At 69.9% G+C, this 57,671-nt stretch carries 49 protein-coding genes and 2 pseudogenes (1 of these 51 running past the window's edge); 18 read left to right on the top strand and 33 right to left on the bottom strand.

Annotated elements, in window-relative coordinates; translation table 11 throughout:
- The 16 genes from ACWC09_RS32710 to ACWC09_RS32785 all read right to left on the bottom strand — a co-directional run.
- On the bottom strand, positions 1–293 hold a 293-nt coding region (locus ACWC09_RS32710; protein WP_450854536.1), incomplete at its 3' end, for a phosphoadenosine phosphosulfate reductase domain-containing protein.
- Positions 290–865 (bottom strand): adenylyl-sulfate kinase, encoded by a 576-nt coding sequence (cysC, locus tag ACWC09_RS32715; protein WP_450854537.1) that lies wholly within the window; start codon positions 863–865, stop codon positions 290–292. The genes ACWC09_RS32710 and cysC, both read right to left, overlap by 4 nt.
- Positions 862–1,575, bottom strand: coding sequence for a phosphoadenylyl-sulfate reductase (locus tag ACWC09_RS32720; RefSeq protein WP_450854538.1), 714 nt, complete (start codon positions 1,573–1,575; stop codon positions 862–864). Before ACWC09_RS32720 ends, cysC begins: the two co-directional genes overlap by 4 nt.
- Positions 1,572–1,751, bottom strand: coding sequence for a hypothetical protein (locus ACWC09_RS32725; protein ID WP_450854539.1), 180 nt, complete (start codon positions 1,749–1,751; stop codon positions 1,572–1,574). Before ACWC09_RS32725 ends, ACWC09_RS32720 begins: the two co-directional genes overlap by 4 nt.
- Positions 1,748–3,445: a nitrite/sulfite reductase gene (locus ACWC09_RS32730; protein ID WP_450854540.1), complete on the bottom strand. Its 1,698-nt coding sequence runs from the start codon at positions 3,443–3,445 to the stop codon at positions 1,748–1,750. Before ACWC09_RS32730 ends, ACWC09_RS32725 begins: the two co-directional genes overlap by 4 nt.
- Before the next feature lie 151 nt (positions 3,446–3,596).
- Positions 3,597–3,680, bottom strand: coding sequence for a putative leader peptide (locus ACWC09_RS32735; protein ID WP_309486338.1), 84 nt, complete (start codon positions 3,678–3,680; stop codon positions 3,597–3,599).
- Positions 3,681–3,807: 127 nt separating this feature from the next.
- A complete protein-coding gene (locus ACWC09_RS32740; RefSeq protein ID WP_450854541.1) occupies positions 3,808–4,380 on the bottom strand; it encodes a GNAT family N-acetyltransferase in 573 nt (190 codons plus the stop codon).
- Between the two features lie 44 nt (positions 4,381–4,424).
- Positions 4,425–5,693, bottom strand: a complete 1,269-nt coding sequence (locus ACWC09_RS32745) for a hypothetical protein (RefSeq protein ID WP_450854542.1) — start codon at positions 5,691–5,693, stop codon at positions 4,425–4,427.
- Between the two features lie 167 nt (positions 5,694–5,860).
- The gene (locus tag ACWC09_RS32750) at positions 5,861–7,177 is read right to left on the bottom strand and encodes a GAF domain-containing protein (RefSeq protein WP_450854543.1); all 1,317 of its coding nucleotides are present in this window, start codon (positions 7,175–7,177) and stop codon (positions 5,861–5,863) included.
- A 427-nt stretch (positions 7,178–7,604) separates the two neighbouring features.
- The gene (locus ACWC09_RS32755) at positions 7,605–9,245 is read right to left on the bottom strand and encodes an acyl-CoA dehydrogenase family protein (protein ID WP_450854544.1); all 1,641 of its coding nucleotides are present in this window, start codon (positions 9,243–9,245) and stop codon (positions 7,605–7,607) included.
- 100 nt (positions 9,246–9,345) lie between these two features.
- On the bottom strand, positions 9,346–10,320 hold the full coding sequence (sbnA, locus tag ACWC09_RS32760) for a 2,3-diaminopropionate biosynthesis protein SbnA (RefSeq protein WP_450854545.1): 975 nt from the start codon (positions 10,318–10,320) through the stop codon (positions 9,346–9,348).
- 37 nt (positions 10,321–10,357) lie between these two features.
- Positions 10,358–11,389, bottom strand: a complete 1,032-nt coding sequence (sbnB, locus tag ACWC09_RS32765) for a 2,3-diaminopropionate biosynthesis protein SbnB (RefSeq protein ID WP_450854546.1) — start codon at positions 11,387–11,389, stop codon at positions 10,358–10,360.
- Positions 11,386–12,390 carry a TauD/TfdA family dioxygenase gene (locus tag ACWC09_RS32770; protein WP_450854547.1) on the bottom strand — a complete coding sequence of 335 codons (1,005 nt, stop codon included), beginning with the start codon at positions 12,388–12,390 and terminating at the stop codon, positions 11,386–11,388. The genes sbnB and ACWC09_RS32770 overlap by 4 nt, the downstream gene beginning before the upstream one ends.
- A 14-nt stretch (positions 12,391–12,404) precedes the next feature.
- Positions 12,405–14,489 (bottom strand): non-ribosomal peptide synthetase, encoded by a 2,085-nt coding sequence (locus ACWC09_RS32775; RefSeq protein ID WP_450854548.1) that lies wholly within the window; start codon positions 14,487–14,489, stop codon positions 12,405–12,407.
- A 37-nt stretch (positions 14,490–14,526) separates the two neighbouring features.
- Positions 14,527–16,965 carry a Pls/PosA family non-ribosomal peptide synthetase gene (locus ACWC09_RS32780; RefSeq protein ID WP_450854549.1) on the bottom strand — a complete coding sequence of 813 codons (2,439 nt, stop codon included), beginning with the start codon at positions 16,963–16,965 and terminating at the stop codon, positions 14,527–14,529.
- Between the two features lie 30 nt (positions 16,966–16,995).
- Positions 16,996–18,219: a heparan-alpha-glucosaminide N-acetyltransferase domain-containing protein gene (locus ACWC09_RS32785; RefSeq protein WP_450854550.1), complete on the bottom strand. Its 1,224-nt coding sequence runs from the start codon at positions 18,217–18,219 to the stop codon at positions 16,996–16,998.
- Between the two features lie 456 nt (positions 18,220–18,675).
- Here ACWC09_RS32785 and ACWC09_RS32790 point away from each other — a divergent pair, with 456 nt between their 5' ends.
- From ACWC09_RS32790 to ACWC09_RS32800, 3 genes and pseudogenes are all read left to right on the top strand, one after another.
- A complete protein-coding gene (locus tag ACWC09_RS32790; protein ID WP_450854551.1) occupies positions 18,676–19,812 on the top strand; it encodes a YihY/virulence factor BrkB family protein in 1,137 nt (378 codons plus the stop codon).
- A gap of 32 nt (positions 19,813–19,844) precedes the next feature.
- Positions 19,845–20,248, top strand: a pseudogene (locus tag ACWC09_RS32795) (helix-turn-helix transcriptional regulator); the annotation flags it as partial.
- Positions 20,249–20,320: 72 nt separating this feature from the next.
- Positions 20,321–21,004 carry a helix-turn-helix domain-containing protein gene (locus ACWC09_RS32800; RefSeq protein WP_450854552.1) on the top strand — a complete coding sequence of 228 codons (684 nt, stop codon included), beginning with the start codon at positions 20,321–20,323 and terminating at the stop codon, positions 21,002–21,004.
- Here ACWC09_RS32800 and ACWC09_RS32805 read toward each other — a convergent pair.
- Positions 20,990–21,388 (bottom strand): VOC family protein, encoded by a 399-nt coding sequence (locus ACWC09_RS32805; RefSeq protein ID WP_450854553.1) that lies wholly within the window; start codon positions 21,386–21,388, stop codon positions 20,990–20,992. The genes ACWC09_RS32800 and ACWC09_RS32805 overlap by 15 nt on opposite strands.
- A 73-nt stretch (positions 21,389–21,461) precedes the next feature.
- Complete coding sequence (locus ACWC09_RS32810) at positions 21,462–22,094, bottom strand: VOC family protein (protein ID WP_450854554.1); 633 nt, start codon at positions 22,092–22,094, stop codon at positions 21,462–21,464.
- 61 nt (positions 22,095–22,155) lie between these two features.
- On the opposite strand from ACWC09_RS32810, the gene ACWC09_RS32815 reads away from it, so the two are divergent.
- Positions 22,156–22,836, top strand: coding sequence for a hypothetical protein (locus tag ACWC09_RS32815; RefSeq protein ID WP_450854555.1), 681 nt, complete (start codon positions 22,156–22,158; stop codon positions 22,834–22,836).
- A 12-nt stretch (positions 22,837–22,848) separates the two neighbouring features.
- On the opposite strand, the pseudogene ACWC09_RS32820 reads toward ACWC09_RS32815, so the two are convergent.
- From ACWC09_RS32820 to ACWC09_RS32830, 3 genes and pseudogenes are all read right to left on the bottom strand, one after another.
- Positions 22,849–23,870 (bottom strand): annotated as a pseudogene (locus tag ACWC09_RS32820) (DUF5954 family protein).
- 551 nt (positions 23,871–24,421) lie between these two features.
- Positions 24,422–24,559 carry a hypothetical protein gene (locus ACWC09_RS32825; protein WP_450854556.1) on the bottom strand — a complete coding sequence of 46 codons (138 nt, stop codon included), beginning with the start codon at positions 24,557–24,559 and terminating at the stop codon, positions 24,422–24,424.
- A complete protein-coding gene (locus ACWC09_RS32830) occupies positions 24,556–25,464 on the bottom strand; it encodes an AraC family transcriptional regulator (RefSeq protein WP_450854557.1) in 909 nt (302 codons plus the stop codon). The genes ACWC09_RS32825 and ACWC09_RS32830 overlap by 4 nt, the downstream gene beginning before the upstream one ends.
- A gap of 128 nt (positions 25,465–25,592) precedes the next feature.
- Here ACWC09_RS32830 and ACWC09_RS32835 point away from each other — a divergent pair, with 128 nt between their 5' ends.
- From ACWC09_RS32835 to ACWC09_RS32850, 4 genes are all read left to right on the top strand, one after another.
- A complete protein-coding gene (locus tag ACWC09_RS32835; RefSeq protein WP_450854558.1) occupies positions 25,593–26,372 on the top strand; it encodes an MBL fold metallo-hydrolase in 780 nt (259 codons plus the stop codon).
- Between the two features lie 48 nt (positions 26,373–26,420).
- Positions 26,421–26,861, top strand: coding sequence for a hypothetical protein (locus tag ACWC09_RS32840; protein WP_450854559.1), 441 nt, complete (start codon positions 26,421–26,423; stop codon positions 26,859–26,861).
- 95 nt (positions 26,862–26,956) lie between these two features.
- Positions 26,957–27,898, top strand: coding sequence for an SMP-30/gluconolactonase/LRE family protein (locus tag ACWC09_RS32845; RefSeq protein WP_450854560.1), 942 nt, complete (start codon positions 26,957–26,959; stop codon positions 27,896–27,898).
- 222 nt (positions 27,899–28,120) lie between these two features.
- Positions 28,121–29,392 carry a multidrug effflux MFS transporter gene (locus ACWC09_RS32850; protein ID WP_450854561.1) on the top strand — a complete coding sequence of 424 codons (1,272 nt, stop codon included), beginning with the start codon at positions 28,121–28,123 and terminating at the stop codon, positions 29,390–29,392.
- Between the two features lie 173 nt (positions 29,393–29,565).
- Here the strand turns inward: ACWC09_RS32850 and ACWC09_RS32855 are convergent, their stop codons facing one another.
- Both ACWC09_RS32855 and ACWC09_RS32860 read right to left on the bottom strand, forming a co-directional pair.
- Positions 29,566–30,804, bottom strand: a complete 1,239-nt coding sequence (locus tag ACWC09_RS32855; RefSeq protein ID WP_450854562.1) for an IS256 family transposase — start codon at positions 30,802–30,804, stop codon at positions 29,566–29,568.
- Between the two features lie 377 nt (positions 30,805–31,181).
- Positions 31,182–31,643 carry a hypothetical protein gene (locus ACWC09_RS32860; RefSeq protein WP_450854563.1) on the bottom strand — a complete coding sequence of 154 codons (462 nt, stop codon included), beginning with the start codon at positions 31,641–31,643 and terminating at the stop codon, positions 31,182–31,184.
- 48 nt (positions 31,644–31,691) lie between these two features.
- Between ACWC09_RS32860 and ACWC09_RS32865 the strand changes: the two genes are divergently transcribed.
- Positions 31,692–32,339, top strand: a complete 648-nt coding sequence (locus ACWC09_RS32865; RefSeq protein WP_450854564.1) for a ThuA domain-containing protein — start codon at positions 31,692–31,694, stop codon at positions 32,337–32,339.
- A 3-nt stretch (positions 32,340–32,342) separates the two neighbouring features.
- Here ACWC09_RS32865 and ACWC09_RS32870 read toward each other — a convergent pair whose 3' ends face one another.
- From ACWC09_RS32870 to ACWC09_RS32900, 7 genes are all read right to left on the bottom strand, one after another.
- Positions 32,343–33,386 carry a LacI family DNA-binding transcriptional regulator gene (locus ACWC09_RS32870; RefSeq protein ID WP_450854565.1) on the bottom strand — a complete coding sequence of 348 codons (1,044 nt, stop codon included), beginning with the start codon at positions 33,384–33,386 and terminating at the stop codon, positions 32,343–32,345.
- 187 nt (positions 33,387–33,573) lie between these two features.
- Positions 33,574–35,160, bottom strand: coding sequence for a family 43 glycosylhydrolase (locus ACWC09_RS32875; RefSeq protein ID WP_450854566.1), 1,587 nt, complete (start codon positions 35,158–35,160; stop codon positions 33,574–33,576).
- Between the two features lie 31 nt (positions 35,161–35,191).
- On the bottom strand, positions 35,192–36,097 hold the full coding sequence (locus tag ACWC09_RS32880; RefSeq protein ID WP_450854567.1) for a carbohydrate ABC transporter permease: 906 nt from the start codon (positions 36,095–36,097) through the stop codon (positions 35,192–35,194).
- Positions 36,097–36,981 carry a carbohydrate ABC transporter permease gene (locus ACWC09_RS32885; protein WP_450854568.1) on the bottom strand — a complete coding sequence of 295 codons (885 nt, stop codon included), beginning with the start codon at positions 36,979–36,981 and terminating at the stop codon, positions 36,097–36,099. The genes ACWC09_RS32880 and ACWC09_RS32885 overlap by 1 nt, the downstream gene beginning before the upstream one ends.
- Before the next feature lie 19 nt (positions 36,982–37,000).
- A complete protein-coding gene (locus ACWC09_RS32890) occupies positions 37,001–38,335 on the bottom strand; it encodes an ABC transporter substrate-binding protein (RefSeq protein ID WP_450854569.1) in 1,335 nt (444 codons plus the stop codon).
- 329 nt (positions 38,336–38,664) lie between these two features.
- Complete coding sequence (locus ACWC09_RS32895) at positions 38,665–39,753, bottom strand: LacI family DNA-binding transcriptional regulator (protein WP_450854570.1); 1,089 nt, start codon at positions 39,751–39,753, stop codon at positions 38,665–38,667.
- Between the two features lie 248 nt (positions 39,754–40,001).
- On the bottom strand, positions 40,002–41,009 hold the full coding sequence (locus ACWC09_RS32900; RefSeq protein WP_450854571.1) for a hydroxyacid dehydrogenase: 1,008 nt from the start codon (positions 41,007–41,009) through the stop codon (positions 40,002–40,004).
- A gap of 328 nt (positions 41,010–41,337) precedes the next feature.
- Between ACWC09_RS32900 and ACWC09_RS32905 the strand changes: the two genes are divergently transcribed.
- From ACWC09_RS32905 to ACWC09_RS32935, 7 genes are all read left to right on the top strand, one after another.
- Positions 41,338–42,687 (top strand): ABC transporter substrate-binding protein, encoded by a 1,350-nt coding sequence (locus tag ACWC09_RS32905; RefSeq protein ID WP_450854572.1) that lies wholly within the window; start codon positions 41,338–41,340, stop codon positions 42,685–42,687.
- A complete protein-coding gene (locus ACWC09_RS32910) occupies positions 42,684–43,682 on the top strand; it encodes a carbohydrate ABC transporter permease (RefSeq protein ID WP_450854573.1) in 999 nt (332 codons plus the stop codon). Before ACWC09_RS32905 ends, ACWC09_RS32910 begins: the two co-directional genes overlap by 4 nt.
- Positions 43,679–44,542, top strand: a complete 864-nt coding sequence (locus ACWC09_RS32915; protein ID WP_450854574.1) for a carbohydrate ABC transporter permease — start codon at positions 43,679–43,681, stop codon at positions 44,540–44,542. The genes ACWC09_RS32910 and ACWC09_RS32915 overlap by 4 nt, the downstream gene beginning before the upstream one ends.
- A gap of 34 nt (positions 44,543–44,576) precedes the next feature.
- Positions 44,577–46,106, top strand: coding sequence for a glycosyl hydrolase family 28 protein (locus tag ACWC09_RS32920; RefSeq protein ID WP_450854575.1), 1,530 nt, complete (start codon positions 44,577–44,579; stop codon positions 46,104–46,106).
- A complete protein-coding gene (locus ACWC09_RS32925) occupies positions 46,103–49,438 on the top strand; it encodes an alginate lyase family protein (protein WP_450854576.1) in 3,336 nt (1,111 codons plus the stop codon). The genes ACWC09_RS32920 and ACWC09_RS32925 overlap by 4 nt, the downstream gene beginning before the upstream one ends.
- Positions 49,439–49,466: 28 nt before the next feature.
- Positions 49,467–50,729 (top strand): alginate lyase family protein, encoded by a 1,263-nt coding sequence (locus tag ACWC09_RS32930; protein ID WP_450854577.1) that lies wholly within the window; start codon positions 49,467–49,469, stop codon positions 50,727–50,729.
- 110 nt (positions 50,730–50,839) lie between these two features.
- Positions 50,840–52,423 carry a carboxylesterase/lipase family protein gene (locus ACWC09_RS32935; protein ID WP_450854578.1) on the top strand — a complete coding sequence of 528 codons (1,584 nt, stop codon included), beginning with the start codon at positions 50,840–50,842 and terminating at the stop codon, positions 52,421–52,423.
- 109 nt (positions 52,424–52,532) lie between these two features.
- Here the strand turns inward: ACWC09_RS32935 and ACWC09_RS32940 are convergent, their stop codons facing one another.
- Both ACWC09_RS32940 and mmuM read right to left on the bottom strand, forming a co-directional pair.
- Positions 52,533–53,588 (bottom strand): LacI family DNA-binding transcriptional regulator, encoded by a 1,056-nt coding sequence (locus ACWC09_RS32940; protein WP_450854579.1) that lies wholly within the window; start codon positions 53,586–53,588, stop codon positions 52,533–52,535.
- Between the two features lie 118 nt (positions 53,589–53,706).
- Entirely contained in the window at positions 53,707–54,627 is a 921-nt protein-coding gene (gene mmuM, locus ACWC09_RS32945) for a homocysteine S-methyltransferase (RefSeq protein ID WP_450854580.1), read from the bottom strand.
- A gap of 129 nt (positions 54,628–54,756) precedes the next feature.
- Between mmuM and ACWC09_RS32950 the strand changes: the two genes are divergently transcribed.
- Positions 54,757–56,178, top strand: a complete 1,422-nt coding sequence (locus tag ACWC09_RS32950) for an amino acid permease (protein WP_450854581.1) — start codon at positions 54,757–54,759, stop codon at positions 56,176–56,178.
- Positions 56,171–57,277, top strand: a complete 1,107-nt coding sequence (locus ACWC09_RS32955; RefSeq protein WP_450854582.1) for an aminoglycoside phosphotransferase — start codon at positions 56,171–56,173, stop codon at positions 57,275–57,277. The genes ACWC09_RS32950 and ACWC09_RS32955 overlap by 8 nt, the downstream gene beginning before the upstream one ends.
- Positions 57,278–57,290: 13 nt before the next feature.
- Here the strand turns inward: ACWC09_RS32955 and ACWC09_RS32960 are convergent, their stop codons facing one another.
- Positions 57,291–57,671, bottom strand: the 3' portion of a protein-coding gene (locus tag ACWC09_RS32960) for a hypothetical protein (protein WP_450854603.1). 171 nt of this gene lie beyond the right edge of the window; 381 of the gene's 552 nt are visible here — the last part of the coding sequence; its start codon lies beyond the right edge, outside the window; the stop codon is at positions 57,291–57,293.

Genomic DNA, 57,671 nt, shown 5'->3' on the forward strand with positions numbered 1-57,671 from the left:
CGCAGCCCATGCTTGGCCACCGCGCGGTCCCGGTACTCCAGGACCTCGGGGAAGTTGTGCCCGGTGTCCACGTGGAGCAGCGAGAACGGCACCGCTGCGGGGGCGAAGGCCTTCAGCGCCAGGTGCAGCATGACGATGGAGTCCTTGCCGCCGGAGAAGAGAATCACCGGCCGCTCGAACTCACCCGCCACCTCACGGAAGATGTGGACGGCCTCGGACTCCAGCGCGTCCAGGTGCGAGAGGGCGTACGGGGCGTCCGTACCCTCGGCCGCCTTGGCGACGGTCGTCGTCATACCAGTCCCCTCTCGGTGAGCAGCGTGTGGACCGCGGCCGCGGACTCCTGGACGGTCTGGTGCTGCGACTCGATGCGCAGGTCGGGCGACTCGGGCGCCTCGTACGGGTCGTCGACACCCGTCAGCCCGGACAGCTCACCGGCCGCCTGCTTGGCGTACAGACCCTTCACGTCGCGTACGGAGCACACCTCGACCGGGGTCGCCACATGCACCTCGATGTAGGCCGCGCCACCCTCCTGGTGGCGCTTGCGCACCGCCTCGCGGCTGTCGGCATAGGGCGCGATGACCGGGACCAGGGCCTTGACGCCGTTTCGGGCCAGCAACTGGGCGAGGAAACCGATGCGCTGCACGTTCGTGTGCCGGTCCTCGCGGCTGAAGCCGAGGCCCGCCGAGATGAACTCGCGGATCTCGTCGCCGTCGAGCACCTCGACGCGGTGGCCCTCCTCGCGCAGCCGGCCGGCCAGCTCGTACGCGATGGTGGTCTTGCCGGCACTCGGCAGACCCGTGAGCCAGACGGTGGCTCCGGTCGTCACTGAAATCTCCTGGTTCGTCGAAATCCCGGTCGTGGTCATCCGTGCAGTCCGCACTCGGTCTTGGCGCTGCCCGCCCAGCGGCCGGCACGCGCGTCCTCGCCCTCCAGGACGCGGCGGGTGCAGGGGGCGCAGCCGACGGAGGCGTAGCCGTCCATCAGCAACGGGTTGGTCAGCACGCCGTGTTCGGCCACGTACGTGTCCACGTCGTCCTGTGTCCAGCGGGCGATCGGGGAGATCTTGACCTTCTGCCGCTTCTCGTCCCAGCCGACGACCGGGGTGTTCGCCCGGGTCGGGGACTCGTCACGGCGCAGCCCCGTCGCCCAGGCGACATAGCTCTTCAGGCCCTGCTCCAGCGGCTGGACCTTGCGCAGCTTGCAGCACAGGTCGGGGTCGCGGTCGTGCAGCTTGGGGCCGTACTCCGCGTCCTGCTCGGCGACCGTCTGGCGCGGGGTGAGTGTGATGACGTTGACGTCCATCACGGCCTCGACCGCGTCACGGGTGCCGATGGTCTCCGGGAAGTGGTAACCGGTGTCGAGGAACACGACATCCACGCCGGGCATGGCCCGGGAGGCGAGGTGGGCGACCACCGCGTCCTCCATGGAGGACGTCACGCAGAACCGCTTTCCGAAGGTTTCCGCCGCCCACTGGAGGATCTCCAGCGCGGAAGCGTTCTCAAGGTCCTTTCCCGCCTGCTCGGCGAGCGCCTTGAGATCCTCGGTCGTCCGCTCTTCTTCCTTCACCGCGGTCATATCTGGTCTCCCCCTGCTTCGGAGTGCTGAAGGCCCCGGGCGAGCAGCCCGAGGAACTTCAGCTGAAAAGCCCGGTTGCACGCCGCGCATTCCCACGCGCCGTGCCCTTCCTCGCTGGGACGGAGGTCCTCGTCGCCGCAGTAGGGGCAGTAGAAGGGGGCGGCCCGCTCGGTCATGAGAGGGCCTCCTCGGAGGCGCGCGAGGCCCAGGCGGCGAAGCGCTCGCCATCCTCGCGCTCGTCCTGGAACCGCTTCAGCACACGCTCGACGTAGTCCGGCAGCTCCTCGGCGGTGACCTTCAGGCCACGCACCTTGCGGCCGAAACCGGCTTCCAGGCCGAGCGCACCGCCGAGGTGCACCTGGTAGCCCTCGACCTGCTCGCCCTGGTCGTCGAGGACCAGCTGGCCCTTGAGACCGATGTCCGCCACCTGGATACGGGCGCAGGCGTTCGGGCAGCCGTTGATGTTGATGGTGATCGGCTCGTCGAACTCCGGGATCCGGCGCTCCAGTTCGTCGATCAGCGTGGCACCGCGCTGCTTGGTCTCGACGATGGCGAGCTTGCAGTACTCGATGCCCGTGCAGGCCATGGTGCCGCGCCGGAACGGGGACGGCTTGGCCGTCAGGTCCAGCGCCTCCAGCGCCTCGACCAGCGGCTCGACCTGCGCCTCCTCGACGTCGAGGACGATCATCTTCTGCTCGACGGTGGTCCGGACCCGGCCCGAGCCGTGGGCCTCCGCGACCTCGGCGATCTTCGTCAGCGTGGCGCCGTCGACGCGGCCGACGCGCGGGGCGAAACCGACGTAGAAACGGCCGTCCTTCTGCCGGTGCACACCGACGTGGTCGCGCCAGCGGCCCGCGGGTTCGGCGGGCGCGGGGCCGTCGACGAGCTTGCGCTTCAGGTAGTCGTCCTCCAGGACCTGGCGGAACTTCTCCGCACCCCAGTCGGCGACGAGGAACTTCAGACGGGCGCGGGTGCGCAGGCGACGGTAGCCCCAGTCGCGGAAGATGCCGACCACACCGGCCCACACCTCCGGCACCTCGTCCAGCGGCACCCAGGCGCCGAGCCGGACGCCGAGCTTGGGGTTGGTGGACAGGCCGCCGCCGACCCACAGGTCGAAGCCGGGGCCGTGCTGGGGGTGCTCGACGCCGACGAACGCGATGTCGTTGATCTCGTGGACCACGTCCAGGAGCGGCGAGCCCGAGATCGCCGTCTTGAACTTGCGCGGCAGGTTGGAGAACTCCTTGCTGCCGATGTAGCGGTCGTGGATCTCGTCGATGGCCGAGGTGCCGTCGATGATCTCGTCCTCGGCGATCCCGGCGACCGGCGAGCCGATGACCACCCGCGGGCAGTCGCCGCAGGCCTCGGTGGTGGACAGCCCGACCGCCTCCAGGCGGTTCCAGATCTCCGGCACGTCCTCGATGCGGATCCAGTGCAGCTGGATGTTCTGCCGGTCGGTGATGTCCGCGCTGCCGCGCGCGAACTCCTGCGAGATCTCGCCGATCACGCGCAGCTGCCGGGTGGTGAGGCGTCCGCCGTCGATCCGCACCCGCAGCATGAAGTACTTGTCGTCCAGTTCCTCCGGCTCCAGGATCGCGGTCTTGCCGCCGTCGATCCCGGGCTTGCGCTGGGTGTACAGGCCCCACCAGCGCATACGGCCGCGCAGGTCGTTGGGGTCGATGGAGTCGAAGCCCCGCTTCGAGTAGATCGTCTCAATGCGTGTCCGCACATTGAGACCGTCGTCGTCCTTCTTGAACTGCTCGTTGCCGTTCAGCGGGGTGTGGTGTCCCGCGGCCCACTGACCCTCACCGCGGTGACGGCTCACCTTGCGGCGGGGAGTCGCGGCGGCAGGGTTCTGCGGGTTGGCGGCCATGGTGATTACGTCCTTCGGGACAGGCGGGAAATCGGCTCTGACCTGCGCGTTCGGGCGCATGGGCATACGTGCGCGTCATTGCGCAGGAGGAGAGGGATGTCTGCAGATGTCGGCGGTGCTGTGCTCGCGGCCGGAGGCCGCCAAGGGCACGTCAGCTCGCCGGACAGATGGCGCTGGACATGCGGCCGAGGTCGACGTGCCGCCGACTCACCAAGGCAATTCCAGTTCCAGACATGACGAAAGCGTGTCACGGTAATCTGGACACAGTCCAGCTTCGTCCATCATGCGGACACCCTTGTCTCGAAGAGTGAGACGAGAGTGTCGTCGATCACACAGCTCGCACGGAGCCTTGTCCGCGCAGGTCAGGCGCGGTATGCGCCGGGCCATGGACCGGGCGCGGCGACCTGCGTCTCCTCCTCGACCTTGGTGTCGAAGAGCTTGAAGCCCCGGCGCAGATAGTTGTCCATGGCGTGCTCCCCGTCCAGGCTGCATGTATGCAGCCAGACCCGCTTCGTCTCGGCCACCCCCGGCCATCGGCCCGCGAGGTCCCAGGCGCGGGCGGCGCCGTACGACAGCAGGTGTCCGCCGATCCGGCGGCCCCGGAAGGCGGGGATCAGCCCGAAGTAAACGATCTCGACGACTCCGTCGTCCTGCGGGTCCAGCTCCACGTACCCGGCCGGCGTGCCGCGGTCGTACGCCACCCACGTCTCGACACCCGGCCGCCCCAGATGCTGCTCCCACTGCTCGTACGTCCAGCCCAGCCGGTCGATCCAGAGGATGTCGCCGCCGACGGACGCGTACAGGAACCGGCTGAACTCGGGGGAGGGCACCTCGGAGCGGACGATCCGTACGTCCCCCTCCGGCGCGGCGGCCGGGAGGAGGTCGGTCGGGGCGGTCTGCTCCAGGGACCAGGTGGTCACGGGGATGTTCGTCATGCCCGTCAGGGAACCATCCGCCCCACGGCCCTGTCGATCGCGATCTACCCCAGCGAGCGGTCGATCGAGCTCAGCGGCAGCGCGTACAGCATCTGTCCGGACTGGGACCAGACCTCGCCGGTCTCCTCCCAGTAGGACAGCGAGCCGGCCCGACCGCTCCAGCAACTGGTGGAACCGTCCGTGCCGCACTCGGTGGCCTTCGCGTCCCGACTGTTCTGCCGCCACAGAGTGCCGTGCCCGGTCCCGGCGTCCGCCGCGCGGTCCAGATACCACTCGGAGCCGTACGACAGGACACCACTGACGCCGGTCGTCTTCGTCGCGTACGCCTCGGTCGCGGTCGCCTGCCCGGCGGCGTCGGTGGCGAGCAGTCCGGCGCGGGTCGGGTTGCTGCTGAACGCGTACCGCCACAGCCGGGTCTGCCGGCCGCTGTCCGCCGGGACCCGCTCGCTCGCGACCAGGGTGTCCGGCGCGGAACTGCGGTCGAGGGAGATCGCCGAGGGGCGGGCGGCCCTCTTCGCCGACTGGTACGAGCCGATGGCGGGCAGTACATACCGGGCGCCGTAGGCCGACCAGCCGCCGCGCACCTTGCCGACCCGGCCGCTGTCGACGGTGGCCCGCTGGACGCGGTGCAGGTCGTAGACGTAGAGGCCGTCGGCGGTGGTGACCAGCAGCTTGCCCTGGTACCAGGTCATTCCGGAGACGGCGGAGGTGAGCCCGCGGTAGTTCCGGCCGCCGTCGACCGGGACGGCGAGCAGGGCCCAGGTGTAGGTGAGGTTCGCCGGGTCGTCGGCGTCGACGAAGGCGACCCGGGCGAGGCCGGGCCGGTCGGCACGGCCGGCGGCACGGGTCCAGCCGGAGAGGATCACCCGGTGCTCGCCCCAGTGGCCGTCGTCGTCCGCGTCCCCCGAGGTGGTGACCGCGCCGGCCCGCCAGCCGTGGGTGTCGGCGATGTCCCAGCAGTACGCGTGCGTGGCCGCCGGCTCGACGGGCAGCGCCGTGCGCTGGGTGGTCGTACAGCCGGCCGGGGTGCGCAGGGAGTGGTCGGTGTCGTCGAGGACGGCGCGGACGCCGATGGGTCTGCCCATCCCGGAGGCGAGCCGGTCGAGCGTGGCCTGCGGGACGAGACGCTCCTTCAGGCGGAAGTCCGCGGCGGAACCGGCGAGTTCCTTGAGGCCCCCCGGATCCTTGCTGACCGTGGCCTGCGAGGCGCTGATCATGGTGGCGGCGGCGGTGAGCGCGAGGGCGGTACCGGCCAGGAAAGCGCGCACGGCACGGCCACGCTTCTGTCGGCGATGTCGGCCACGTTGCTTCATACGTCCTCCCGAGGCGAGCCAACTGCGTTCATTGGTCCGTGTGTTGACCAAAGGAGCAGGTGGGGTGGCCCGTAGAGGGATGCTACGGCAGTTCGGCGCGGGTGGGGACGAAGACCCTGCAAATATGCGGAAGATGGCCCCTCATTGGCCCCCGATGCCCCGGGATGTCACTCGGAGAGAGCGGAGGGACACGTTCCGGGGGGCTGCGGGGGTGTCCGTCCGTTGACCACGGCAGGCGCCGTCGAGTGCGGCAGCAGTTCACGCGGGTCGGCCGGGAGGAGCACCTCGACGTCGCTCTCCTCGCCGAAGCGGTACGGCCGGTGCTCCAGAAGTCCGCCCAGATAGCGCCGTACCCGGGACATCTCGGCGCGCACCGTCACCGTACGCGCCGGGTCGCCGAACACGTCCTCGGCCAGGCCCGCCGCGCTGCGGCCGTCGCGGTGCAGGGCCAGCAGATAGAGCAACTCGGCATGCCGGGGGCTCAGTTCGTGGCTCCAGGAGCCCGCGTATCCGGACACCGTCACCGACCAGCGCCGCGGCTGTGTCAGGTCCAGCACCACCCGGGTGGCCCCACGTGGCACCGGCTCGTCCGAGGCCCGCACCAGCCAGCCCTCGCCCAGCGGCTCCACCGAGCACGGACCGAGCGTCGGCAGCCATCGGCCGCCCGCCGACAGGGACTTGGGCAGGGAGATCCGGTCGGTGTACGGCATCCCGGTCACCGCCGCCGTCCAGCCGTCCCGGTCCACCGCCGCCGCACGTCCGCCCAGCCGGGCCAGGACCGGGGCCGCGACCGCCCGCAGCCGCTCCAGCGAGCCCAGGTGCACCTCGCGCAGCCGGGCCTCGGCGAGCTTGGCCACCGAGTCGACCCAGGCGAGGGTGGCCGGGTGCATGGTCTCCAGCGGCCCGCTGATGTCCACGACCCCCAGCAGCCGGCCGTCGCGCGGGTCGGTGATGGGCGCGCCGGTACAGGTCCACGTGGTCTGCGAACGCACGAAGTGCTCCGAGCCGAAGACCTGTACGGGCCGGCGGACCACCGCAGGCGTGCCGATGCCGTTCGTCCCGACGACGTCCTCCCGCCAGTCCGCGCCGAGTTCGAAGCCGAGGCCGTCCGCCTTGCGCAGCACGGCCGAACTGCCCTCCCGCCACAGCACCCGGCCGTCCCCATCGGCCACCACCATGATGTGGTGCGCGACGTCCGCGACGGACAGCAGACCCTCCCGCAGCACCGGCAGGATGTGCCGCAGCTCCGTGGTCTCCCGACGCTGCCGCACCTCGTCCGTGGACAGCAGCCCGGACCGGTGGTCCCGCTCGGGATCGATGCCGCTGCGCAGCATCCGCCCCCAGGACTGCTCGATCACCGGGCGAGGGGCGACGGGGGCGCGCTGCCCGGAGAGGGTGGCGGACCGGACCTCGCTCAGCACCCGCGCCGCGCGTGCCGTGTCCACGACGGCCAGTTGCGTCACATCCGTCGGCGAGAGTGCCACTGGTCCTCCCGGGAGAAAGGGCTCGAACAACCGGTTTCTGCTCGCCTTCTGGCCAGGGAGACCGGAGTTCGTCTTGACTGACCGTCTCATAGTGCCGTTCGTCGCTGACGGACGGACACAGTCCGACCACAGTCAGCAGCAAGTTGCAACCCCTTGCAACCCTGGCGTGCGCCCCCGGCTTGTTTGAATATTGAGCGACGCCGTCCCGAGCGGCGTTCACGGCCTCGAACGGGCCTGTGCGGCGGGGGTGGTGCCGTGTCGGCGCAGCACCACCCCCGCCTTCGGCGATGTGGCCGAGTTCGCCTTCTGGGCTGCCCGGTTGATGTGTGGTGGCGAGTGCGGGTGCGTTGTGGATCGGCGTGCCCACGCGGCGGTAGCCGCATATCGATACAGTCCCGCGCCCCCAAGAAGGTTGGATCGGCCCGGGTCACTCCGAAGGCCCGGCCCGCTCTACTACCGACGCCAGGTTCAGGGTGTGGGGGAGGGTTCCGAAAGCCGCGCCCGCGTCGCCGCCCAGGCGGGACGCGCAGAAGGCGTCTGCCACCTCGGGTGGGGCGAAGCGGACGAGCAGGGACCCCTGCAGTACGAGTGCCAGGCGTTCCGTGAGCCGGCGGGCCCTCGCCTCGATGCCCTCCAGGTCGGCCAGATCTGTCAGCAGGTCCTTGATGGCGCCGTCGAGGCGGTGGTCGGCGCCTCGGGCCCTGCCCACCTCCTGGAGGTAGGCGCCCAGGGCCTGGGGCTCGCGTTGCAGGGCGCGCAGGACGTCCAGGGCCTGGACGTTGCCCGCGCCCTCCCAGACGGAGTTCAGCGGGGACTCGCGCACCAGCCGGGGCAGGCCCGACTCCTCGATGTAACCGTTTCCGCCCAGGCACTCGGCGGCCTCGACCACCACCGGGGTGCAGCGCTTGGTCACCCAGTACTTGGCGGCCGGTACGGCGATCCGCAGCAGCGCCCGCTCCTGCTCGCCGCCGTCGTCGTAGGCCGCCGCGAGCCGCAGGGCGAGGGTGGTGGCCGCCTCCGACTCCAGGGCGAGGTCGGCGAGGACGTTGCGCATGAGCGGCTTGTCGACGAGCTTGGCGCCGAAGACCTCGCGGTGGGTGCAGTGGTGGATCGCCTGCACCACCGCCTGCCGCATCAGGCCCGCCGAACCGAGGACGCAGTCGAGGCGGGTCGCCGCCACCATGTCGATGATCGTGCGTACCCCACGCCCCTCCTCACCGACCCGCCGCGCCCAGGTGCCGTCGAACTCGACCTCGCCGGAGGCGTTGGACCGATTGCCGAGCTTGTCCTTCAGACGCTGGAGGAGGAATACGTTGCGGGAACCGTCTTCGAGGACGCGGGGGACGAGGAAACAGGTGAGTCCGCCCGGCGCCTGGCCGAGGACCAGGAAGCCGTCCGACATGGGCGCGGAACAGAACCACTTGTGCCCGGTGAGCCGGTACGTCCCGTCCTCGGAGAGGGGCTCGGCGGCCGTGGTGTTGGCGCGTACGTCGCTGCCGCCCTGCTTCTCCGTCATGCCCATCCCGAACAGGGCACCGGCCTTGAGACGGGCGGGGCGCAGCTGGCGGTCGTAGACCATGGACGTCAGGCGGGGTTCCCACGCGGCGGCGAGCTCGGGGTCGGTGCGGAGGGCGGGGACGGCGGCGTGGGTCATCGACAGAGGGCAGAGGTTGCCGGCCTCGACCTGCGTCCAGACGACGAACGCGGCCGCTCTGCGGACGTGCCCGGAGGGGCGGTTCCAGGCCGCGGTGAGGCCGGCGGCGACGCCCTTGCCCAGGAGGCGGTGCCAGGCCGGATGGAAGTCGACCTCGTCGACACGGTGGCCGTAGCGGTCGTGCGTACGCAGCCGGGGCGGGTTCTCGTTCGCCTGTGTGCCCCACTCCTGCACCTGCGCCGACCCGGAGGCCCGCCCGAGCGCGGCCAGCTCGTCGTGAGCCTCGCCCAGCAGGTCGGGGGTGACGTGGCGTTCCACGGCGTCGGTGAGGGCGCGGTCGGCGGAGTAGACGTCGTAGCCGGTGAGGGGCGGGGGCTGGTTGGTCACGGTGTGCGTGCGCGTGCTGCCTGGCATGTCGCGAACGTACCCCGAATCCGGCCCGTCCGGCGGGTGAGGGCCGGGCCCGTCCAGGGCCGATCGGGGGGCCAGGGGGCGGAGCCCCCTGGTGCGGCTGTCAGGCCAACCTCGCCATGGCGGCCGCCGGCGCCGATTCCCTCGTGTCTTCCGGCCACCCCTCCCGGTACACCGTGTCCAGATACCGCTCCCCGAGGTCCGGAGCGATCGCCACCGCCGTCAGGCCCTGGCGGCCGTTCCGGGCCAGCCACTGCCCGGCCCCGCTGACCACCGTCCCCGTCGAGCCGCCGAACAGAAAGCCCCGGGCGGCCAGGCGGCGGCAGGCGAGGACGGTGTCGGACTCCTCGACGCGGATCAGATCGTCCACGTACGACTCGTCCAGCAACGCCGGCGGCACGCTGGTGCCCAGCCCCGGGATCATCCGGCATCCCGGCGCCCCGCCGAAGCTCACCGAGCCGACGCTGTCGACGGCCACGATGCGCACCCGGCGCCGCCACTCCTGCCAGAACCACCGGGCGCAGCCCATCAGCGTCCCGGTCGTGCCCGCGCCGACGAACAGCACGTCCAGATGCGGGAAACGGCGGGCGATCGCGGGAGCGGTCGTGCGGTAGTGCGCCTTCCAGTTGCCCTGGTTGGTGTACTGGTTGAGCCAGACGTATCTGTCGTCGGACGCGCACAGGGCGTTCACGTACGCCATCCGGGCCCCCAGGAAACCGCGGCGCGCGTCCGGCTCCTCGATGATGTGCACCTGGCTGCCCAGCGCCTCCATCAGCCGGATCGTCGGCTCGTTGCACCGCGCGTCGGTAATGCACAGAAACCGATATCCCCGGCTTGCCGCGATCACGCTCAGTGCCACGCCCAGGTTCCCGGACGACGACTCGACCAGGACCGAGCCGGGCCGCAGCACGCCGTCGCGCTCGGCGGCGTTCACCATCTCGGTGGCCGCCTTGATCTTGACGGAGCCGGCGAAGTTGAAGCCCTCGCACTTCAGGTACAGCGGCAGCCCCAGTGCGGCCCGAAGGTCGACATAGAGCTCCTCCTCGTTGAACTGGACTGGATCGGAAATGACGGGCATGGCGCCCCCCTCCTCATGCGTCACGAAGCCCGGCCGGTCAGCCGTACCGGCGCAGCTCGTGGAAGAACCCGTCGACGACGTGCAGCCCGCCCCTACGGGCCACCTCGTCGTGGACATACCTGCCGACCGCGAGGTCGAGCACCCCCAGTCCGAACGGCGAGAACACCACCGTCCGGTCGTCCGGGACGGTCGCCCGCCCGGTCAGTACGTCGTTCAGCGTGCCGTCGAGGAACTCCCGCCCGCCCGTGAGCCGTTCGGCCAGATGGGGGGAGGTCTCTGCCTTCAGGCAGTGGTCGACGTCGTCGACGTAGTTCGCCGACGCGAGCAGGATCCGCGGATCGAGGTCGCGCAGCGACACGTGCAGGACCAGCGGGTGGTGCTCGAACCACGCCACGTCGTGGATGTACGGCTTCGCCGCAACGGTGGCGAAGACCAGCAGGTCCGAGGAACGGACGAGGGATTCGGGGTCGTCATGGACGGTGACCTTCCCCTTCGCGCCCGTCCGCTCCAGATAGCCTTTGAACCCCGCCGCGCTCTCGGCCGACAGATCGTGCACCCCCGTCTCCTCGAACTCCCAGCCCGTGCCCAGGAGATGCGTGTGGATGTAACGGGCGATCAGACCGGTGCCGATGAAGCCGACCCGCGTGGGACGCGTACGACTCCTGTTCAGCCGGTCCGCCGCCAGGGCCGCCGAGGACGCCGTGCGCGTCGCGCTGATGACCGAGCTCTCCAGACAGGCGTACGGGTAACCGGTGTCCGGGTCGTTGAGGATCAGCACGGCCGAGGCCCGCGGCAGGCCGGACCGGATGTTCTCCGGGAAACTGGAGACCCACTTGATGCCGTCCACCCGCAGCGGCCCGCCGAGCGAGGCCGGCAGCGCGATGATCCGGGAGGCCGGCCGGTCCGGGAAGCGCAGGAAGTACGACGGCGGGTTCACCGACTCGCCCGCCCCGTGCAGCCGGTACACGGCCTCGACGAGCTCGGCGATCTCCGACTCCCGTCCCCGTAGGGCCTGTTGGACCTGCTCGCCGGAGACGATCGAGAAGGTCGGTGCGGCAGCGGCGGTCATGGGGTCCTCACTTCGACGGTCGGGGAGCAGTCGGTCAGCCGTACCGGATTTCCGAGCGCGGCCAGCACCTCGCGCGGGCCCTCGAAGGGCTCCCGGCCGTGCGCGGTACGGATGTTGTCGACGAGCAGCAGGTCACCGGAGCGCCACGGCTCGCGCAGGGTGTGCGCCTCGTAGACCTCGTTGATGGCCCGGACGATGTCCTCGTCGAGCGGATCGCCGTTGCCGAAACGGGTGTTGAAGGGCAGTCCGTCGGGGCCGTACACGTCGGCCAGGTACTCGCGCACCTCGGGGTCCATCGTCCACTCGTTGAGGAAGGCGATCTGGTTGAACCAGCAGCGCCGGCCGCTCACCGGGTGCCGGACCACGGCGCTGCGGTGCTGCCGGGTGCGCAGGGAGCCGTCGTCGTGCCAGGCGAACTCGATGCCCTGGTCGCGGCAGTAGCGCTCGACGGCCGTCCGGTCGTCGGTGCCGAACGCCTCGGCGACCGAGGCCCCGATCTCGTCGTTGTACGTCCGTGTCAGCAGCCAGCCCTCCCGCTCGAACCGCGCGACCAGGTCAACGGGCAGTGCGTCCAGCACAGTCGGGCTGTCGGCCACGGCGGTCGCGCCACCCTCCTCCGGTGCCACCTGGCAGGCGAAGAGCAGCAGGCCCGGGAACTGGAGCGAGTAGCTGAGCTCGTGGTGCATGCACATCTGCTGGTTGGGCGGCCACTTGGAGGAGGAGTACATGCCGTTCCCGTAGGAGCGGCGGGGTGCGAACGGCTCGCGGTCGGGCATCAGGGCGTCGGCCAGAGCGTTGAACACGGCCTCCGTGACGGTGGGTTCGACCAGGTCGAGACCGCGGATGAGGAGGCTGCCGTGTTCGGCGACCGTGGCGCGCAGCGCGTCGCGGTGTGCGGCGGCCCAACTCGTGGGGTCGCCTTCGGACTTGGTGTGCAGGAGCGGCGGGCGGCCGGGGGCCGCGTCGATGTCGGGCAGGAGAGTCGGGGACGAGTGCGTCATTGCACAGGTTCCTTTCAGTGGCGCTGGTCCAGCAGTTCCGCCAGGTCGGCGAGGACCGGGTGGCGGGTGACGTCCTTGAGGGTGATCGCCCGGTCCAGGGCGATCGCGAGCTTCACGGCGGACAGCGAGGTGCCGCCGCGGTCGAAGAAGTGGTCCAGGCGGCCGATCCGGTCCGTGGGGACGCCGAGCACCTCGGCCCACGCGGCGGCCATCCGCCGCTCGCCCGGTGTGTCCGGGAGGCACGAGCCCGCGGATTCGAGTTCCTCGGCCAGGGCGGTGAGCGTCTTGCGGTCGGTCTTGCCGTTGGCGGTCAGCGGCAGCCGCTCCCGCCAGTGCGCGACGGCCGGCACCATGTACGCGGGCAGCGACTCGGCCAGCCGCGCCCGCACCGGCTCGGCGCCCACCGGCTGCGCACCGGTGCAGAACGCCACCAGTCGCGCACCCCGTACGACGACCACCGCGCCGTCGCGCACACCGGGCACCCGCAGCAGGGCGTTCTCGATCTCGCCGATCTCGACCCGGAACCCGCGGACCTTGACCTGGCTGTCCCGGCGGCCGAGGAACTCCAGCTTGCCGTCCGGCCGCCAGCGCCCGTGGTCGCCGCTGCGGTACAGCCGCTCGCCGGGCCGGTACGGGTCGTCGGTGAAGGCCGCCTTCGTCCGCTCGGGGTCGTTGACGTACCCGCGGCCGACACAGACGCCGGAGAAGACGATCTCGCCGGGCGCGCCCAGCGGCACGGGCACCAGGTCCTCGTCGACGACGTACACCCGGACGTTCGCGATCGGGCGCCCGAGCGGCACCCGGTCGCCGTCCGGTGCGCGGTCCATCACCTCGTGGTTGGTGTCGTCCGAAGTCTCCGTCAGGCCATAGGCGTTGACGAGCCGGATGGCGGGCTCGGCCGCGAACCAGCGCTGCACCAGCTCCCGCTTCACGGCCTCACCGGTCACCGACACACAGCGCAGGTCGGGCAGTTCGCGCGGCCGCTGCTCCAACTCGGCCAGCACGGCCTCGAGATACGACGGCACGACCTGCAGTACGTTCACCCGGCCCCGCACGACCGTGTCCACGAACCGCGGCACGTCCAGGATCGTCTCCTGGCCGATCACCAGCGTCCGCCCACCGACGAGCAGCGCGGAGACCAGCTGCCAGAGCGAGATGTCGAAGCACTGGGGAGCCGTCTGCGCGACCGTCCGCGCCGGGCCCACCCCCAGGTCGGCGATCTTGGCGAGGACGTGGTTGAGGAACCCGGCGTGCTCGCACATCGCGCCCTTGGGCTCGCCGGTGGAGCCGGAGGTGAAGTAGATGTAGGCGAGCTGGTCGGCGGAGACCGGGATGCCCAGGTCGCCGTCGGAGTGTCCTTCGGTGTAAGCCGTTTCGACGAACAGTTTCCGGGTCTGCCGGCCCACGTGGGCGTCGCTGCCGTGCTCGGTGAGCACCAGTGTGCAGTCGGCCCGGTCCAGCGTGCGCGCGATGCGGTCGGCCGGGAAGTGCGGCTCGATCGGCAGGTAGACGCCGCCCGCCTTGAGGACGGCGAGCACCGACGCCAGCCAGTCCAGGTTCCGCTCCATCACCACCGCGACCACGCCCTCGTGCCGCAGCCCCCGGGCGAGCAGCGCCCGGCCGATGCGGTTGGCCCGGGAGTTGAGCGCGGCGTACGTCCACTGCTGCCCGTCGCCCTGTACGGCGGCCACCGCGTCCGGATGCAGCAGCACCCGCTCCTCGAACAGCTCGTGCACCCGCCGGTCCGGCAGCTCCCACTCCGGTCCCGCCAACTCGTCCAGCTGGAAACTGAGTTCCTCCTCGGAGAGGAGGGTCGCGCGGTCGGGGTCGGCGAGGGCGGTGAGGTGGTAGCCGGCGACCCGGGCGGCGGCCTCGGCGTCGAGGACGTCGGTGCGGTAGCGCAGGCGCAGGACGCGGCCCGTGACGCTCACCCGCAGGCTGTCGTCCGTGCCCGCGCCGTCGCCGGACAACTCGGCCAGCACGCGGGTGTGTGCGGCCGCGAGGGCCGACGGGTCGCCCGGTACGCCCTCCGGCAGGGCGACTTCGTACTCGGCGACGCCCGGTACCGGGTCGAGCGTCCACCGCGGGATGGTTTCCATCGTTCGTTCCCCCCTGTTTCTTTCCTTGCGTGTTCCGTCACCCGTGCCGCGGCGCAACCGCCGGGTTTCCGCCCCAGTGCGACCCGGACGGCATGTCCTCGCCTTTCATCAGGAAGGAGTCGGGCGCGAGCACCGCCCCGTCGCCCAGGGACACGCCGTAGTGCACGAGTGCGCCGGTGCCGAGCGTGCAGCCGGCCCCGATGGTGATGTGGTCGGACTTGAAGGTGCCGTCCTCCTGCGAATGGGCCTGCACCTTGGTGTGCGCGGAGAGCGTGCAGTCGTCGCCGATCGCGGCGAGCGTGCGCTCGGTGATGTAGCAGCCGTCGTCGAAGACCCGCCGGCCCAGCTTCACGCCCAGCAGCCGCCAGACCAGGTTCTTGAACGGCGTCCCGTTGAAGATGACCAGGTGGTTGTCCGGTACCTTCCACAGCCGCTCGTGCCACCAGAAGTACGGGTCGTAGATCGAGCACAGCGTGGGCTCCAGGGGCCGGAAACGCCCGATGATCCGCTCCACCAGCACGTAGTAACCGGTACTGAAAGCGAGGCCCACGATCAGGGACGCGCCGATCAGCAGACCGCCGACGGTGCCGTGGGCGCCGTAGAGGTCGAAGGCGGCGAAGCCGATCACCGAGAGCATGAACCAGTCCAGCCAGCGCAGGAACAGGAAGAGCCCCATGGAACGCAGGTTGAAACGGTTCTTCCGGGCCAGTCGGCGCTCCAGCTCCGCGCCCTCGCGCAGATGGTCGAAACGGGTGTCGCGCTCCACCGTGCGCGGGATCTCGAAGGGCGGCGAGCCCAACAGGCCCACGCCCTCGCGGAGTTCGCCGTCCAACGGGACCATCACCTTGGTCGCGAGGAGGCAGTTGTCGCCGGTGCGACCGCCGCTCGGGTAGGCGATGTTGTTCCCGAGGAAGTTGTGCGGTCCGATCGTCGCGCGCGAGACGCGGAAGGACGTACCGGAGAAGTCGGCGTTCACGATCGACAGTCCGTCGGCCACCATGGTGCCGCCGCCGACGGTGGCCAGGTACGGCGTCTCGTGCTGCACCTCCGTACCGAAGTTGGAGCCGGTCTGCTCCACGTGCGAGAGGTCGTAGCCGATGGCCCGCAGGTAGTGGACGATGTACGAGCTGTCGCCGCACAGCCACTTGAAGAACTTGACGTTGGTCATCCGGGCGATCGCACGCTGCACCGAGTAGTGGAAGCCGTAGAGCGGGTAGACCCGGTCCGGGCGCAGCAGCGGGCTCAGCGCGCGCGGGAGCAGGGAGACCGCGGCGAGACCGAGGAGCAGGAAACCGGCGTAGGCGGCGACCGAGAACCCGAGCGCCTCGCCGTAGAACGCGGCCGAGGCCAGGTCCTGCGAGGTCGGGTCGAGGAGCTTGCCGAGCGCGGGGACCAGCGTCAGCAGCAGGTAGGTGCCGCCGACCGCGAGCGGGATGTAGAGCACCAGCATCTGCGCCAGGCCCGCCAGTCCGTACGCCGCCCGGCGCAGGGTGGAGCAGCGGGCCGCGGGGATGCGGACGTAGTCGACGTCCGTGCGCTCTGCCGGGGAGCCGTGCCACCGTTCGCCGGCCGGGACCGTCGCCCCGCCGTACAGGGCTGAGGAGTGGCCGAGTTGGGAGCCGTCACCCATCGTCGTGCCGATGTCGAGGACCGTCTTCTCGCCGACGTACACGTCCCGGCCCAGGGTGACGCGGCCGGTGCGGATGCGGCCCGCGTGCGCCTGGTAGCAGAGCAGGAAGGCGTCCTTGCGGATCACCGAACCCGCGCCGACGGTCAGCAGGTCGGTGCAGACCGGCACCGAGTGGGACAGGATCGTCACGCCCCTGCCGATACGGGCGCCGAGGGCGCGCAGATAGAGGACGTAGAGCGGGCTGCCGGCGAACAGGATCATCGGGTTGGCGTGCAGCAGGGCCTTGACGGTCCAGAAACGGACGTAGGCGAGGCTCCAGACCGGAAACTCCGTTTCCCTCCACCGGCCGACCAGCAGCCACTTGGCGACCACGGGCAGGACACACGCCCCTGCGAACACCGCGGCGCCGAATATGAAGGACCGGAGGTACACGTCTCCTACCCCGTCCACGGCGGAGATCCACTCGTAACCGCGGCCCATGACGACTCCGGCGAGCAGACAGTACGCGGCGAAGACCAGGAACTGGAGCGTGCCGCACAGGAGATAGCGCGGGGTGCTGCCGGGGGCCGGTGCCGCCACCACCTCGGCCGGCGCCGGCGCGGGGGCCGGGACGGTGTCGAGGGCCGCGGCCAGGCTGCGGATCGTCGGATGGCCGTAGACGTCCTTCATCGACACCGCCGGCAGATCCGGCCGCTTCCTGACCCGGGCGCAGAAGTGGGCCATGGTCAGCGAGTTGGCGCCGAGATCGTCGAAGAAGTGGCTGTCGACGGGTATGTGCTCCCTGCGGACGACACCCGCCAACACCTCGGCCAGGACATTTTCGGTGACGGTGTCGATTTTTCCCACCACGTGCGCTCCTTACGGGTTTTACATGCTTTACGGGTTTTGCGGCTTCCGTGGTTCCGACGCCGGTGGAGCTGTTGCGGGCCGAGGACATTCCGCTGCCGGGGCCGGACATTCCGCCGCCCGGCGCGCACGTTTCGCCCCGGTCGCCACCAGGGCCTCCAGCGGCCCGCGCCCCAGGAACCGCCGCCAGCCGACGGCGAAGAGCAGCGCGCCGGCGACCAGCAGCCCGTAGAGCAGGTCGGGGGAGTCGTCGAGGACGCCCGTGGCGAGGACCAGGACATGGGCGCAGTACAGGGTGAGCGGCATGCTGCCCGCCGCGGCGACCGGCGCGAGGGCACGCCGGGCCGACGTGAACCGGGTCAGCAGGAGGGCGGCGCCGAGCAGGGCGGCCGCCGAGCCGAGGGTCTGGAGCATGTCGAACGGCGAGGTCGAGTGCGGGGCACGGGAGAGCAGCGACCACCAGGTGGAGCCGTCCGGGGTGTCCCACAGGACCTCGCCCCGGGCGTCGCGCCAGGGTGTGTGCGGAAACTCGGCCCGCCACAGATGCCACAGCCCGCCGAACCACTGCAACAGCGCGGTCGCGGTGAGCCAGGCGCAGGCCGCGAGCGCCAGCCCGCCCGCCAGGAGCCGTTTCGCAACCGTTTTCGACGTCAGGTCCAGTCGACCGACGGCGAGTCCCGCGCACAGGTACGCCGTCCAGGCGAGCACCGGATAGTCGCCGTGCATCAGGAGGTCGGAGAGCAGGCCGAGCGGGTTCGTGAACACGTCCGTGAGGACCGGGTCGCCGTCGAACGCCGGCTCGGGCAGCACGCCGCGCAGCACGTGCAGGGCGAGGGGGGCGGCCGCGGCGAGGGCCAGGGAGAGGAGGATCAGGGTGCGCGGGCGCAGCCGCAGCAGGGGCAGGGCGATCAGGAAGAGCAGGGCGTAGAACGCCAGGATGACGTCCACGTCCAGGTCGGCCGCGCGGGAGGCGTACCCGAGCAGCAGGCCCGCGAGCCCGATGAGCAGCGCTTGTACCGCCACGGCCGCGTAGGCGCCGCGCCCGACCACCGGCCGCCGCCCGCCCGTCGTGAAGGCCAGCCCCACCCCCGCCATCAGCGCGAAGGTCGCCGCCGAGCGTCCGCCCGCGAGCATCCAGGCCGGTGTGGGCGAGCCGGCGTCGGTGAACGCGCCGTACACATGCGCGGAGAACATCCCGAGCAGCGCCAGCCCACGTGCCGTGTCCACCCCGGCGATCCGCGGCGCAGCTGTCACCCGGCCGCCTCGGTGGGCGTGTGACGGCGTGCGCGTCGACGGGTGCGGAGCAGGCATGAAAATTCCCCCGATTGGAATACGACGGAAATACGGCCCCTGTTCAAGGGCCTTCGCGAAGGAGCCGAATTCGGTGACGATGAGATGTGGGTTCAGAATGGTGCGGAAGTGCGTGGAGTGGCCGATAGGGCACGGGGGAATGCGCCTGAGCCGCCTTCAGCATGCAGCGAATGCAATCCGATTTTTTCGGGGGCTTCATGAACGGTTCAAGGGCGTTTCATTCAATGGCGATTTCCGAACCCCTCGGAATTTCGGCATCAGGAAGTTCATGTACATGAAAGAACATTCCGGCCAACGCGGACATGACAGGAAAATCGCCGGATTGCCGCGAAGGTTTCGGCCGTGTTGCCTGGGGGCCGGGGGATGAGTCCACTCGCGCCCGCCGGATACCGTTAGGTCGTGCAGCCAGCAAGTGATTCCTCGCAGCGGTCCTCCGGCCGCCTCCACCGGGCGCGTGCCCTCTACCGGAACGTCTCCAAGCGCAGGACCGCCTGGCTGCTGCTGAAGGACACCGTCAACTCCTGCATGGAGTACCGCATCCTGGGCCTCGCCGCCGAGGCCGCGTTCTTCACGCTGCTGTCCGTGCCGCCGCTGCTGCTCAGCCTCATCGGACTGCTCGGCTATGTGGACGCCTGGACCGGCACCGACTCCATCTCCAGCCTGGAGAGCAACATCCTGGAGGCGTCCCGGACCGTCCTGTCCGACAAGGGTGTCTCCGAGATCGCACAACCGATCCTTCACGACGTGATGAAGGGTGGCCGCCCCGACGTCATCTCCATCGGCTTCCTGTTCGCCCTGTGGTCCGGCTCCCGTGCGGTAAACGTCTTCATCGACACCATCACCGTGATGTACGGCCTCGACGGCGTGCGCGGCATCGTGAAGACCCGGATCGTGGCGTTCCTGCTGTTCATCGCGGCGCTGGTGATCGGGTCGGTCGCGCTGCCGCTGATGGTCGCCGGGCCGGACGCGGTGGTACGGATCGTGCCCTGGTCGGAGACGCTGGTGCAGGTCCTGTACTGGCCCGTCGTCATCATCCTGTCGATCGTTTTCCTGACCACGCTCTACCACGTGTCGGTGCCCGTGCGCTCCCCGTGGATCGAGGACGTGCCGGGCGCGCTGGTGGCCCTCGCGATGTGGGTGGTGTGCAGTTTCCTGCTGCGCATCTATCTCACGCACACCGTCGAGGGCGCGTCGATCTACGGCTCCCTCGCCGCGTCCGTCGCCGTGCTGCTGTGGATCGGTGTGGGCGCCTTCGCGGTGCTCGTCGGGGCCGCCGTCAACGCGGCGATCGACCGGGTGTGGCCGGCCGCCGCGACGGCCGCGGCCCGCGCCGCCAACGAGCGCCTGCGCGAGGTCCAGCTGGCCGAGCAGGTGGCCCGCGCCGCCGCCGGCCACGAGGCCGACCCCGACGACCCCGACATGCCCTCCGAGTTCCCGGAGCGCTGGTCCCGCTTCCTTCCTCCGGAGGACGTGACGTCCCGCCTGCGCACCCACGTGAAGAGCACGCACCCGCCGCACAAGCCGGAGGAGTCCTGACGGCCGGGGACGTCGGGTCGGGGAGGACGGTTCTCCTGGTCATCGCCGCGCTCAGGGCGTGGTTCCCGCGGCCGGAGGCGGCGCCTCCGGCGTGGTGGCGGGCGCCGGCGGATCCGGTGGTGGGGCGGGTGTTACGGCTGGTGCAGGAGGACCCGGCGCATCCGTGGACGGTCGCCACGCCGACGGCGAAGGCGGGGGTCTCTCGGGCGGCGTTGGCGCGGAGGTTCAGTGAACTTGTGGGGGAGCCGCCGATGAGTTGTCCGACGGGGTGGCGGTTGGCTTTGGCGGCAGATGTGCTGCGTGATGGCGACGAGACATCGGGGAGGCTATTGCTCGGCGGGTGGGACAGGGGAGTGCCTTTGCCTTGTCGAGTGCGTTCAAGAGGGGATATGGGGTGAGTCCCCAGGAGTTTCGGGTGCGGGGTGGTGGGGGTTGATCGCGCCCGCGCGGCGGAGCCGCACATCGATACCCCCCGCGCCCCTTAAGGGGCGCGTCTACGCTGGAGTGTGTGTACAGGGAAAGGGCGTCACGGCTCCCCGGGGCGGTCGTCTGGAGAAACACGCCCTCCGACGACGGCGTCGGACGTGTCCTGCCCGACGGATGCATGGACCTGCTCTGGCATGAGGGGAGGCTGCTCGTCGCCGGGCCTGACACGTGTGCCTACGTCGCCGAGGGCGCCCCGGGGGTGTGGGCCGGCGTCCGTTTCTATCCCGGCACCGCGCCCGCGCTGCTCGGTGTGCCTGCTCATGAGCTGCTCGACCGGCGTATCGAACTCGCCGATCTCTGGTGCGCCTCGGAGGTACGTCGGTTCGCCTCGCGTGTGAACGCCGTCGATGAACCGGAACGCGGGCTGGAGGAGTTGGCGTTGCGGCTCGCCGCGGACACCGCACCGCCCGACCCGTTGCTACGGCCCCTCGTCGCGGCCCTCGACTCTGGTCGTCCCGTTGGGGCGGTCGCCGATGAACTCGGGCTGGGCGCACGGCAGTTGCATCGGCGGTCGTTGGCCGCCTTCGGGTATGGACCCAAGACGCTGGCCCGTGTGCTGCGGCTGCAGCGGGCGTTGGGGATGGCTCGGGGCGGGGTGCCGTTCGCGGAGACGGCCGTGCGGGCCGGGTTCGCCGATCAGGCCCATCTCGCCCGGGACGTCCGGGAGTTGGCCGGCGTGCCGCTCGGCGAGCTACTCGCTCGGTAGCGGTGCGAACAGGTCCACGCCGTTGCCGTCGGGGTCGTGCACGACCGCGTACCGCTGGCCCCAGAAGGCGTCCCAGGGCTTGAGTTCGCCGTGGTAACCGGCTTCGACCAGTTCCTCGTACGCCGAGTCGACCTCGGCAGGGCTGTCGCAACGGAAGGCCAGGCCGGCGCGATGGCCGCCGGTGGGCGGCCGCCATGCGGGGTGGAAGGAGCGGACCTCCTTTTCGGTGTCGAGCAGCAGGCGCAGTCCGCCCGGCAGCTCGGCCTCGGTGTGCGGCTGGTTCCCGGCGTCCTCGGGGAAGGCCAGGCCGAGCCTGCGGTAGAAGGCGACGGAGGCCGCCATGTCGGAGACGACCAGGCCCATGGCATCGATTCGTGGAGTCATGGGGTCACCGTAGGCAGGTGGCGGGGCGGTGGTCTTGAAGGAATCGGACAGCTGCGGGTGGGCCGGCTGTCGCTCAGTCGAAGGTGACCGGGCCCTGTGGGGTGTCCAGAGTGAAGGTGAGGGCCAACGGGCCACTGGTCAGGGGGAGTTCGACGTCCAGGGCGGACAGGAGAGTGCGGATCTCGTCCGGGGCGGGGGCGCTCGCCGACAGATGGCGGAGCGGAGTGACGGGGAGGCCGGAGGCGGTCGGGTGGACCGATGAACCCCAGTCGATGAGGAAGGGCACCAGACCCGAGGGGTGCTGGGTGTCGCCGTCGGTCAGCCGCCATTCCAGGAGGGTGCCGTCGGGGCGGCGGCGGCTCATCGGGCGGATGTCACCGGGGTCGTAGCCCCGGGCGCGGGCCGTCGCGACCGCCGCGTCGAGGTCGGGCGGGCTGATGGCCCAGGTGACCGTCCGGGCGGTGGCCAGCTCGTCGACCGCGAAGGGGCGGGGGCCGTCCGGGTCCGACTGCTCCGGGTCCGGACCGATGATCTCCAGATAGCTGGAACCACCCAGCGACACAAGGAAGTTGCGAGTGCCGCGGCCGACATGGGCGCCGCCGGCGGCGGGCGTCACGCCCGTGCGCCGCGTGAAGTCGGCGACCGTGGCCGCCAAGTCGGGGGTCGCGAGGACGAGGTGGTCCAGGTGTGCGGGGATGGCGTTCATCGGAGTCGAGGCTATGCGGCAACAGCCCTGCGATGGAACACCTGTGCGGCAGGATGGGGGCATGATCCGTGGACTTCGCGCCCTGTCGCCGTTACTTCTCCTGCCCGTGCTGCTGCTCGCCGGCTGTGGCGCGGAGAAGGCCGGGAGCGACTCGGGCTCGTCGAGCCTGCCAGGTTCCCCGGGTTCCTCGGGTGCGAGCGCCTCCCCGGCAAACCCGGGCGAACTCACCGCTCGGGCACGGGCGTTGGGTATCGCCCCGGAACTCGTCCATGTCACCGAGAGCCCCGGTTACACCCTCGCCCAGCAGTCCGTGGGCGTGTCAGGCGATGACGGTTTCTCCGCCGTGTACTGGTCGCAGAAGACCGGCACGCAGATCGGACTCCGGATCGAGCGCGGCACATGGACCGCCGACACCTGCGTGAAGCAGCCCGTCGGGGACTCCTCCGCGGGGGAGACGACCAAGTGCACGCGCGACGGGGACGCCTGGTACCGCAGCGCCGGGCGACAGCGCGGATACGCCGAACCGAAGAACGGTTACGTCATCCTGGTCAGCGGCGCCGGCGTCCCGCGCGCCACCCTGCACAAGGCGCTCCTCGCCGTCCACCGGCCCTCCGCCGCCGAACTCGCCGCGCTGCTGCCGCCGGCCCCCACGACGACGCCGACCGAACCGGTCAGGCGCGGCGACCTGCCGCCCAACGGGGACGGCGCGCCGGACAACTCCGTGCCGAGCGAGGGACTTTGACACGGGAGCGGCTCAGTCCTCGTAGGTGAGCGTGCCGTCCTCGTCCATCGTGGGGTGCATCTTCATGGGCCCGTACCGTCCACGTCGGACGGCCGCGGTGTCTCCGGCCCCTCGGCACCCATCCGCACCATCCGCTCGACCCGGCAGATCCTGAACAGCCGGTCGTCGACCCGGAACTCGTCCGCCCGGTCCAGCGCCCGGAACTCCTCGGCCGCCGCCGCGTACCGGGCCCTCGTCGCCTCGTCGGACCTGTACCGCAGGGCCCCCATCTCCGCCATGCCGTCGTACAACACGCGACGGGCGTCGTGCGGGGTCGGCATGAGCGCTCCCCGGGGACGCCAACTGCCGTGGGCACCCCGCTCGACCAGGCCGAAGCCGGCAGGCAGCAGCACGAGTTCCGGGTGAGTGGCGACGGCCCGCTCGGAATCGGCGCGTACGGCGGACGGGAAGCGGGCGCCGCTGTACGCGAAGTCCTGCAGCCCGAGCTTGAGTGCACCCGCGGCCGGACCGTCCACCCTCTCGGGATCGAGCACGAACTGGATGTCCCGCGACGGCGTGGCCCGCGCCTTCCGCTCCCAGGACCGCTCCACCGGCTCCGGATCGGTGGGCCGAGGCGGCTCCAGCCCGCCCTCCCCGGCCCGCGCGAACTCGTCCCCCCGAACGACGCGGTACCGCACCCCGCCGGCCTCCACCTCATTCACCGCCTCGCGCTCCAACATCCGTACGGCCGCCAGCAGTTCTCGCCGTACGGCCCGCTCGACGGTGTCGTCCTTCGCGGTGAGGAACAGATACGACTGCAACGAGTCCCGGGCCATCTGCGGCATCCCGTCCACCACGGGCTTCAGCACCCGCCACCCGGCCCCGACCCGCGGATTTCGCACGGCCACCCCGAACACCGGCCCGCGCAGGGCGAAGTCGGGATACCGCAACGAGGCCTCCATCGCGTCGTGCTCCCGCACCCACGCGGCGGGATCGTCACGCTGGACCAACTCCTCGTGCAGGGCGTCGATCTGTTGCCGCCAGTCATCGTCCATGTACGCATTGTGGCGGGATGGGGGCGGGCGACGGGGGCGAAACGACTCAACAGTCGTGGTTGCCGGACGGGCTCGCCGCTATGCGCAGGCGAGTTGAGCGTCGATCCGGGCGCAGGTCATGAGACCCCCCTCCGTCCAGTACTGGCCCTCACGGAGATGGGCGTCCCTGACGGTGCGGACATCGAAAACGCCTCCCGTGCCGTCGTCGGTCCCGGCATCGGTGACGGATGTGACTTGGATCGATAGATGGCCTCGTGCCCTCGGGCGTCGACGAGGTCAGCGGGCTGCGAGGATCTGTAGATGGCCCTCGTGAGGATTCATAGGTGGCCCCAGCGAGTCCTGGTCTGGGCGTTCAGGTCAGGACGTGGGAGGAACGGCGCGTTGTAGAGGGGCCAGGTCTCCGTGCAGGGCGGCGTGCAGTTCGGCCGCGAGTTCACGGGCTCGCTCTTCGCTCGACACGCCGTGCATCATGACTTCGCGTCCGATGAGACTCGAAGATCGTCCGGGTGGCTGCGGCGGCATTCCAAAGGGCTTTCACGGGCGGACTCCAGTCAGCCCTCGCGGGGCTCGGGGTTCTGGCCGCAGTCCTGGCCGCGGCCCTCCTGTTGGCGCTGCGTCAGGACGCCGAGCCGCTCGTGACCGTGACCGAACCGCTGGGCGCGGTGAGCAGCGCATGATGTGCCGCTCATTGCTGGCCTTGATGGAGCTGACGGAAGGCGCCGGGCGTCATACCGGTGTGGCGGGCGAAGAACTTGCCGAAGTTGGTGGGTTCGGGGAAGCCGAGGCGGCGGGCGATGGTGGCCACCGGTTCGTCGGTGTGGGCGAGCAGCCGCTGGGCCTCCAGGGCGACACGGCCGTCGATGACGTGTTTGACGGGCTGTCCGGTGGCGGCCGTGCAGGCGCGGGTGAGGGTCTTGACGGTGTAGCCGAGGCGGTGGGCGTAGTCGGCGGCGCGGCGGGTGGTGGTGTAGGAGCGTTCCAGCTCGGAGCGGAAGCGGGCGTAGACCTCTCCGCCGCCACTCGGGTCACCGCCGCCGTGGGGGTGGGGAAGGCGGTCGATCTGCAACAACACGGTTGCCAGCAGAAGTTGGAGGATCTCCGCTGACACGGTCTGTTCCGGCTGGCCGTACTCGGCCCGCAACTGGCCCAGCAGCGCGGACAGCACCGCGTACTGCGGACGGGCACCCAGTTGCCAGCACGCGGGCCCGTACCACTCGTTGACCAGCCGGTCGGCGCTGCTGGTGTGCGGTGGGAAGGCGGGCGTGAACAGCAGGTGCGTGCCGTTGGCGGTGCCCGGCCGTACGAACCGTTGCACCTGTCCGGGGCGGACCCACAGCAGCGTGCCCGGGCCCAGCGGATGGGTCACGAAGTCGACGGCGTGTTCGCCGCTGCCTTCGGTGACGAGGGTGAGGGTGTGGAAGTCCACCCGGTGGACCGCGTCCTGCCGGCTGCCCCGGCGTCGGCGCCGCTGGTGCAGGGTGGCCAGGTCGATGATCTCGAAGCCGGGGACCCGTTCCTCGGGCGGATTGAAGTCGAGCCTGGGGATGGCACCGCCCGGGCCACGATCAGCCCTGGCAGGATCCACGGGGATCATCACGGTCTCCTGAATGTCCTCGATTTACCACGCCGGGTCTCCAGCGTATCTCGTCTGCCTGCGCTTTTCCGGCGAGAGTGGAGGGCGTCAAGGCGGCGCCAGTCCGCCCTCGCCTCAAGGAGCATCCCATGAACGGCACGGTCACGGTCCTCGACAGGGGCGCGGTCCGCATCCACAGCTACATGTCGCCGGCGGACACCTTCCACACCACGACCCAGCTGATCGAGACCCCGGCGCGGATCATCGCGATCGACGCCCAGCTGCTCCCTGCGTACGCCGACGAGGCCGTCGCCTACGCCAAGGGTCTCGGCAAGCCGCTGACCCGGCTGATCGTCACCCACGCCCACCCCGACCACTACAACGGCGCCGCCCGCTTCGGCGTCCCCGTGCACGCCCTTCCCCAGGTGCGCGAGCAGATCATCGCCCGCGGCGACAGCCAGTTGCCCACCGGCCAGGTCATCGCGGTCACCGACTTCACGCCGACCGTGGACCTCACCCCCGGTACCGAGGTCATCGACGGCGTCCGGTTCGTCTTCGAGGCCGTCTCCGGCGGCGAGGCCGCCGACGAACTGCTCGTCAAGCTGCCCGAGCAAGGCGTGTTGGTGCCCCAGGACCTCGTCTACAACGACGTTCACCTCTACCTCGGCAACAACGACATCACCGGCTGGCAGCAGGCGGTCGACGCGCTGGCCGCCGAGTCCGGTTACGACACGATCCTGGCGGGCCACGGTCTGCCCACCGGACCGGAGGTCTACGCGGATGTGCGCCGCTACCTCGCCGACGCCCGCGAACTGCTCGGCGACGACGGCGAGGCGTACAAGAAGGCCATCGTGGACCGCTACCCCTCCTACGTCGGCCCGTTCATCATCGACATCGCCAACCGGTCCCTGTTCGGCGCCGGCCACTGAGCAGCAGCCCCTCACCTGCCGACTTCCGCACGCTCAGAAGGACCTTTCATGTCAGTCCGTCTTCGCCGCACCCGGACCGCGGCCGTCGCGGTGGCCTCGCTCCTCGTCCTGGGCGGCGCCGCCCAGGCTCTCGCCGCCACCGGCGGCGACATGGCCCGCACCACCGCCGTGCACCACCCGGCGCCCCTGCCCACCAGCTACACGATCCCCGGCGACAAGACCTACCCCGAGGGCATCGCCCGCCAGCACGGCACGCCCTACTTCTACGTCGGCAGCACCACCGACGGCACCCTCTACCGCGGCGACGTGCGCCAGAGCGCGACGAAGGTGTTCCTGCCTGGCGGCGAGGACGGACGTACGTCGGTGGCCGGTATGAAAACCGACCGCGCGGGCCGGCTCATCGTCCGCACCCAACTGCTGCACATGGCCCTCCAGATCCGCGAAGGCGGCCACGGCTGGGCCAGCACTATCAAGATCATCGCCCCGTGAGCCGCAGGAGCACGCCCCCTGCACCCGGCTGCCGGCCCGCTTCCCCCACGGGCCGGCAGCGGACCGTCACCCATTGCCTTCAGGAGAACCGCCCCATGCACCCCCGCACCCTGCTCACCTCCCTCGCGGTCACCTCGGCCCTGCTGGTCTGCACGCCCACCGCCACCGCGGCCACCGAGCCACTCTCCGCACCCCGTATCGCCGCCCACTTCAGCCTGGCCGCCGCCCAGCAGCCCGAGAACATCACCCTGGGCGGCGACGGATCGGCCTACCTGACCTTCTCCTTCGCCCGGCAGATCGCCCGTGTGACCCCGTCCGGCCGCATCCAGGTCCTGGCCACGCTTCCGGCCCCCGCCAAGGCGAGCACCCCCAACCTGGGCAAGGCGTTCGTCGGCGGCATCGCCCGCGCCGACGACGGCACGCTCTACGTCACCTACGCCACCGGTACGGCCGACCTCACCGGCGTGTGGGCCGTACGTCCCGGCGGCAGTCCGCACCGCATCGCCGCCCTGCCCGCCGACGGCCTGCCCAACGGCCTCGCCCTGGACCGGCGCACCGGCCGTCTCTACGTCACCGACTCCGTCCACGGCGTCATCTACCGCCTCCCCGCGCACGGCGGGACGGCCACCGTCTGGGCCGACGACGAGGCCCTGAAGCCCACCACGTTCGCCGGCGCCAACGGACTGAAGCTGCACCACGGCGCCGTCTGGGCCACCAACCTCGACAAGGGCACCGTCCTGCGCATCCCCGTCACCGCACGCGGCACGGCCGGACCCCTGCAGGTCCGCGCCACCGGCATGCCGTCCATCGACGACTTCGCCTTCACCGGCCACGGCGACACCCTCCTCGCCGCCCGCGACAACAACGAAGTCGACCTCGTCCGCCCCGACGGCACCCACACCACCGTGCTCAGCGCGGCCGACGGTCTGCAGACCCCCACGTCCGTCGCGGTCTACGGCAACACGGTGTACGTCCCCAGCGCCGCCTACCTCACGAACGAGGACCCCAACCTGCTCGTCGCACACCTCGACCACTGACACGGCCAGGACAGCGCACCTCATCCGTGCCGGTGCCGTGCCGACCGGGCGGTACCGGCACGGGCACCCCCCGGCGGCACTGCTGCGGCCGGAAGCCGTGCAACAGGAACCCGCACGAACGGATCCCTCTTCCGGCGCCCCCGCGATCACCCATCACCCATCACCCATCACCCAGGCGTGCGAGGCACCCGGCCTGTCCGCCCCGGAAGCCCTGGAACAGACATGTCCGAACCACCCCAGGTCGGCGCCGCCGCCACAGAAACGTCCAGCCCGCCGGCCCCAGAACGCCGCTCCCGTCGTCTGCCGCTCGTGCTGATCCTGGGCTCACTGACCGCGCTCGGCCCGCTCACCATCGACCTCTACCTGCCCGCCCTGCCCAAGGTCAGCGCAGACCTGCACGCCTCGCAGGCCGTCACCCAGCTCACCCTGACCGCCTTCATGATCGGCACAGCCGTCGGCCAGCTGGTCGTCGGCCCGCTCAGCGACACCCTCGGCCGCAGACGTCCCCTCCTGACCGGACTGACCGTGTACATCGCGGCAGGAGCCGTGTGCGCCCTCGCTCCGGATCCGGCGGTGCTCATCGGCATGCGTCTGGTCCAGGGTCTGGCCGGCGCCGCAGGGATAGTCATCGCCCGGGCCGTCGTCCGCGACCTGCACGACGGACTCGCCGCCGCCCGCCTGCTGTCCTCGCTGATGCTGGTCTCCGGCACCGCCCCGGTCCTCGCCCCCGTACTCGGCGCCCAACTGCTGCGCCTGACCTCCTGGCGCGGTGTCTTCGCCGCCCTCACGCTGCTGGGCCTGGCGATGCTGGCCGCCACCGCCGCCCGGCTGACCGAGACCCTGCCCCCGGCGCACCGCCGTTCCGGCGGGCTGGCCAGCACCCTGCGCACCATGGGCGACCTGGTCCGCGATGCCCGCTTCACCGGCTACCTGCTCACCGGCAGCCTCGGCTTCGCGGCCATGTTCGCCTACATCGCCGGCTCCTCCTTCACCCTGCAACAGATCTACGGCGCCTCCCCGCAGACCTACAGCCTGCTCTTCGCGCTCAACTCGATCGGCCTGGTCGCGACCGGCCAGCTCAACGGCAAGCTGCTGCTGGGCCGCTTCTCCTCGCACCGCGTCCTGGCATCCGGCCTGGCGCTGCTGGGCGTTGCGGGCATCGCCCTGGCCCTCCTGGTCACCGCCACGCACGCGGGTCTGCCCTGGATCGCTGCCGCGCTCTTCCTCACCGCCTGCCCGGTCGGCTTGATCCTGCCCACCACCACGGCCTTGTGCCTGCAGCGTGCGCCACACGCGGCGGGCAGCGCCTCCGCGCTGCTGGGTACCACCCAGTTCCTGATGGGGGCCCTCGCGCCCGCCCTGGCCGGTCTCGACGGAGAGTCCACCGCCCTGCCCATGGCCTGGTCGGTCCTCAGCCTCGCAATGGCCGCGGCGGGCTGCTTCCTCGCCCTGTGCCGCCCCTGGCGATCCACCGCCGACCCGCTGGATCACTGAGCCGACGCACGAGGACACGAGACCGCACCCGTCAGTCCGATCGAACACCACAGGAAGCGAACCTTCTCCAGGCATTCAGCACCTGCGGCGCCGGACATCCGCACCGGAGAAGGAGCGGGTCACGTCCGCAGGAGTGGTGTATCGACGGCCACTCGGTGATCTCTTCTTTGAGGCTAGGCGGTGAGTTCGGTCGGGACGATGGTCTCGTGGGTTTGTGACTCGATCGGGTGGAGGCGGGCCTTGGCCAGGAGGTCGAGTCCCATGTATCGGCGGGCTTCGGTCCACTCGTCGTTCTGCTCGGCCGGCACAGCGCCGACGAGGCGGATCAGGGCGGTGCGGTCGGGGAAGATGCCGACCACGTCGGTGCGGCGGCGGATCTCCTTGTTAAGCCGTTCTTGCGGGTTGTTCGACCAGATCTGCCGCCAGATCTCGCGCGGGAATGCGGTGAACGCCAGGACGTCCCCCTGGGCGGCATCCAAGTGGGCCGCTGCTTTGGGAAACCTGGCGTCCAGGGCGCCGAGGACGTGCCGCATCTGGGCCTGGACCGCGTCGGTGTCGGGCTGTTCGAAGATGGTCCGCAGCAGGGTGGCCACCCACGGCTGGGCCGACTTGGGCACCTGGCTCAGCAGTGCGCGGGCGTAGTGGGTGCGGAATCGCTGCCGGCTCGCGCCGGGCAGGGTGGCGCCGATCGCGTTGACGAGGCCCATGTGTGCGTCGGAGATGACGAGTTGGACGCCGGACAGGCCGCTGGCGATCAGTGAGCGCAGGAAGGCCAGCCAGTCGGCGCCGTCCTCGGCGGTGGCCACGTCCAGGCCCAGGATCTCGCGGTGGCCGTCGGTGTTGACGCCGACCGCGATCAGCGCGTGGACGTTGATGATGCGGCCGCCCTCGCGGACCTTCTGGGTGAGCGCGTCGACCCAGACGAAGGCGTAGGGGCCGGCGTCCAGGGGGCGGTTGCGGAAGGCTGTGACCTGCTCGTCCAGGTGCTTGGCCATCGCGCTGACCTGGGACTTCGACAGCTGGGTGACGCCCAGGGACTCGGCGAGCTTTTCGACTCTGCGGGTGGAGACGCCGAGCAGGTAGGCGGTGGCGACCACGCTGATGAGGGCCTGCTCGGCCCGCCGCCTGCGTTCCAGCAGCCAGTGCGGGAAGTAACTCCCGCTGCGGAGCTTGGGGATGGCGAGTTCGACGGTGCCGGCGCGGGTGTCCCACTCGCGCGGGCGATAGCCGTTGCGGTGGTTGACGCGTTCGTCGCTGACCTGGCCGTATTCGGCGTTGCAGAGGGCGTCGGCCTCCGCGGACATGAGCGCGTCGGCGAACGTTTTGATCATCGCGCGCAGCAGGTCAGGACTCGCCGCGGCGAGGTTGTCTTCGGCGAGGGCGTGCAGGGGCAGACTGTCGGGTGCGGTCATCGTGCTGATCTCCTTCGAGGCTTCGACACTTCGAAGATCAGCCGGTGGCCGTTCATCTATGCGGGCACCATCCCGATGCCGGAGCAGACCCCCGGATCAGGTCGAACCCGTACACCACTTCCCTGGACGCAACCCGAGAGCACCGGAACCGAATCCAGATCGCGGACCGGCCAGAAGACCTCGTCGCTGTCAAACCGCCAAGCGGTCGTCCACGAAGTGGTCCAACCCTCGCCCAGCGACAGGTGAATGCGTACGGAATCGGTGAGTGCGTACGGCTCGATCAAGTCCTCGAGTGCGCACCGCTCCGACCGCACCTCGGCTCCCGCACCCACGCATCAAGGGGAGCAGCCGCTGATCTGCGACACGTGGCGATCTCCTCAGATGACCAAAAGATCGCGATCACAGACCACCTCGGGGCCAATTATCGATCGGAGGGGCCAACTACCGATCGCCGTCACAACGGAGACGTCGAGGCTCTTCGGCAGGATCCCGGGCCTGGTCGCCGGAGCGGCCTTGACGAAGTCGTCCGCTGTCCACAGCGTGACCGTGCCGCGCTCCCTCTGAGACGTCTTCAGGCCGTGCGCCCGCCAGAGCAACTTCTCGGAATCGCTGTCGTACACCTCGACCGTCTCCACCCTGTCGGTCGGGCAGGTCGGGAACTTGACCGAAACACGGGACCCGTCGATGCGCATACCGACCGGAGAGGGCGTCGCCGGGTCGGACAGCCGATGGACCATGTACGCGAACCCGGCGACCGCTCCGAGAACGGCCAGCAGCACAGACCCCGCCAGCACGAAAGGCCACACCGGTCGGTGTCGGCGCTGGTTGATCAGTGACATCGCCTGTGTCCGTCGCCCCTTCGTCCGGCCGGGCTAGGCTCCTGTGCCATGGCCACCCGACTCCTTGTCTACACGCGCACCACCGCCTACCGCCATGACTCCATCCCGGCCGCCGTCGACGCCGTACGCACCCTCGCCGACTTCGAGGTGGACCACACCGAGGACCCGGCCGCTCTCGAAGCGCCGTTGGACGCGTACGCGGCCGTCGTCTTCCTCTCCACCAGCGGCGAGGTGCTCACCCCGGCCGGCCGGAAGCGGCTGGCCGCCCATGTGGAGTCGGGCGGCGGCTTCGTCGGGGTGCACGCGGCCGCCTGCACGGAGTACGAATGGCCGTCCTACGGCGAGCTGTTGGGCGCCCGGTTCGACCGGCACCCGGAGTACCAGCCCGGGAAGGCCGTCGTCGAGGACCGGCACCACCCCGCCACCCAACACCTGCCGCCCGTCTGGGAGTTCACCGACGAGTGGTACGACTTCCGGTCCAACCCACGCGGTTCGGCACGGATCCTGCTGCGCGCCGACGAGGCGTCGTACGAGGGCGGCGGCATGGGCGACGACCATCCGCTGGCGTGGTGTCGGGAACAGGTGCGTGGGCGGGTCTTCTACACGGCCCTCGGACATGCCGACGAGGCCTACGACGACCCGGAGTTCCGTTCCCATCTGCTGGGCGGTATCAACTGGACTGTGCGGAAAGGCTAGTCGCTAGGAGCGCGGGCGGGCCGTGCTCGCCCGCTCCACCAACCGTGTCGACAACTCGGTGCGCGTGCCCTCCGGGCGGTCCCCCTCCATCATGCGGACCAGCAGATGCAGGGCCGTCGCCGCCATCTCGGAGAGCGGCTGGCGGACGGTGGTGAGGGCCGGGGTGGTCCAGCGGGACTCCGGGAGGTCGTCGAATCCCACGACGCTGATGTCGTCGGGCACCTTCAACCCCCGTTCGGCCAGCGCCTCGTACACACCCAGCGCCATCCGGTCCGAGCAGACGAACACCGCGGTCGGCGGCTCGCGCAGGTCCAGGAGGTCCAGCATGCGGCGGTGGGCGATCGTCTCGTCGAAACCGGCGTGCCGGACGTACTCGGGACGATGCCGGATGCCCGCCGAGGCCAGCGCCGAGCGATAGCCGGCGACCCTCGCGCTGCTGCACATCTTGCGCTGGTGACCGGCGATCACGGCGATGCGCTCGTGGCCGAGCGAGAGCAGATGCTCGGTCGCCGTCACGCCGCCCTGCCAGTTCGCCGCGCCGACCGACACGACACCCGGCGGCGGTTCGAGGACCGGGTCGATCAGGACGTACGGGATGCGGTGCTGGTCCAGCCAGGCGTACTGGGACGGGGTCAGCTCGGCCAGGTTGAACAGCACCCCGGACGAGCCGCGCGCGATCAGCTTGTCCAGCCAGCCGCGCTCCGGGCGCCCGCTCCGCGTCCGGGTCAGCCCTGCGGAGACGACCACCTCGAGACCCACGTCGTGCGCGGCCGCCTCCACCCCGTGCAGCACCGCCCCCGACCAGGAACTGGCGAGCGAGTGCACGACCAGGTCGACCAGCCCGGGCACCTTCGCCGCGTCGAAACGGGGTCTGCGGACGTAGCCGAGCCGGTCCAGCGCCTCCGTCACCCGACGACGCGTCTCCGGCGCCACGTCCTCACGGCCGTTGACCACCTTGGAGGCGGTCGGCACGGAAACCCCTGCCTCCCGGGCCACCACGGCCAGCGTCGGACCGGCGGCCACGCCGGCACTCTCCGTACGGACCATAGGAAACCACCCCTCCGGCCCGCCCGAGGGCCATGAAAAGTTTCGACCGGCGCGCAAAACAGTAAGCGCTTCCTACCCTAGGTTCACGGGCTGAGGTCGGGAAGAGGTCGGGCTTCGCCAGGTCTTCACGGTTCCGGACTTTCGAAACCTCGAACGTGGCGGTGGGGGTGTGCGCGGGCGGTGACCGTCACCAGCAGGTGAGCCGGAAACCGGTGAAGTCGGCCGTGAACGCCGCGTCCACCAGGTCCACTGCATGGATGCCGGCCATCGCGCCGGTGAAGCGGAGTTTCGACCCGTGGTCGTCGGAGAGCCGGGTGAAGTCCAATGGCTCACCGATGGGCATACGGGCCCCTTCGCGCACATGCCAGAAACGCGCCGTGGGCCCGTCGACCGTCACGCCCAGCGTCACCGGCGCGTCGACGTCGACATCCACGACGGCCACCGTCCGCGTGCTCGCCTCGTCGCGCTCCGTCAGCCGCAGCACCGTACGGCCGCCGCCCTGCCACTGCTGCCCTCGCTGGGCTTCGTCCTCCGGCTCCGCCCAGGTCAGGTCCAGGCTCAGACAGGCCTCGGCGTTGTACCGGAGGACCAGGCCGGCGGCCTGTGTGAAGGTGTCCGGCCGCGCCTCCACAGTGACCTCGGCCTCCGACCGGTGCTCGGTGACGCGCTGGGCCAACAGGCTGTACGCCCACCGGGATTCCGGGCCGTGCCGACCGCGCAGCCGGATCCAGCCGGGGCGGGTGGTGGTGTCGGCCCAGAAGGGGTCGGGACAGCCGCGGAGGGTGCTCCACGGCCAGCCCAACTCCTCGCGTGTCATGGGTTGTTCATCATCAGGGTCGGGCTGTGTCGGTACGTCGACCTCGACCGCAGGATGGTGACCCCCGTGCACCAGCCTGGGCCGGCCCTCCGTGTCCCACGTCACCCGCTGGATCGCCGTCTCGCGGCCGAGTGTGCAGCGCGGACCCTCGGGCGTGGGCAACGGACGTGCCGTCAGATGGCTCAACACCCAGTCACCGTCCGGCGTTTGTACCAGCTCGCCATGGCCTGCCTTCTGAAGTGGCAGCGACGGGTCGTCCCGGGAGGTCAGCAGTGGGCGCTCGTCGAGCTCGTACGGACCGGTGAGTGCGCGGCTGCGGGCCACCCGTACGCCGTGCTCGAACCCGGTTCCACCCTCGGCCAGGATCAGGTGGTACCAGCCTTCGCGGTACACCAACTTCGGCCCTTCGACGAGCCGTTCGTGCTGGAGGAGGAGGCGGGTACCACCGACCGGGTTCAGCGTCTCCCGGTCCAGCTCGGTCAGGACGATCCCGGCGAACCGGCGTCCACCCGGTCGGTGGTCGTTCTGGAGGTTGAGCAGCCAGAGGCGGCCCTCGTGGTGGAAGAGCGCGGGGTCGAAGCCGTGGCTCGCGATGCGCCGCGGGGCCGACCACTTGCCGCTCACGTCCGTGGCCGTGCAGAGGTAGGTGTCCGTGTCGAAGTACGGCGTCCCGACGGACCGTACGACCGCGTACACCACCCAGAAGCGCTCGCCGTCCCAGCTCAGCGAGGGCGCCCAGATGCCGCCCGAGTCGGGCACCCCGGCCAGCGAGTCGCCGGGGGCGGCGCCGCGGACATGCCCCGCGTACTGCCAGTGGGCCAGGTCGCGGGAGCGGTGGATCGGGATGGTCGGGAACCACTCGAAGGAACTCGTCGCGACGTAGTACCAGTCGCCGGCCCGGACCAGGGAGGGGTCGGGGGCGAAGCCGCGGATCACCGGGTTGTGCAGCAGGGTCACTTCAGGGCTCCGGACGGTCCTGTGGGGGCGGTCACTTGAGGGCTCCGAGGGTCACGCCCGTGCGCCAGTAGCGGCGCATCGCGATCATCATGATCGCCATCGGGACGATGGACAGCAGGGCGCCGGTCAGGACGAGGCTGGTGAGGTCGACACCGGATTCGAGGCGTTTTCCGGACCAGTTGTACAAGCCGATGTTGAGCGTCCAGTTGTTCTCGCCGCGCAGGACGGTGAGGGGGAGGAAGAAGGCGTTCCAGGTGTTCACGAAGGCGAGCAGGAAAACGGTTGCGCCGCCCGTGGTCATCATCCGCAGCACGATGCTGAAGAAGATGCGCAGCTCGCCGGCGCCGTCGATACGGGCGGCCTCCAGGAGCTCGTACGGGATCGTCGCCTCGGTGTAGACCTTGGCGAGGTAGACGCTGAACGGGTTGATCAGACAGGGGACCAGCATCGCCCAGGGCGTGTCCACCAGGCCGATCTCGGAGAACAGCAGATAGAGGGGGAGGGTGAGCAGCGCGATCGGGATCAGGAACGAGCCGACCACGCACGCGAACACCAGGTTCCGGCCCGGGAACTGGAAGCGGGCCAGGCCGTAGCCCGTCGCGAGCGCGAGCAGGGTGCCACCGAGGGAGCCGACTCCGGCGTAGAGCAGGGAGTTGGCCGTCCAGCGCAGGAAGATACCGTTTTCGTAAGTGAACAGCTGGTGCAGATTGTCCCAGAAGTGCCAGCCGGAGAACCACAGGCCGTTGCTCTGGTAGAGGCCGACGCGGTCCTTGGTCGCGGCGACGATCAGCCACCACACCGGGAAGAGGCTGTAGACGCTGGCCAGGGTCAGGCCGACGAGAAGGAAGCGCTGGCCTCCGCGGGTGCGGGAGGCCGGATCCGGTCGGGTGAGACGGCGGACCGGGCTTGTGGTGGTGGGTTCCTGAGTGAGAGTCATCAGTCGGCCTCCTTCGACGTCAGCCGGTAGAACAGGAAGGAGGCGACGCCCAGGATCAGCGCGAGGAGCACCGAGAGGGCCGCTGCGTAGTGGTAGTTGCCGGCGTTGAAGGCCTGGTTGTAGATGATCATGATCGGGGTGAAGCTGTCGCTGACCGTCTGCGGGGTGATGTTCCGGAACAGGGCGGGCTCGTTGAAGATCTGCAGCATCTGGATGATCGACAACATGCCGGTGAGCACCAACGCACCCCGCACGTAAGGGATTTTGATGCTGAGCGCGATGCGGCGTTCCGAGGCGCCGTCGAGGCGGGCGGCCTCGAAGAGATCGCGCGGGACGCCCTGGAGCGCCGAGTAGATGATCACCATGTTGTAGCCGACCCCGTGCCAGGTGAGCAGGTTGCCGATGGACGGCCACACCATCGACGGGGCGAAGAAGTTCCAGTCGAAACCGAATACCTTGCCGAGCGGGGTCAGTGGGCCGACGTCCGGGCTGTACAGGTTGATCCAGACGAGCGCGGCGACCACGCCGGGGATCATGTACGGCACGAGGAGCAGGATGCGGAAGCGGCCGGCGACCTTCGAGGTGAGCGCGTCCAGAAACAGGGCCAGCACGAGGCTGATCAGCAGCATCACCGGGATCTGGACACAGGCGAACAACACGACCCGCAGGACGGATCCCATGAACGCCGGGTCGGTCAGGCCCTGCTGGTAGTTGTCCAGACCGGAAAACTTGTCCGTGCTGCCGCCGAGGCCGAGTCCGGAGGACTGCGAACGGTACAGCGACTGATAGACCGCGTACCCGATCGGGAGCAGATACAGGAACACGAAGCCGAGCTGGAAGGGCACCGTGAAGGCGGCGCCCTTCCAGCGCAGTGAGCGGGTCATCGGTTCTCGCCCTCAGCCTCTAGCCCTCGACGCTGATGCCGCGGGACTTCAGGTCCTTGACCGTCCACTCCTGCATGTGCGCGAGGAGGTCCGTGACCTTCTGCTGCTTGTTCACGACCTTCGCCCAGCCGGCCTGCATCTCCGTGAACATGGCGGTCCAGTCCGGGCCGAAGGTCCAGTCGGTGGTCACCGTGTTCAGGCTGTCCGTCACGACCTTCTGCGCGGGCTGGTAGTTCTTGCCCAGGAGCTTGTCGGAGATCGCGTCGGCCACGTACGAGTTGCTGTCCGTGAGTGCGGGCATCACGCCGTTACCGGTGGTCGGGCTCGCCATCGTCTTGACCGCGCCGGTGTCGGTCGACATCCAGAGCGCGGCCTCGGAGGCCTGCTTCGTGTCCTTGCACTGCTTCGTCACCAGGGTCACGCTGCCAGTGAGATTGGTGCCGGCCGGGGTCTTGGCCGCCTCGCCCTGGTAGGTCGGCCAGGGGGACAGCGCCCACTTCCCGAAGGACTTGGTGAAGTTCTGCACCATGCCGGCCATCTGCCAGGTGGAGATCTGCCGGGTCGCCGTACCGCCGTTGTCGTAGTTGCGCTGCACGGCCGCGTAGTCGGCGAAGGAAAGCTTGGAGTTGAGGTCGTTGTCGATGATCTCCTGGATCACCTTCGCGGCCTTGAGGGTGCCCGCGTCCTGGAAGTCCACCTTCCAGGAATTGCCGTCGATCGAGTACCAGTGGGCGCCGGCCTGCATCGCGAGGACCTCGAGCGTGCTGGGGTCCTCACCGGCGTAGTTGGTGATCTTGATGCCGTGCTTCTTCAGCACCTTGCCGGCGGCTATGAAGTCGTCCCAGGTGGTGGGGGGCCTGATGCCGTACTTCTCGAAGATGTCGGTGCGGTAGATCGTGAAGTTGGGGGCGGAGCTGGTGGGGACGCCGTAGCTCTTGCCCTGCACCTGCGCGCTCGCCCAGGAACCGGCGTTGAACTTGTCCTTGCTCGACGACACGTACTGGCTGATGTCGGCGAGCGCGCCCTGCGCGACCCAACTGGTCACGTACTCGGCGGTGTTCTGCACCAGACAGGGCGCGTTGCCCGCCTTCACCGCGTTGGTCAGCTGCTTCTGCATGGTCAGCTGGTCGGTGACCTTGGTGTACTTCAGCTTCACGTTCTTGTGGGAGGCGTTGAACGCCTTGACAACCGCTTCCTGCCCGTTGGCCCAACCCCAGAAGGGGAGGGTGACCGGGCCGGACGACTTGGTGTCGTCACCGGAACCGGATCCGCCGCAGGCGGTGAGCAGTCCGGTGAGGGTGAGACCGGTTACGGCGGCTTGGGCGAACCTTCTCCGGCGGCTGGTGAAGTTCATCTGACCGTGATCCTTCGGGAATTGGGCGTTCTCAGGAGGCGAGGACGGCGGCTCGGGGCGGATCGGGGGGTGGCTCGGGGAGGCGGCTCGGGGGTGTCGGCCGGCAAGAGGGCCTGACATCCACCGCTCGCGGCTGCGGGGGCCGGGCAAGCAGAAGCTGTAGAAAGCGGTTGCCGAGACGGTAGGACGACGGGTGCGGATGGAGCAAGGGGTCGGGCGGAATTAATTACGTCACGATGGGAAATGCGCTGGAGGTTGCTAGAAAACGTTTACGAAACGATCGCTTCGAGAGGAGAGCCACCAGCGCAGGTTCGAGCGGAGCCCCGTCGTCAGTGCCCCGTCGGCGGCGGCTGCACCGAGTTGCGTACGACGACATGGGTGCCCAGCACCAGGTGGTCGCCGTCGGAGCCCTTGCGGCGACCCGCGATGCCCTCACGACGGTCGGCCACCGCACGCAGCGCGACACGGCCCATCTCCTCGTACGGCACGTGCACGGTGGTCAGTTGGGGCGTCAGCTGGGAGGCCAGTGGGATGTCGTCGTAGCCCACGATGGACACGTCGTCCGGGACACGCAGTCCGGCTTCGCGGAGGGCCTGCATCGCGCCGGCCGCGACGACGTCGGTTCCCGCGAGGACCGCGGTGAAGTCCGGCGTCTCGTGCAGGGCCGTCTCGACGGCCGTGAAACCGTGCTCGTCGTCGTACGGGCCGTACCGGACCAGGCCCTCGTCGAACGGGACGCCGTAGGCCTGGAAGGCGCGCCGGGCGCCACGCAAGCGGCCCTGGGCGGTGGTGAGTTCGGCGGGGCCGGGGAGGACGAGGACCCTGCGGTGGCCCGCCGAGAGAAGGTGGCTGGCCATCGCGTAGGCGCCGCCCTCGTTGTCGTAGTCGACCGTGGTGGCCGGGACGTCGCCTTCCAAGGGGGGCCTGCCGACCAGGACGAGGTGAGAGCCGGCCGCGTCGAGAGAGCGGGCGAAACGGGCCATGCGGAGCTGGTACTCGTCGTAGTCGTAGGCGCCGCCCAGGAGGACGACCGCTGCCACGCCCTGCTGACGCATCAGGTTCACCAGGGCCAGCTCGCGCTCCGGGTCGTCGCCGGTCGTGCCCACGAGAGAGAGCCATCCGCGGAGGGTGGCGGCACCTTCAACTCCCTTGGCCACGTGGGCGAACGCCGCGCCCGTGATGTTGTTGATCAGTATCGCCACGGTCGGTGTGCCGCCCCCGGCGAGGGAACGGGCGTGCGCGTTGGTGACGTAGTCCAGGTCCCGGACCACCTTCATCACACGGCGCCGCAGGTCGTCGGAGACCGGGTAGTTGCCGGACAGAACACGCGAGACGCTCGCCACGGAGACGCCCGCTTGTTGCGCTACGTCGCGGATGGTGGCCCGGGTGGTGTCACTGGTGGACTTGCGGTGACTCACCGTGGGGGCTCCTTTGTGGGTGCTGGATTTCGGGGAACCGTATCCCATGGGTTGGTGGTGGGCCGGGGGCTGTGGACAACCATGGTTCGGGGTTGCTGGTGAGGCGGGATGACCAGTGCTTTCGGCAGCCGGCGGCGGCCGGAGAGTGCTTTCTGCAGCCGGCGTGCTGTGAATTTTTGGCCAACGCCCCCTGCGACTGTCTCGCGGCCGCCGTCGTCGGCATGGTGAGCGTGGGTGGGCTCTTGCGCTCATGCCACGTGGGCCATGTCCGCGTGCCGTACCTCGTGGGTCAGCGGGGCTCCCTTCGCGAGTTGCTCCAGTTCCTCCACGACGATGCGGCCGAGGCGCTCCAGCTCGTTGCCGAGTGAGCCCGCGATATGGGGGGTGAGGAACACGTTGGGTAGCCGGTAGAGCGGGGAGCCGGCGGGAAGCGGTTCCGGCTCTGTTACGTCGAGGATCGCATGGAGGCGGCCCGCGACCAGCTCGTCGGTGAGGGCGTCGGGGTCGACCAGTGCGCCCCGGGAGGTGTTGATCAGTACGCCGCCGTCCTGAATCAACGACAGCCGTCCCGCATCCAGCATCCGGTACGTCTCGGGGATGTCCGGCGCGTGCAGCGACACGATGTCGCTGTGTCTCAACAGGTCGTCCAGCGGAAGGAGTTCGGCGCCGAGTGCCGCTGCCTCGGTGGGGCTGACGTACGGGTCGTGCAGGAGGACCGTGAAGTCGAAGGGGCGGAGCAGTTCGAGGAGGCGGCGGCCTACTCGGGAGGCGCCGATCACGCCGATGCGGCGGCCCACGTTGCCTGTGGTGGCGGTCTCGGCAGGGGTCGGGTAGGCATGGGTGGAGCGGAAGCGCTCGCGGTGGGTGAAGGTGTCCTTTCCGGTCAGGAGGATCATCGCGAGGGTGTACTCGGCGACCGGGAGCGCGTTGCCGGTCACCGCGCTGGAGACGGTGATTCCCTGTTTCCACAGTGCGTCGCCGACCAGGGAGCGGACCGAGCCGGCCGCGTGCAGAACGGTGCGCAGGCGGGGGGCCGCGGTCAGGAGCGTCTGATCCAGGTGGGGGCAGCCCCAGCCGGTGATCAGAACCTCGGCGGAGGCCAGGGCCTCGGCTGCCGAGGCAGCGGTGAAGTCCCTGACGACCAGGGTGGGGTCCAGGACGGACGCCTGCCTCAGCCGGGCCATGAGGGGTGCAGGGAAGAGCAGGGGGAGATGTACCGGGTCCATTGCGAACACGGCCCTTGGGGGGTTGGGCATGGCTCTCCTGACGCGCTGAATGACATGGGAGCAGCGGAGCAGTAACTGTTTCAGAAAGCGTCTTCTACCGTAGATCTGCCGAGAAGCGGCGGTCAATGGGAAACAACCGGTTGCCATGCTGACCAGGAGCGTAGGCACCTGAACCCTTTCCGCCCAGGCGGACCACAGTTTTCGAAAGTTCGTCGCGCCTCTTGACGTGCCGTGCTCCCCGACGGAAGCTCCCTCCACCGCCTGTAGCAACCGGTTCCCGAAACAGTTCGCGCTGCGTCATCTCGTTTGCCGCGTGCTCGTGTCCCTCATCCATCTCAGCGAAGAGAGTGGGTAGTTCATGCACTCCCAGGCCGGTTCTCCCGTGAGCCGCCGCCGCTTTCTCGCCCTCTCGGGGGTCGGTGTCGCGGCCGGTGCGGCGTCACTGAGCAGCTGTGCTCTGCAGGTGTCCACCGCGGTCGGCGGGTCGGGCGAGACCATCACGGTCATGGCCAAGGCCGACGACCTCTCGCCCGACCTGGTCAAGCAGGCGAAGAAGGAAACCGGTATCACGATCAACCGGGTCGACTACGACATCACCAAGCTGATCGCGATGCTCACCAGCGGCAACCCACCGGAACTGGTGCGCGCCGTCGGCGCCACGGACGCCGCCTACTTCGCGGCGCGGGAGGTGATGCAAGAGCTGGATTCCTACTTCGCCAGGAGCAGCGTCCTGAAGGTGGAGGACCTCGATCCGGTCAATGATCTGTGGCGCTACGACGGGGAGGCGCAGGGGAAGGGTCCGCGCTACGGCATGGCCAAGGACTTCTCCCAGGACTCCATGTACTGGTACAACTCGGCCGCCTTCGATGCGAAGAGTGTCGACTATCCGGCGGAGCTCGAGCCGGTCACCTATGAGGAGTGGCTGGACCGCGCGAAGCGGCTGGTGCAGAGGTCGAAGGGGCAGACAACCGTTTACGGGGGGAGTTACAACGGGCTGACCAAGCTGACGTTGATGGCGACCCTGACGGCCTCCGCCGGCGGCAGCCTCTTCAGCGACGACTTCTCGCGGGCCGACTTCACCAGTCCGGAGGCCCGCAAGGCTCTGGCCTGGTACATCGACTACTGCAAGCTCAAGGTCGGGCCCAGTACCGTCCTGCCCGATCCCAACGGCTGGGACGGGCCGACCTATCAGGCCGGGCGCATGGCCATGTCGAACAACGGCTACTGGCTGGGCGGCGTGATCGGGACCGACAAGAAGCTGGCGAAGGTCTCCCGGCTCGCCCCCGCTCCCGTCTTCGCGGGTGGCCGGCGAATCAGCGCCTGCCAGGGCGGTACCGGGATGTGGATGCCGCGGCAGGCGAAGAACAAGGACGCGGCCTGGCGGATCTTCGAGTGGTACTTCGGGGAGGCGCCGGCCAAGGCACGTGCCTCCAGCGGGTGGGGGATTCCGAGCCTGAAGTCGCTGCAGTCACTGATGCCCCGTCAGGAGGACTACCAGCGGCGGTCGTTGCGGGTCCAGGAGAACGAGCTCCGGCACTTCTCCGTGGTCTCGCTGACTCCGTACATCACCGGGGACGCCTTCGAGTCGCTCTTCAACCAGGTCTCTCCGGCCGCCATGAAGGGCGAGATGTCCGTCGACGCCCTCGCGGGGCGGCTGAACTCGGTCATCAATGAGCAGCTCGCGCGCGGTAAGGAGCAGGTGGGATGACGGTCGAACAGGTGGCGCCGGAGGCGGGACGGGCGCGCGCGGACAGGACCGCCGGGCGGGTGCGGTCCGCCGAGCGCGGTGGGCCCACGATGACTACGCGCAGGCATCGCGCTTTCTACATGTTCGCCTCGCCGTGGATCATCGGATTCTCGCTGCTGACGATCGCACCGATGGTGTACGCGCTGTGGTTGAGTTTCACGACGTACGACGGCATCTCGCCGAACTGGCACTACGTCGGTCTGGGTAACTATCGCGAGCTGCTGCACGATTCTGCGACCTGGGACTCGCTGGGGCGCGCCGGGCTGTTCGCGGTGATGTCCGTGCCGCTGTCGATCATCGCCGGGCTGGGGCTCGCCGTCCTGGTGAACCGCCCGGTCAAGGGGCGCGGGCTGTTTCGTACTCTGCTGTATCTGCCGGCCGTGGTGCCGCCGGTGGGGGCGGGTATCGCTTTCAAGAACCTTTTCGACCAGAACGCTGGTGCCGCCAACGGTGTGCTGACCTTCTTCGGCTTCGACGCTATCGGATGGCTGGCCGATCCGTACGCCCGCTATGTGCTGGTGATGACGGTGCTCTGGGGCGCCGGAAACATCATGATCATCTCGCTGGCGGGCTTGCAGGACGTACCCCGGGAGCTGCACGAGGCCGCCCGTATCGACGGCGCGAGCGCCTGGCGGACCTTCCGCAGCATCACCGTGCCGCTGCTGTCGCCGGTGCTGCTGTTCCAGACCGTGACCGGCGTGATCGCTTCGGTGCAGACCATCATGCCGATGCTGCTGGCCCCGATCGCCAGCACCGGCGGCCTCACCACGATTCCGCAGTCCAACTACACGTACATGATCCACGTCTTCTCGGAGTACTTCGCGCTCGGCCGCTACGGATACGCCTCGGCACTGCTGTGGCTGCTCTTCGTCCTGATCCTCGTCGCGACCGGGCTGATCTTCAAGCTCACCTCCGGCGTGGTGTTCTACAACGTCGACCCGGAGGCGAAGAAGTGACCGCGAGCAGCCTGAGTCCGAAATCGCCCGTCCGTTTCCGGGTTCGTGTGAACCGGCTTGTGCTCTACACCGCCCTCGTCGCCGTCGCCGGTCTGTTCCTCGGGCCGTTCGGATGGCTGATCCTCACCGGGCTCAAGGCGCCGTCCGAGCTGGCGGCCGCCCCGGTGCACTGGCTGCCCGCGCACATCCAGTGGCACAACTTCGCCGACGCCTACAAGCTCATCGACTTTCTCGGATACGCCCGTAACTCCCTGATCATCGCCACGCTCTACGCCGGCCTCGTCACCCTCAGCTCCGCCTGGGTCGGCTTCGGCTTCGCCCGGCTGGCCGCACCCGGGAAGAAAACGCTGTTCGGCATCCTCATCGGCTCGATGATGCTGCCCCAGATGATCACCCTGCTGCCGACCTACCTGATCTTCGCCAAGCTCGGCATGGTCGACACGTACTGGCCGTGGGTGCTCTGGGGGCTGTCGTCGGCACCGTATCTGGTCTTCCTCTTCCGGCAGTTCTTCGCCGGCCTGCCCCGCGAGCTGGAGGAGGCCGCGATCGTCGACGGCTGCGGCTACGGCGGGATCTTCTGGCGGATCTTCCTGCCGCAGTCCTGGCCGGTGCTGTCGGCGAGCTTCGTCATCGCCTTCACCTGGACCTGGGGCGACTACATCGCGCCCCAACTCCTGCTGTCCACCGACCGGTCCACGCTCGCCGTCGCCGTGATGACCACCTACGTCGCCCCGTCCGGCAGCCCGATCACCAACCTCCAGGCCGCGGCGTCCGTGATGTACGTCGTCCCGATCCTGCTGATCTTCCTCGTGGCCCAGCGGGGGTTCGTCTCCGGGATGTCCACGTCCGGCCTCAAGTAGCCCCTCGTACCGACCTGTTGCAAGGAGTCGCACCATGAACACGCCCCTGTCCCGTCGTACGGCGCTCCAGGCCGCCGGTGCCACGGTCCTCGCCGCCGGACTCTCCGGTGGTCTGACGGCCACGACGGCCCATGCGGACGAGGCCAACTCCGCGCCGAAGCTGGTCACTTACCCGCTTCCGTCCGGCATGCCGACCAACGCCGGCTTCAAGGTGCGGGTGCGCACCGCGCCCGACGGCGACTGGCAGACCCTCGACATCTACCGGCCGCAGCTGGAGGAGATCAACCCCACCACCGGCTCCGGCAAGGTCTACAACTCCTCGATGGTGTACTTCGACTTCCGGGGCTCGGTCGAGCTGGAGATCACCTACCTCAAGGGCGGCACCACCACGGCCCGCGTGAGACCGGACTCGTACGGCATCAAGCCCGAACTCGGCGGCGACACCCTGGTGTTCACCCTCGACGAGCCCAAGGACCTGGTCGTCCAGATCAATGCCGAGATCTTCGACTGCCTGCACATCATCACCAACCGGATCGACCCGAACCCGCCCGCCGAGGACGACCCGGACGTCCTCTACTTCGGCCCCGGCGTGCACACCGTCACCGGAAACGTCCTCAACGTGCCCAGCGGCAAGACCGTCTACCTGGCGGGCGGCGCCGTCCTGAGCGCGCAGGTGTACTTCAAGGACGTCGAGAAGGCCGGCATCAAGGGCCACGGTGTGATCGCCAGCCCGTACAACGGCATTCTCGTCGAGGGCAGCAAGAACATCTGCGCCCAGGATGTCATCGTGCTCAACCCGAGGGGCGGTTACATCTCCACCATCGGCGAGAGCCAGAACGTCCGCTACAAGAAGGTCCGCGGCTTCAGCTCGCGCGGAAACGGCGACGGAATCGACATCTTCTCCTCCTCCGACGTCGTCCTCGACGGCTGTTTCCTGCGCAACTCCGACGACTGCGTCGCGATCTACGCCCACCGCTGGGACTACTACGGCGACACCCGCGACATCACGGTCCAGAACTGCACCCTGTGGGCCGACGTCGCCCACCCGATCAACATCGGCACCCACGGCAACACCGACGCCCCCGAGACCATCGAGAACCTGCTCATCAGGAACATCGACATCCTCGACCACCGCGAACCCCAGATGAACTACCAGGGCTGCATCGCCCTCAACCCCGGCGACTCCAACCTGATCAAGAACGTGCGCATCGAGGATGTCCGGATCGAGGACTTCCGCTGCGGTCAGGTCATCTACATGAAGGTGATGTACAACCCGAAGTACAACACCTCGGTCGGTCGCGGTATCGAAGACGTTTACGTCAAGAACCTCAGCTACACGGGCACGCACGCCAACCCGTCGCTGTTCCTGGGCTACGACGCCGATCACGCCATCAACAACGTCACCTTCGAGAACCTGGTGATCAACGGCGTCGTCATCGCCGACTCGATGAGGAAGCCCAGCTGGTACTACACCACCGACGCCATCCAGTGGTTCTACAACGAGCACGTGACGAACCTGAAGTTCCTCACGACCGCCGAGGCCGAGGCGGCCGCCGCGTCATGATCACCCCAGGACCGAGCCGCCGGACCTTCCTCGGCGGCACGGCGGCCCTGATGCTGGCCGCGGGCGCGAGCGGACTGCTCGTGCCCACCGCCGCCCGGGCCGCCGAACCGAACGCCACCGGCAGCAGACTCTTCGCCCACCCCGGCCTCCTGCACACCTCGACCGACCTCGCCCGGATGAAGGCGGCGGTCGCGGCCAAGCAATCCCCCGTCTACGACGGCTACTTGGCGCTCGCGGCCCACGCACGCTCCCAGTCGACGTACGCCATCCAGAACACGGGCCAGATCACCTCCTGGGGTCGCGGCCCCACCAACTTCCAGAACCAGGCCGTCGCCGACTCGGCCGCCGCCTACCAGAACGCCCTCCTGTGGGCCGTCACCGGCGACACCGCGCACGCCGACAAGGCCCGCGACATCCTCAACGCCTGGTCGGCCTCGCTGACCGCGATCACCGGCGCCGACGGCCCGCTCGGTGCCGGCCTCCAGGCCTTCAAGTTCGTCAACGCCGCCGAGCTGCTGCGCCACACCGGTTACGACGGATGGGCGGACGACGACATCGCACGCTGCGAGGCGTCCTTCCTCGACGTCTGGTATCCGGCGGTATCCGGTTACATGCTCTACGCCAACGGCAACTGGGACCTGACGGCCCTGCAGACCATCCTGGCCATCGGTGTGTTCTGCGAGAAACCCGTCCTCTTCGAGGACGCCCTGCGCTTCGCCGCGGCCGGCGCGGGCAACGGCGGCATCCTGCATCGGATCGTCACCGACGCGGGCCAGGGTCAGGAGTCCGGCCGCGACCAGGGCCACGAGCAGCTCGCCGTCGGCCTCACCGGCGACATCGCCCAGGTCGCCTGGAACCAGGGCGTCGACCTGTGGGGCTTCGACGACCACCGCATCCTCGCCAACTTCGAGTACGACGCCCGATACAACCTCGGAAACGACGTCCCCTTCACCCCCGCCCTCGACCGCACCGGCAAGTACATCAAGACGTCCGTTTCCGCGACCGGCCGCGGCACCCTCCCGCCGATCTACGAGATGGCCTACGCCCACTACGCCGGCGTCCGCGGCCTCGACACCCCGTACACCAAGGCCGCAGTCTTCCGCGGCACCGGCGGTACCCGCGTCGTCGAGGGCAGCAACGACGACCTGCCCAGCTGGGGCACCGTCGCCTACGCCGGTACGACGGCCCCGGCCTCGACCGTGCCGACGGCACCTGCGGGCGTGACGGCGGTGGGTGACTCCCGTTCCGTCAGCGTCAGTTGGCTGCCGTCGGCGTGGGCGAGCACATACACCGTCCGCCGGGCGAGCGAGCTCGGGGGCCCGTACGAGGAGATCGCCCGGGACCTCGACAAGCCGACGTACACCGACGACGGGGTCCGCCCCGGGCGGACGTACCACTACACGGTCAGCGCCACCAACGCCCGAGGCGGCAGCGGTGATTCGAGCCCCGCCTGCGCCACCGCCGGCCTCCCCGACCCCTGGTCCAGCCAGGACCTCGGCACCGTGAAGATCCCCGGTTCCGCCGCCTTCGACGGTGAACGCTTCGTCCTGGAGGCGAGCGGCACCACCGACACCTACCGGATCGCCCATGTGCCCCTGCGCGGCGACGGCAGCGTCACCGCGCGGATCGTGTGGCCGCTCAGCTCGCAGTACTCCAAGATCGGCGTCACCCTCCGGGCCTCCCTCGACGCGGACGCGGCGCACGCCGCCATGCTGATCCAGGGGCTGCCGCTGCACACCTGGAGCGGCGTGTGGAGCGTACGGGCCACGGAAGGGGCGGACATCTCCGCCACCGGCAGCACCCCCGTGCCGCCCGCCCAGCAGGACGCCATCACCGTCAACGCGGCCTTCCCGATCTCCGGCCTCGGCGCGCTCCCCGAGTCGGCGACTCCGCTCGAGGCCCCGTACGTCGAGGGCGCGGGTGACGGCTACCGGCTGCGGGCGCCCTACTGGGTCCGGGTGACCAGGAAGGGCCGTCGCTGCACCGGGGCGATCTCCCCGGACGGCATTCGCTGGACCGAAGTCGGTTCCACCGAGCTCGAGTTGGGGCGCGCGGCGTACGCCGGACTCGTCCTCACCTCCTGCCTTGGCGTCGACGAGGACTACGCCGAGACCGGCACGGGCGCCTTCGACAACGTCACCGTCACCTCGGACCGGGGCGACGTCTGGTGCGTGCCGCGGCCCGCCGGTACCGCCACCGGTCTGCTTGCCGCCACCGGTGCCGACGCCGTCGAGCTGACCTGGACCGACCCGGACCCCTCGGCCCGCTTCAAGGTGCTGCGCGCCGAGAGCGCCGACGGTCCGTACCACACCCTCGCGACCGCCATCGGCCCCGTCGGCTTCGGCACCCGTATCCGTTACGCGGACGCCACCGGTACCCCCGGGACGACGTACCACTACGCCGTCGCGAAGACGAACTCCGGCGGCCGCGGCCCGCTCTCGCAACCGTCCGCAGCACAGATGCCGACCCCGGCGACACCCCAACTCACCTCCGCCACCACGGCGTTCGCGAACAGGGGCGTCCCCTTCCGGCACCTCCTGCGCGCCACGCACGAGCCGATCCGCTTCACCGCCGACGGTCTCCCCGACGGCCTGCGCGTCGACGGACGCACCGGCCTGATCTCCGGATCGCCGCATGAGACAGGGGAGTTCACGGTCTCGACCACCGCCGGCAACGCGGCCGGAGAAGGGTCCGGCACCCTCACCCTCACCGTCGGCACACCCCCGCCCGCCCCCTGGACCTACGGCGACCTCGGCGACGTGATCCTCGACGACCGGGCCTACGGGACGCTCGGCGTGGTCGCGATCCGCACTCCGGGCAGCACGTCGTACGAGGACGGGACCTTCATCGTCCGGGGTGCGGGCGTCGACCTGACCGTCAACGGCCAGGGAATGACGGGTCAGTTCGTACGGCAGCCCGTCACCGGCGACTGCACGGTCACCGCCCGGCTGGTCTCCCGTGCCGGGGCGACCGCCGACCGGGTGGGGCTGCTGATGGCCAAGTCCCTGTCCCCCTTCGACCAGGCCGCCGGAGTGATCGTCACCGGCGGAACGAGCGCGCAGCTGATGCTGCGCAAGATCGTCGCCGGTGCTTCCGTCCTCTCCGGGACCACGACCGTACAACTGCCCCTGTCACTGCGGCTGAAGCGCACGGGAACCGCTTTCGCCGCGGCTGTCTCCACCGATGACGGCGTCACCTGGACCGACCTCGCCTCCGGCGAGATCCCCGGGTTCGGTGACGCCCCCTTCCACGTGGGTCCGGTCGTCTGCTCCCGCAGCCCGCTGGCCCTCGGCACCACCGAGTTCGACGAGGTGAGCATCAACCCCGACTGATCCCCCCACGGATTGGAGTCGTACCGAAATGAGCCGCATTTCCCCCCACCAGCCCCCTGAGCAGGGCGAGTTGAGCCGACGTGGTCTGTTGCGGACCGCCGGCGGACTCACCGCCGCGCTCGCCCTCGGGGGCTCGGCGGTCGCACTGGCGGACAGCACCGCCGGCGCGGCACCGTCGACCTGGACCCACCCCGGCATGCTCCACAACGCCGGCGACATCAACCGCGCCAAGGTACGGGTCGCCGCCGGTACCGACCCCTGGCTGTCCGGCTGGAACAAGCTGACCGCCAACTCCCACTCCCAGTCCACCTGGACCAACCGGGCGACCGCCACGATCGTCCGCGGAGCCGACAGCGGAGAGAACTACGGTCTGCTCTACAACGACATCGCCGCCGCCTACCAGAACGCCCTGCGCTGGAAGGTCGGTGGCACCGAGGCCAACGCGGCCTGCGCCGCCGCCATCCTCAACGCCTGGTCGACCACGCTGACCGCGGTCACCGGCAACGCGGACAGATTCCTCGCGGCCGGCATCTACGGCTGGCAGTTCGCCAACGCCTGCGAACTCATGCGGGGCTACGACGGCTTCGACCTCGCCGCCGCCCAGGAGATGATGGCGAACGTCTTCTACCCGCTCAACAACAGTTTCCTGACCAACCACAACGACGCCTGCATCACCAACTACTGGGCCAACTGGGACCTGTGCAACATGGCCTCGGTGCTGGCCATCGGGATCCTCAACGAGGACAGCTCCAAGTACGACCAGGCCGTCACGTACTTCAAGTCCGGCGCCGGAAACGGTTCCCTCGCACACGCCGTGCCCTACCTGTACACCGACTCCGACGGCTACGCCCTCGGCCAGTGGCAGGAGTCCGGTCGCGACCAGGGCCACAGCGTCATGGGCATGGGCCAGATGGGCGCGATCTGCGAGATGGCCTGGAACCAGGGCGACGACCTGTACTCCTACGACAGCCGGAGGTTCATGAAGGCCGCACAGTACGTGGCCAAGTACAACAGCGGCGACGCCGTCCCCTTCACCACCTACACCTGGGGCACCGGCCAGAGCTGCGCCACCTCGTCCCAGACGGTGATCAGTACCGCCAGCCGCGGCCAGGTCCGGCCGGTGTGGGCCATGCTCCACTTCCACTACAACCGGCGCCTCTCGTTGGACGACAAGTACATCTCGGCCATGTACTACGACCTCGTCGCCCCCGAGGGCGGCGGCGGTGACTACGGCTCCACCAGCGGCGGCTACGACCAGCTCGGCTTCGGCACGCTGATGTACGCCAAGTAAGCGTTTACGCCGAGTAGCGGCCGAATCGCGCTCTGCACCGGAATACCGGAGCGATCTGTGATGCTCTGTTGTTACCGGTGCGGAGGCGCGGTGAGGAGGCTGGTGGGCACATGACGACAGCAGTCCAGAGGGACCCCGTGGTGAGCACGCCGTACGGGGCGGTGCGCGGCCGTTACGAGCACGGGGTCGCGGTGTTCCGGGGCATCCCGTACGCCGCACCCCCCTTCGGTCCGCGCCGGTTCCGGCCGCCCGTCCCGCCCGAGCCCTGGGACGGTGTGCGCGACGCGGGGTCCTTCGGGCCGACGCCGCCGAAACCGCCGTACTCCGAGGCCTTCGAGAAGTACCTCTCCGACCCCGTCGTCCCGGGTGACGACTGCCTCAACCTGAACATCTGGACGCCGGAGCCGGGCCCCGCCGCCCGGCTCCCGGTCCTGGTGTGGGTGCATGGAGGGGCCCTGACCAGGGGTTCTTCCGCCATCCCGGTGTACGACGGGCGGAGCTTCGCCCGCGACGGCGTCGTCCTCGTCTCGATCAACTACCGGCTGGGCGTCGAGGGCTACGGCCTCTTCCCGGACGCCCCCGCCAATCCCGGACTGCGCGACCAGCTCGCCGCCCTGCGCTGGGTGCACGAGTCGATCGCGGCCTTCGGCGGCGACCCCGACCGGATCACCCTCTTCGGTCAGTCCGCGGGGGCGATCAGCATCGGCGCCCTGGTGGCCGCCCCGCAGGCGCGGGGCCTGGTGCGACGGGCGGTCCTGCAGAGCGGGCCGCCCGAAGCGTTCGACCGGGAGAAGGTACGGCGGATGGTGCGCCGTATGGCCACCCGGCTGAAGATCCCCGCCACCGCCGCGGCCTTCGCCGACGTCGACCGCGAGCTGCTGCTGCGCACCCAGGCGGACGTCGGCCGGCTCAGCAGCCCCGTCCTCGGCGGTCCTTCCTTCGGCCTGGTCGTCGACGGCGACCTCGTCCCGCGCGACCCCCTGGAGGCCCTCGTCGACGGCGACGCGGCCGAGGACGTCGACCTGATGCTGGGCTGGACCAGCGACGAGTACCGCCTCTGGCTCGTCCCCGGCGGCCTCCTCGAACGCGTCGACCGGCTCGGCGCAGTCGCCCTCGCCGGAGCCATGGCCCGCTGCCACTGCGGCACCGAGGTGCCCCGCGGCTACCGCGCCCTCCGCCCGGAGGCCGGCACGGCCGAGATCGTCGGCCAGCTCGTCACCGACCACCTCCTGCGCATCCCGCTGCACCGTCTGGCCGACGCCCGCCCTGAAACCGCTTACGTCTACGAGTTCGCCTGGCCCTCCACCCTCCCCGACCTCGGGGCCTGCCACGCCCTCGAGCTCGGTTTCGTCTTCGACACCGGCGACGTACCGGAATCGCGCAAGCTCGCAGGAGAGGGTGCGCCGCAGGAGCTGGCCACGGCGATGCACCAGGCGTGGGTGCGTTTCGCGGTGGACGGCGACCCGGGGTGGGAGGCGTGGAACGACTCGCACCCGGTGCGCATCTTCGACGCGGGCGAACCCCACACGGTGTACGGCCCCCGCGACGCCGAACTCGCCCTGTGGACGGCCACCGAATCCGCACTCCGCGAACCGGCCCCGGCCGGTGCGGCCGACGGCGCGCCTCTGCTCGCCGGGGAACTGCGCTCGGCGGTACGCCGCCTGCGCCGCTCGGCGGGGGCACGTCGGCACTGAGGCGGGGGCACGTCGGCACTGAACGGAAACACCGACGGAAACACCGATGGAAACACGGGTGCGTGAACGGCCTCGGTGCGTGGCTGACCCAGGGCCTCGACGTCCCCTGCTACCCGTCCACCGACCCCACGGAGTCCCGGACCACCACATGCGTCCCCAACAGCAGATGCTCGTCCGGCGCCTCCGGGGTGCGGCCCAGGGCGGTGCGGACGGCGAGGCGGCCGAGTTCCTCGTACGGGACGTGGACCGTGGTGAGGGCGGGATGGAGGTCGCGGGCGAACGGAATGTCGTCGTAACCGGCCAGCGAAACATCACCCGGCACGTTCAGCCCCACCTCGTGCAGGGCGGTCAGCGCGCCGGCCGCGACCATGTCCGTGGCGGCGACCACGGCCGTGAACTCCAGCTCCTTCTGCAGGGCTTGGCGCATCAGACGGTGGCCCGAGTCGCGGGTGAAGTCGCCGTGCAACACAAGCGCCGGGTCGGGCTCGATGCCGCGGGCGCGGTGGGCGGCGAGGTAACCGCGCTCCCGGCCCTGGGCCGTGGTGTGGTCCGGTTTGCCGCCGAGGAACAGGACACGCCGGTGGCCCTGGGAGAGGACGTGGGCGACCAGGGCGTACGCGCCGCCCTCGTTGTCGTACTCGATGACCGTCACCGGTGCCCCGGGGCCGAGCGGCGGCCGGCCGCACAGCACCAGCCGGGAGCCGGCCGACGCGAGCGAGTCGGCGATACGGCGGGTGCGCTCACGGTACTCCGGGGTGTCGGCGGCGCCGCCCACCAGGATCACCGCGGCGGCCCGCTGGGCCCGCATCATCTCCACGAACTCCAGCTCGTGCCGGACGTCCCCCTCCGTGCTGCACACCAGACAAAGATGCCCGAGCCGCGTCGCCTCCCGTTCCACGCCGTGCGCCATGTGGGCGAACGACGGCCCGGTGATGTCCTCCAGCACGAACGCGAGCGTGGGTGTGCCGACCCCGGCGATCGCCTTGGCGCGCGCGTCGGCGACGTAGTCCATCTCGCGCACGGCCCGCATCACCCGGGTCCGCGTCGCCGCGCTCACCGGATACACCCCACCGAGCACCCGAGACACGGTCGACGCGGACACCCCGGCCCGCGCCGCGACATCCCGGATCGTGCTGCGGCTCGCGTCCTCACTCTTCCTGGTCATCCCTGTCTCGCCCCTCTCCCGCACACGAGAAAGCCCACCCCTGGAGAACGGCGGAAACAATACGGCAACCGGTTTCGAAGGGCGAGTAGGGGAGCGCCGGCGCCTGATCGCCGCAGCGTTACCCCGCGCGCAAGGTCTCCGCGATCCCAGCGATCGCCCCCGGCCCCACCCGACAGCACCCGCCGATCAACCGAGCCCCCGACTCCCGCCACCCGGCAACCTGCTCCGGCGAGAACATGGGACGTCCCGTCCACGCGCGCGCCTCGGCATCCCAGGCCTCCCCACTGTTGGGATAGACGACGACAGGTTTGCCGGTGACACGGGCGGCAGTCCGCACCGCACGATCGACATCCTGCGGTGCACAGCAGTTCACCCCCACCGCGACGACCTCATCCACCTCGGCGGCCAGCCCGAACGCCTCCTCCAACGGTTGCCCGGCACGAGTCCGCCCACCCTCGACGGTGTACGACAACCAGGCAGGCACCCCGAGCCCCCGTACCGCCCGCAACAACGCCTGCGCCTCTTCCGTGTCGGGAACCGTTTCCAGGGCGAACACGTCGGGACCGGCGGCGGCCAGCACCTCCAGCCGAGGCCGATGGAAAGCCTCCAGCTCGTCCACGCTCAGGCCGTACCGCCCGCGGTACTCGGAGCCGTCCGCCAGCATCGCTCCGTAGGGCCCGACCGAGGCCGCCACCCACAGCGGCCGCCGCACGCCCTTCGCCTGCGCCTGCCCGGCCGCCTCACGGGCCAACTCCACGCTGAGCGCGAGGAGTTCAGCAGCCCTGGCGTGGCCGATACCGCGCTTGGCGAACCCTTCGAACGTCGCCTGGTAACTGCTGGTGATCGCCACGTCCGCGCCCGCCGCGAAGTACGCGAGGTGCGCCTCGGTGATCGCCTCGGGCCGCTCGGCGAGCAGTCGGGCCGACCACAGCTCGTCGCTCAGGTCGTGCCCGGCGGACGCGAGCTGGTTGGACATGCCGCCGTCGAGGACGACGGTGCCGGTGGCGAGGGCTGCGGCGAGGGAGGTGTCGCTGGTCATGCCACGAGGCTAGGCGAAGCGGCATGCGGCGGCCGTCTGTGTCCAGTACATGAACAGATCGACCAGCATGTGGGACGTCGGGTTACGATCACGCCCTCCCCGTCCCCGCTCATCCCCACGGAAACCGCCATGACCGCCACCAGGCCCGCCGAGGCCGCGGACCCTTCCGGGCCGCCGAAGACCACCAAGGTCCCCGAGCCTTCTGAGGCCGAGAAGGCCGCCGCACCCGCCCCGCGCCGCCGCACCTTCGGCCTCGCCGCCGCCACCGCGCTCGTCATGGGAAACATCATCGGCGGCGGCATCTTCGCCCTGCCCGCCGCCGTGGCCCCGTACGGCACGGTCAGCCTGCTCGCCTTCGTCGTCCTCTCGGTCGCCGCCGTCCTGCTCGCCCTGCTCTTCGGCAAGCTGGCGCGGCGCAGCCCGGTCACCGGCGGCCTGTACGTGTACCCGCGCGACGCGTTCGGCCCGTTCGCGGGATTCCTGTCGGCGTGGTCGTACTGGACGATGTGCTGGGTCAGTATCGCGGCCCTCGCGGTCGCGGTCGTCGGCTACGTCGACGTCCTGATCCCGCTGCACGGCAACCACGCCCTTGAAGCGGTCGTCGCGCTGGGCGCGCTGTGGTTGCCGGCCGCCGCGAACTTCGCGGGCACGCGCTGGGTCGGGGCGGTCCAGGTCGTGTCCACGATCCTGAAGTTCGTGCCGTTGCTGCTCGTCGCCACGATCGGCCTCTTCTTCGTCGACGCGGACAACTTCGGTCCGTTCAACGCTTCCGGCGACAGCGCGCCGGGTGCCCTCGCCGCCGCGGCCGCCCTGCTCCTCTACAGCTTCCTCGGCGTCGAGTCGGCGGCGGTCAGCGCGGGCGAGGTCGACGACCCCGAGCGCACCGTCGGACGCGCGAGCATCCTCGGCACCCTCGCCTCCGCCCTCGTGTACATCCTCGGCACGGTCGCCGTCTTCGGCCTCGTCCCGCACGACAAACTGATCGACTCCGGCGCCCCCTTCGCCGACGCCGTGAACGCGATCACCGGCGGCTCCTGGGGCGGCACCGCGATGGCCCTGGTCGCCGTCGCCTCGATCACCGGCTGCCTCAACGGGTGGATCCTCATGGCCGCGCAGATGCCGTACGCCGCCGCACGCGACGGACTGTTCCCGAAACCGTTTGCCCGCGTCGGCAAGGGCGGCGTGCCCGGCTTCGGAGTCTGGGCGGTGGCCGTCCTCGGCACGCTCCTCATCGCCCTCAACTACACCGCCGGCCCGGACACCACCTTCCGCGTCCTCGTCCTGATCACGACGTTCACAGGCTGCGTGCCCTACCTGCTCTCGGCCGCGGCCCAGCTGTACTGGCTGGCCCAGGGCACGCGAGACCGCGTCCGCCCGGCAGGCCTCGTCCGCGACCTCCTCGTCGCCGCCCTGTCCTTCGCCTTCTCCTTCTGGCTGATCGCGGGAGCCGGTTACGCGGCCGTCTACCAGGGTGTGCTGTTCCTGTTCGCGGGGATTCCGGTGTACGTGTGGCTGCGGGGGCGGCGGACGGCATCCTTGGAGGATGCCTGAAACCGCTCTCCCGAACGCCGAGGCGCGTGAGGTTCTCGGCGCGGACGACGCCGTCTTCGAACCGCTCGTGCACAACCCCAAGAACGGTGTCACAGCGGGCGTGTGGCGGGTGTCGGGCGGTGGCCGCACGGCCGTCCTGAAGGTCCTGACCCGCACCAAGGAGGCCACCGGGCGCTGGGCGGCCACGGACGACCCCCGGCACTGGAACTACTGGCGGCGCGAGGCCGATGCGTACGAGTCCGGGCTCGTGCGGGTGTGGGAGCGGTACGGCGTCCGTGCGCCCCGTCTGCTGGCCTGTGTCGAGCGAGCGGACGGCGACGTGGCGTTGTGGCTGGAGGACGTACGGGGCGAACCGGGGACCTCCTGGTCGCTGGACCGGCATGTCTCACACGCGCGTCGGCTGGGGGCCGCGCAGGGAGCCATGGGTGAGGTGGCCGACCGGCCGTGGTTCTCGCGTCGGTTTCTGCGTGAGTACGTCGGTAGTAACACCCGCGGGCAGGAACTTCTCGATGACGACGAAGCCTGGCAACAGCCCCTGGTGCGCGACCACTTTCCGGCCGGGCTGCGCCAGGAGATGGTTCGGCTGCACCATGACCGCGAGTGGTTTGTGGACATCATGGAGGCACTGCCGCGTGCCTTCAGCCATCTCGACCTGTGGCCCGCGAATGTCCGTGCGGACGGCGCGGAGAGTGTGCTGTTCGACTGGGCGTTCGCCGGTGACGGGGCGCTCGGTGAGGACCTCGGGAACTACCTCCCCGACTCGGTCTTCGACCTGTTCGTACCGGCTGCTCGTCTGCCCGAGTATGCGGCGCGGGCGTACGAGGCGTATCTGCACGGTCTGCGGGAGAGCGGCTGGCGAGGCGACGAGCAGGTGGTGAGGTTGGCCGTGTGCGCGTCGGCGGTCAAGTACGACTGGCTCACCGCGCTGAGTCTGGCCAGGGCGGGGGAGGAGCAGGTGGACTACGGCGGTGCGGGGGTTGTCTCCGGTGAACTGCGCTATCGGGAGCGGGGGTTGACGCTTGCGTTCCTTGCCGGGTGGGCGGAGGAGGCGCGTGGGCTGGCGCCGAGGCTGGGATTTCCGCGGGCGCCCAGTGCGTGACCGGGGACCGGAGTCAGTCCAGGCCGGTCGCCCAGGCCGTCAACGCGGCGAAGTCCTCGACGGCAAGACCCCGTCGGGGGTCGACCCGGTGCAGTAGGGCGGGACCATCGTGGTGCTCCTCCACCCAGGCGCGGTCCGCCGCTGTGATCTCGTCGTCGATCCAGGCGAACGCCCTGCCCTTCGCCCACGCGACGATCTCCGGCGTCTTCCAGAACACACCGTCGCCGGGCTCGGCCCGCGGCGAGGACCAGGCGACGAAGGGCAGCTCGGGCAGTCCCAGGACCGGTGCGATGAAAGCGTTGGCTTCCTCCTCCCACGTCGTCGCCCACACCAGGTCGAAGGGGAGCGCCTCCAATGCCGGGCCGTGAAGCGGGTTGAGCCACACGCGCAACGG

Source organism: Streptomyces sp. NPDC001617, assembly GCF_053596855.1.

Coding starts and splice junctions, on each gene's coding strand:
- cysC (WP_450854537.1), bottom strand. CDS start 865: ATGACCACGACCGGGATTTCGACGAACCAGGAGATTTCAGTGACGACC.
- ACWC09_RS32720 (WP_450854538.1), bottom strand. CDS start 1,575: ATGACCGCGGTGAAGGAAGAAGAGCGGACGACCGAGGATCTCAAGGCG.
- ACWC09_RS32725 (WP_450854539.1), bottom strand. CDS start 1,751: ATGACCGAGCGGGCCGCCCCCTTCTACTGCCCCTACTGCGGCGACGAG.
- ACWC09_RS32730 (WP_450854540.1), bottom strand. CDS start 3,445: ATGGCCGCCAACCCGCAGAACCCTGCCGCCGCGACTCCCCGCCGCAAG.
- ACWC09_RS32735 (WP_309486338.1), bottom strand. CDS start 3,680: ATGTCTGGAACTGGAATTGCCTTGGTGAGTCGGCGGCACGTCGACCTC.
- ACWC09_RS32740 (WP_450854541.1), bottom strand. CDS start 4,380: ATGACGAACATCCCCGTGACCACCTGGTCCCTGGAGCAGACCGCCCCG.
- ACWC09_RS32745 (WP_450854542.1), bottom strand. CDS start 5,693: ATGAAGCAACGTGGCCGACATCGCCGACAGAAGCGTGGCCGTGCCGTG.
- ACWC09_RS32755 (WP_450854544.1), bottom strand. CDS start 9,245: ATGCCAGGCAGCACGCGCACGCACACCGTGACCAACCAGCCCCCGCCC.
- sbnA (WP_450854545.1), bottom strand. CDS start 10,320: ATGCCCGTCATTTCCGATCCAGTCCAGTTCAACGAGGAGGAGCTCTAT.
- sbnB (WP_450854546.1), bottom strand. CDS start 11,389: ATGACCGCCGCTGCCGCACCGACCTTCTCGATCGTCTCCGGCGAGCAG.
- ACWC09_RS32770 (WP_450854547.1), bottom strand. CDS start 12,390: ATGACGCACTCGTCCCCGACTCTCCTGCCCGACATCGACGCGGCCCCC.
- ACWC09_RS32775 (WP_450854548.1), bottom strand. CDS start 14,489: ATGGAAACCATCCCGCGGTGGACGCTCGACCCGGTACCGGGCGTCGCC.
- ACWC09_RS32805 (WP_450854553.1), bottom strand. CDS start 21,388: ATGACTCCACGAATCGATGCCATGGGCCTGGTCGTCTCCGACATGGCG.
- ACWC09_RS32810 (WP_450854554.1), bottom strand. CDS start 22,094: ATGAACGCCATCCCCGCACACCTGGACCACCTCGTCCTCGCGACCCCC.
- ACWC09_RS32815 (WP_450854555.1), top strand. CDS start 22,156: ATGATCCGTGGACTTCGCGCCCTGTCGCCGTTACTTCTCCTGCCCGTG.
- ACWC09_RS32825 (WP_450854556.1), bottom strand. CDS start 24,559: ATGAGCGGCACATCATGCGCTGCTCACCGCGCCCAGCGGTTCGGTCAC.
- ACWC09_RS32830 (WP_450854557.1), bottom strand. CDS start 25,464: ATGATCCCCGTGGATCCTGCCAGGGCTGATCGTGGCCCGGGCGGTGCC.
- ACWC09_RS32835 (WP_450854558.1), top strand. CDS start 25,593: ATGAACGGCACGGTCACGGTCCTCGACAGGGGCGCGGTCCGCATCCAC.
- ACWC09_RS32840 (WP_450854559.1), top strand. CDS start 26,421: ATGTCAGTCCGTCTTCGCCGCACCCGGACCGCGGCCGTCGCGGTGGCC.
- ACWC09_RS32845 (WP_450854560.1), top strand. CDS start 26,957: ATGCACCCCCGCACCCTGCTCACCTCCCTCGCGGTCACCTCGGCCCTG.
- ACWC09_RS32850 (WP_450854561.1), top strand. CDS start 28,121: ATGTCCGAACCACCCCAGGTCGGCGCCGCCGCCACAGAAACGTCCAGC.
- ACWC09_RS32855 (WP_450854562.1), bottom strand. CDS start 30,804: ATGACCGCACCCGACAGTCTGCCCCTGCACGCCCTCGCCGAAGACAAC.
- ACWC09_RS32860 (WP_450854563.1), bottom strand. CDS start 31,643: ATGTCACTGATCAACCAGCGCCGACACCGACCGGTGTGGCCTTTCGTG.
- ACWC09_RS32865 (WP_450854564.1), top strand. CDS start 31,692: ATGGCCACCCGACTCCTTGTCTACACGCGCACCACCGCCTACCGCCAT.
- ACWC09_RS32870 (WP_450854565.1), bottom strand. CDS start 33,386: ATGGTCCGTACGGAGAGTGCCGGCGTGGCCGCCGGTCCGACGCTGGCC.
- ACWC09_RS32880 (WP_450854567.1), bottom strand. CDS start 36,097: ATGACTCTCACTCAGGAACCCACCACCACAAGCCCGGTCCGCCGTCTC.
- ACWC09_RS32885 (WP_450854568.1), bottom strand. CDS start 36,981: ATGACCCGCTCACTGCGCTGGAAGGGCGCCGCCTTCACGGTGCCCTTC.
- ACWC09_RS32890 (WP_450854569.1), bottom strand. CDS start 38,335: ATGAACTTCACCAGCCGCCGGAGAAGGTTCGCCCAAGCCGCCGTAACC.
- ACWC09_RS32900 (WP_450854571.1), bottom strand. CDS start 41,009: ATGCCCAACCCCCCAAGGGCCGTGTTCGCAATGGACCCGGTACATCTC.
- ACWC09_RS32905 (WP_450854572.1), top strand. CDS start 41,338: ATGCACTCCCAGGCCGGTTCTCCCGTGAGCCGCCGCCGCTTTCTCGCC.
- ACWC09_RS32910 (WP_450854573.1), top strand. CDS start 42,684: ATGACGGTCGAACAGGTGGCGCCGGAGGCGGGACGGGCGCGCGCGGAC.
- ACWC09_RS32920 (WP_450854575.1), top strand. CDS start 44,577: ATGAACACGCCCCTGTCCCGTCGTACGGCGCTCCAGGCCGCCGGTGCC.
- ACWC09_RS32925 (WP_450854576.1), top strand. CDS start 46,103: ATGATCACCCCAGGACCGAGCCGCCGGACCTTCCTCGGCGGCACGGCG.
- ACWC09_RS32930 (WP_450854577.1), top strand. CDS start 49,467: ATGAGCCGCATTTCCCCCCACCAGCCCCCTGAGCAGGGCGAGTTGAGC.
- ACWC09_RS32935 (WP_450854578.1), top strand. CDS start 50,840: ATGACGACAGCAGTCCAGAGGGACCCCGTGGTGAGCACGCCGTACGGG.
- ACWC09_RS32940 (WP_450854579.1), bottom strand. CDS start 53,588: ATGACCAGGAAGAGTGAGGACGCGAGCCGCAGCACGATCCGGGATGTC.
- mmuM (WP_450854580.1), bottom strand. CDS start 54,627: ATGACCAGCGACACCTCCCTCGCCGCAGCCCTCGCCACCGGCACCGTC.
- ACWC09_RS32950 (WP_450854581.1), top strand. CDS start 54,757: ATGACCGCCACCAGGCCCGCCGAGGCCGCGGACCCTTCCGGGCCGCCG.
- ACWC09_RS32955 (WP_450854582.1), top strand. CDS start 56,171: ATGCCTGAAACCGCTCTCCCGAACGCCGAGGCGCGTGAGGTTCTCGGC.